Source organism: Anoxybacillus thermarum (genome assembly GCF_000836725.1).
GTDB lineage: Bacteria > Bacillota > Bacilli > Bacillales > Anoxybacillaceae > Anoxybacillus > Anoxybacillus thermarum.
Genome location: NZ_JXTH01000002.1, coordinates 57,672 through 98,667, shown reverse-complemented (window position 1 = coordinate 98,667; position 40,996 = coordinate 57,672). Strand labels below are relative to the sequence as shown.

General features: G+C 42.1%; 43 protein-coding genes and 1 pseudogene (1 of these 44 running past the window's edge). 35 read left to right on the top strand and 9 right to left on the bottom strand.

Annotation, left to right across the window (positions count from 1 at the left end; genetic code table 11):
* From LH47_RS14965 to LH47_RS00985, 5 genes and pseudogenes are all read left to right on the top strand, one after another.
* Positions 1–145: pseudogene (locus LH47_RS14965) on the top strand (UPF0236 family protein); the annotation flags it as partial.
* A gap of 235 nt (positions 146–380) precedes the next feature.
* Positions 381–1,490, top strand: coding sequence for a DUF445 domain-containing protein (locus LH47_RS01000; RefSeq protein ID WP_043963911.1), 1,110 nt, complete (start codon positions 381–383; stop codon positions 1,488–1,490).
* Positions 1,491–1,553: 63 nt separating this feature from the next.
* The gene (locus LH47_RS00995) at positions 1,554–1,898 is read left to right on the top strand and encodes a YlbF family regulator (protein ID WP_043963909.1); all 345 of its coding nucleotides are present in this window, start codon (positions 1,554–1,556) and stop codon (positions 1,896–1,898) included.
* Positions 1,899–1,969: 71 nt separating this feature from the next.
* Positions 1,970–2,830, top strand: a complete 861-nt coding sequence (locus tag LH47_RS00990) for a Cof-type HAD-IIB family hydrolase (RefSeq protein WP_084221222.1) — start codon at positions 1,970–1,972, stop codon at positions 2,828–2,830.
* A gap of 69 nt (positions 2,831–2,899) precedes the next feature.
* Positions 2,900–4,399, top strand: a complete 1,500-nt coding sequence (locus LH47_RS00985) for a coproporphyrinogen III oxidase (RefSeq protein WP_043963930.1) — start codon at positions 2,900–2,902, stop codon at positions 4,397–4,399.
* Positions 4,400–4,418: 19 nt separating this feature from the next.
* Here the strand turns inward: LH47_RS00985 and LH47_RS00980 are convergent, their stop codons facing one another.
* Positions 4,419–4,604 (bottom strand): YhzD family protein, encoded by a 186-nt coding sequence (locus LH47_RS00980; RefSeq protein ID WP_026011563.1) that lies wholly within the window; start codon positions 4,602–4,604, stop codon positions 4,419–4,421.
* 121 nt (positions 4,605–4,725) lie between these two features.
* Here LH47_RS00980 and LH47_RS00975 point away from each other — a divergent pair, with 121 nt between their 5' ends.
* The 3 genes from LH47_RS00975 to LH47_RS00965 all read left to right on the top strand — a co-directional run bounded on the left by LH47_RS00975 (position 4,726) and on the right by LH47_RS00965 (position 6,693).
* Positions 4,726–4,893: a sporulation YhaL family protein gene (locus tag LH47_RS00975; RefSeq protein ID WP_043963903.1), complete on the top strand. Its 168-nt coding sequence runs from the start codon at positions 4,726–4,728 to the stop codon at positions 4,891–4,893.
* A gap of 103 nt (positions 4,894–4,996) precedes the next feature.
* A complete protein-coding gene (gene serC / locus LH47_RS00970) occupies positions 4,997–6,073 on the top strand; it encodes a 3-phosphoserine/phosphohydroxythreonine transaminase (RefSeq protein ID WP_043963901.1) in 1,077 nt (358 codons plus the stop codon).
* Positions 6,074–6,171: 98 nt separating this feature from the next.
* Entirely contained in the window at positions 6,172–6,693 is a 522-nt protein-coding gene (locus LH47_RS00965) for a tryptophan transporter (protein ID WP_043963899.1), read from the top strand.
* Between the two features lie 46 nt (positions 6,694–6,739).
* On the opposite strand, the gene LH47_RS00960 is transcribed toward LH47_RS00965, so the two are convergent.
* Positions 6,740–6,922, bottom strand: a complete 183-nt coding sequence (locus LH47_RS00960) for a hypothetical protein (protein ID WP_042534583.1) — start codon at positions 6,920–6,922, stop codon at positions 6,740–6,742.
* A 134-nt stretch (positions 6,923–7,056) separates the two neighbouring features.
* Here LH47_RS00960 and LH47_RS00955 point away from each other — a divergent pair, with 134 nt between their 5' ends.
* Positions 7,057–7,656 carry an HTH-type transcriptional regulator Hpr gene (locus LH47_RS00955; RefSeq protein ID WP_200890836.1) on the top strand — a complete coding sequence of 200 codons (600 nt, stop codon included), beginning with the start codon at positions 7,057–7,059 and terminating at the stop codon, positions 7,654–7,656.
* On the opposite strand, the gene LH47_RS00950 is transcribed toward LH47_RS00955, so the two are convergent.
* Complete coding sequence (locus LH47_RS00950) at positions 7,636–7,977, bottom strand: YhaI family protein (protein ID WP_043963894.1); 342 nt, start codon at positions 7,975–7,977, stop codon at positions 7,636–7,638. The two genes, LH47_RS00955 and LH47_RS00950, sit on opposite strands and share 21 nt — an antisense overlap.
* Positions 7,978–8,117: 140 nt before the next feature.
* Here LH47_RS00950 and LH47_RS00945 point away from each other — a divergent pair, with 140 nt between their 5' ends.
* Positions 8,118–8,297 (top strand): hypothetical protein, encoded by a 180-nt coding sequence (locus LH47_RS00945; protein WP_043963892.1) that lies wholly within the window; start codon positions 8,118–8,120, stop codon positions 8,295–8,297.
* A 35-nt stretch (positions 8,298–8,332) separates the two neighbouring features.
* Here LH47_RS00945 and LH47_RS00940 read toward each other — a convergent pair whose 3' ends face one another.
* Positions 8,333–8,425 (bottom strand): YjcZ family sporulation protein, encoded by a 93-nt coding sequence (locus LH47_RS00940; protein ID WP_009362001.1) that lies wholly within the window; start codon positions 8,423–8,425, stop codon positions 8,333–8,335.
* 165 nt (positions 8,426–8,590) lie between these two features.
* Here LH47_RS00940 and LH47_RS00935 point away from each other — a divergent pair, with 165 nt between their 5' ends.
* Complete coding sequence (locus LH47_RS00935; RefSeq protein ID WP_043963889.1) at positions 8,591–9,424, top strand: peptidylprolyl isomerase; 834 nt, start codon at positions 8,591–8,593, stop codon at positions 9,422–9,424.
* A 45-nt stretch (positions 9,425–9,469) separates the two neighbouring features.
* Here the strand turns inward: LH47_RS00935 and LH47_RS00930 are convergent, their stop codons facing one another.
* Positions 9,470–9,889 carry an HIT family protein gene (locus LH47_RS00930; protein ID WP_043963928.1) on the bottom strand — a complete coding sequence of 140 codons (420 nt, stop codon included), beginning with the start codon at positions 9,887–9,889 and terminating at the stop codon, positions 9,470–9,472.
* A 410-nt stretch (positions 9,890–10,299) separates the two neighbouring features.
* Here LH47_RS00930 and LH47_RS00925 point away from each other — a divergent pair, with 410 nt between their 5' ends.
* The gene (locus LH47_RS00925) at positions 10,300–11,043 is read left to right on the top strand and encodes an ABC transporter ATP-binding protein (RefSeq protein WP_043963887.1); all 744 of its coding nucleotides are present in this window, start codon (positions 10,300–10,302) and stop codon (positions 11,041–11,043) included.
* Positions 11,036–12,220: an ABC transporter permease gene (locus LH47_RS00920; protein WP_043963886.1), complete on the top strand. Its 1,185-nt coding sequence runs from the start codon at positions 11,036–11,038 to the stop codon at positions 12,218–12,220. Before LH47_RS00925 ends, LH47_RS00920 begins: the two co-directional genes overlap by 8 nt.
* On the opposite strand, the gene LH47_RS00915 is transcribed toward LH47_RS00920, so the two are convergent.
* Complete coding sequence (locus tag LH47_RS00915) at positions 12,217–13,407, bottom strand: M20 family metallopeptidase (RefSeq protein ID WP_043963884.1); 1,191 nt, start codon at positions 13,405–13,407, stop codon at positions 12,217–12,219. The genes LH47_RS00920 and LH47_RS00915 overlap by 4 nt on opposite strands.
* A 95-nt stretch (positions 13,408–13,502) precedes the next feature.
* On the opposite strand from LH47_RS00915, the gene LH47_RS00910 reads away from it, so the two are divergent.
* Positions 13,503–13,871 (top strand): rhodanese-like domain-containing protein, encoded by a 369-nt coding sequence (locus LH47_RS00910; protein ID WP_043963882.1) that lies wholly within the window; start codon positions 13,503–13,505, stop codon positions 13,869–13,871.
* 14 nt (positions 13,872–13,885) lie between these two features.
* Here the strand turns inward: LH47_RS00910 and LH47_RS00905 are convergent, their stop codons facing one another.
* Positions 13,886–14,392 carry an antibiotic biosynthesis monooxygenase family protein gene (locus LH47_RS00905; protein WP_043963926.1) on the bottom strand — a complete coding sequence of 169 codons (507 nt, stop codon included), beginning with the start codon at positions 14,390–14,392 and terminating at the stop codon, positions 13,886–13,888.
* A gap of 180 nt (positions 14,393–14,572) precedes the next feature.
* Between LH47_RS00905 and hemE the strand changes: the two genes are divergently transcribed.
* The 10 genes from hemE (at position 14,573) to LH47_RS00855 (ending at position 27,479) form a co-directional block, all read left to right on the top strand.
* Positions 14,573–15,622: a uroporphyrinogen decarboxylase gene (gene hemE, locus LH47_RS00900; protein WP_152619586.1), complete on the top strand. Its 1,050-nt coding sequence runs from the start codon at positions 14,573–14,575 to the stop codon at positions 15,620–15,622.
* A 7-nt stretch (positions 15,623–15,629) separates the two neighbouring features.
* The gene (hemH, locus tag LH47_RS00895) at positions 15,630–16,577 is read left to right on the top strand and encodes a ferrochelatase (protein WP_043963880.1); all 948 of its coding nucleotides are present in this window, start codon (positions 15,630–15,632) and stop codon (positions 16,575–16,577) included.
* Positions 16,574–17,992, top strand: a complete 1,419-nt coding sequence (hemY, locus tag LH47_RS00890; protein ID WP_043963878.1) for a protoporphyrinogen oxidase — start codon at positions 16,574–16,576, stop codon at positions 17,990–17,992. The genes hemH and hemY overlap by 4 nt, the downstream gene beginning before the upstream one ends.
* A gap of 100 nt (positions 17,993–18,092) precedes the next feature.
* Positions 18,093–18,662, top strand: coding sequence for a TetR/AcrR family transcriptional regulator (locus LH47_RS00885; protein ID WP_043963876.1), 570 nt, complete (start codon positions 18,093–18,095; stop codon positions 18,660–18,662).
* Between the two features lie 73 nt (positions 18,663–18,735).
* Complete coding sequence (locus LH47_RS00880; protein ID WP_084221221.1) at positions 18,736–21,045, top strand: YhgE/Pip domain-containing protein; 2,310 nt, start codon at positions 18,736–18,738, stop codon at positions 21,043–21,045.
* A 137-nt stretch (positions 21,046–21,182) separates the two neighbouring features.
* On the top strand, positions 21,183–22,202 hold the full coding sequence (locus tag LH47_RS00875; protein ID WP_043963874.1) for a LacI family DNA-binding transcriptional regulator: 1,020 nt from the start codon (positions 21,183–21,185) through the stop codon (positions 22,200–22,202).
* A 36-nt stretch (positions 22,203–22,238) separates the two neighbouring features.
* Positions 22,239–23,546: an ABC transporter substrate-binding protein gene (locus tag LH47_RS00870; protein ID WP_043963872.1), complete on the top strand. Its 1,308-nt coding sequence runs from the start codon at positions 22,239–22,241 to the stop codon at positions 23,544–23,546.
* Positions 23,547–23,615: 69 nt separating this feature from the next.
* Positions 23,616–24,911, top strand: coding sequence for an ABC transporter permease subunit (locus tag LH47_RS00865; RefSeq protein ID WP_043963871.1), 1,296 nt, complete (start codon positions 23,616–23,618; stop codon positions 24,909–24,911).
* Positions 24,912–24,922: 11 nt separating this feature from the next.
* Positions 24,923–25,750, top strand: coding sequence for a carbohydrate ABC transporter permease (locus LH47_RS00860; protein ID WP_043963869.1), 828 nt, complete (start codon positions 24,923–24,925; stop codon positions 25,748–25,750).
* Positions 25,751–25,769: 19 nt separating this feature from the next.
* A complete protein-coding gene (locus LH47_RS00855; RefSeq protein ID WP_043963867.1) occupies positions 25,770–27,479 on the top strand; it encodes a glycoside hydrolase family 13 protein in 1,710 nt (569 codons plus the stop codon).
* Positions 27,480–27,507: 28 nt separating this feature from the next.
* Here LH47_RS00855 and yhfH read toward each other — a convergent pair whose 3' ends face one another.
* Positions 27,508–27,639 carry a protein YhfH gene (gene yhfH, locus LH47_RS14960; RefSeq protein WP_021095297.1) on the bottom strand — a complete coding sequence of 44 codons (132 nt, stop codon included), beginning with the start codon at positions 27,637–27,639 and terminating at the stop codon, positions 27,508–27,510.
* 154 nt (positions 27,640–27,793) lie between these two features.
* Between yhfH and LH47_RS00850 the strand changes: the two genes are divergently transcribed.
* The 11 genes from LH47_RS00850 to LH47_RS00795 all read left to right on the top strand — a co-directional run bounded on the left by LH47_RS00850 (position 27,794) and on the right by LH47_RS00795 (position 39,440).
* Positions 27,794–28,528, top strand: a complete 735-nt coding sequence (locus tag LH47_RS00850; protein WP_043963865.1) for an MBL fold metallo-hydrolase — start codon at positions 27,794–27,796, stop codon at positions 28,526–28,528.
* A 161-nt stretch (positions 28,529–28,689) separates the two neighbouring features.
* Positions 28,690–28,854, top strand: coding sequence for a hypothetical protein (locus tag LH47_RS16355; RefSeq protein WP_161792571.1), 165 nt, complete (start codon positions 28,690–28,692; stop codon positions 28,852–28,854).
* Between the two features lie 138 nt (positions 28,855–28,992).
* Entirely contained in the window at positions 28,993–29,661 is a 669-nt protein-coding gene (locus LH47_RS00845; protein ID WP_152619585.1) for a hypothetical protein, read from the top strand.
* A gap of 712 nt (positions 29,662–30,373) precedes the next feature.
* Complete coding sequence (locus LH47_RS00830) at positions 30,374–30,676, top strand: DUF4212 domain-containing protein (protein WP_043963860.1); 303 nt, start codon at positions 30,374–30,376, stop codon at positions 30,674–30,676.
* Between the two features lie 26 nt (positions 30,677–30,702).
* Entirely contained in the window at positions 30,703–32,352 is a 1,650-nt protein-coding gene (locus LH47_RS00825) for a sodium:solute symporter family protein (RefSeq protein WP_043963858.1), read from the top strand.
* 51 nt (positions 32,353–32,403) lie between these two features.
* A complete protein-coding gene (locus tag LH47_RS00820; RefSeq protein WP_043963856.1) occupies positions 32,404–34,239 on the top strand; it encodes a DUF294 nucleotidyltransferase-like domain-containing protein in 1,836 nt (611 codons plus the stop codon).
* 11 nt (positions 34,240–34,250) lie between these two features.
* Entirely contained in the window at positions 34,251–34,913 is a 663-nt protein-coding gene (locus LH47_RS00815; RefSeq protein ID WP_043963855.1) for a 3'-5' exonuclease, read from the top strand.
* Positions 34,914–35,049: 136 nt separating this feature from the next.
* On the top strand, positions 35,050–36,600 hold the full coding sequence (locus tag LH47_RS00810) for a fatty acid--CoA ligase family protein (RefSeq protein ID WP_043963853.1): 1,551 nt from the start codon (positions 35,050–35,052) through the stop codon (positions 36,598–36,600).
* Between the two features lie 106 nt (positions 36,601–36,706).
* Positions 36,707–37,687 carry an ABC transporter substrate-binding protein gene (locus tag LH47_RS00805; protein ID WP_043963851.1) on the top strand — a complete coding sequence of 327 codons (981 nt, stop codon included), beginning with the start codon at positions 36,707–36,709 and terminating at the stop codon, positions 37,685–37,687.
* Between the two features lie 18 nt (positions 37,688–37,705).
* Positions 37,706–38,680 carry an ABC transporter permease gene (locus tag LH47_RS00800; RefSeq protein ID WP_043963849.1) on the top strand — a complete coding sequence of 325 codons (975 nt, stop codon included), beginning with the start codon at positions 37,706–37,708 and terminating at the stop codon, positions 38,678–38,680.
* Positions 38,646–39,440 carry an ABC transporter ATP-binding protein gene (locus LH47_RS00795; RefSeq protein ID WP_043963847.1) on the top strand — a complete coding sequence of 265 codons (795 nt, stop codon included), beginning with the start codon at positions 38,646–38,648 and terminating at the stop codon, positions 39,438–39,440. Before LH47_RS00800 ends, LH47_RS00795 begins: the two co-directional genes overlap by 35 nt.
* A gap of 12 nt (positions 39,441–39,452) precedes the next feature.
* On the opposite strand, the gene LH47_RS00790 is transcribed toward LH47_RS00795, so the two are convergent.
* Positions 39,453–40,996 carry the 3' portion of an EAL domain-containing protein gene (locus tag LH47_RS00790; protein WP_043963845.1) on the bottom strand. Its footprint extends 826 nt past the window's final position, so the window shows 1,544 of its 2,370 coding nt (coding positions 827–2,370); its start codon lies off the right edge, out of view; the stop codon is at positions 39,453–39,455.

The window sequence follows — 40,996 nt, the reverse complement described above, 5'->3', positions numbered from 1 at the left end:
GTCCAAGCGGGTTGAACAGGCCAAACGGAAGGCAGGACGGTTGTGGGCAGATGTGGTGCGTCAGAATCTACCGTGTCTGCAGCGGTCATCCGGGACGCCGATCCATCAAGCGTTGTCGGCGCTTCGGGATTTTGGTTGGGTGTAAAAAAATGGAATACAATATCATCACTTCAAGATGAGGGATGAGAGTCCAAAAGCGCTTACGATATCAATTCCTGAAAATGGTTCGCTAACTAGTGATTGACAACACCCGTAGTGAACCGAAAAAATGTTCTCCACAAAGTCTTGACTGACTCAACAATTATCACACGTTTGCACTCATAACGGACAAGCCCTATAATGAATGGTTAGAACAGCTTATGGACAGAAGGGAGATCATTATGGGGCTTTTTCTTTATTTATTGTTTATGATTGCGGTTGGCGCATTGATCGGAGGAATGACGAATTCACTCGCGATTAAAATGCTGTTTCGTCCGTATCGCCCAATATATATCGCAGGAAGAAGAATCCCATTTACACCGGGATTGATTCCGAAGCGGAGAGAAGAATTAGCGGAACAACTTGGGCGTATGGTCGTTGAACATTTATTAACAGCGGACGGACTGCGTCGGAAGCTAAACGATGAAGCGTTTGTTCGGGATATGACAAACTATGTGCAAGAAGAAATCGAACGTTGGCTACAATCGGATCGGACGGTTGCCGATTGGCTTGAGCGATTCGGTGTTAAGCATCCTGAGCAAATCGCTGAAATGTGGATTGAAACAAAATATAAAACGATGATGTCACAATATAGTGAACAACCGCTTTATCGCATGATTCCAAGTGAGTTATTACAAAAAATTGATCATGCCATTCCTTCCATCGCCGATCGTTTATTGTTTCGTTTGCGCACGTATGTAGAGAGTGAGCAAGGGGAGCGGCAAATTGAACAAATGATTAATGAATTTTTACAAAGCCGCGGCATGTTTGGGAATATGATTCAAATGTTCCTTGGCAACGTCAGCTTAGCGGACAAAATTCGCCCGGAAATCGTGAAATTTTTACAAAGTGACGGGGCAAAACAATTGCTTGTGCAACTATTTACAAACGAATGGGAAAAAGTGAAGGCGATACATGTGCAAGACGTGGAGCAAATGATCGGCCATGAAAAAATTGTGTTATGGATCAAGCGACTGACAGCAACGATCGTGCAAGAGCCGCTTCAACAGCCACTCGGTCCGCTTGTCGCTTCTCATGTGCGCGCTTCATTGCCGATATTCGTTCGTTTTCTTTTACAATTCACTTCTGAGCGAATTGAAAAATGGATGAAGCGTCTTCATTTGCAAGACATCGTTCGGGAAGAAGTGGCATCGTTTTCTGTGGAACGACTAGAGGAAATGATTTTAACAATTTCGCGCCGGGAGTTTAAAATGATTACGTATTTAGGAGCTTTGTTAGGTGGAGTCATCGGACTCATTCAAGGTTGCATTACGTTTTTCATTCAACAGTAGACATACAGCGACGGCTTCACTCATATCGTAAAAAGAGAGGGAAAAAGGAGAGGAGCGTGTCGCATGGACGTCCTTCAAACTATTCACGAACTTTCGACAGCGATTCGTATGAGTGAACCGTTTGCCGAGCTTCGTCGCGCTTATGAGCAAGTGCAACGCGACCCGACAGCACATCAATTATTTGCGAAATTTCGCACGTTGCAAAAACAGCTTCAACAAAAACAAATGAGCGGATTTCCGGTCAGCGATGCAGATGTCGAATTGTTGCAACAACATTTGCACGTCATTGAAATGAACGAAAATATCGCGCGGCTTATTCAGGCAGAGGAACGTTTAAACGAATTGTTTGCTCAAGCGATGGCTGCGATGATTCAACCAATTGAACAGCTATATGACGGACACTCATGAAAATGGGTGTTCTTTTTTTTATACCCTTGTCATACGTATGAATGAAGCCATGACATCAAGGGGGGACGATCATGTATAAATTGCTTGCGCTCAATATTGACGGTACGTTATTAAAATCAAACGGAAAATTAGAGAAAAAAACGAAAGAAGCGATCGATTTTGTGAAGAAAAAAGACGTATATGTTACGTTGTTGACGTCAAGAAACTTTTTGTCGGCCAAAAAAGTGGCGAAAGCGTTGAAATTAGATTCGTATTTAGTGACATTTCAAGGGGCGCTCGTTGCGAAGTCATTAGAAGAAAAGTTATATGAGTCGGTCATTCCAGCACAAAAAACGTTTGATATTGTGCATGTGCTTGAGCATTTCAATTGCAACGTTCGTTTACTTCATGAACGGTATTCGATCGGGAATCGAAAAAAAGTAAAAAACAATATGATCGCGAGAACGATTTTAGGGGATCCGTTTTTTTACCCAGCGCAATTTGTTGATTCATTAAGTGATGTGCTGCGCAATGATCCGATTGATGTCATGAAAATTGACGTCTTTTATTCAAACGAAGACGAATGTGATGAAATCGTCGAAACGATGGAACGTGCGTTTCCAGAGATCTCCCTCACCATGAGCGACGGGAAAATCGAATTGTTGCCAAAAAACGTTTCAAAACTAAACGGGCTCATTCGTCTCGGAAACGAACTCGGTATTTCGTTAAAAGAAATGGTTGTGATCGGCGATCATATGGATGATATGCCAGCCATTGAAGCGGCTGGTCTTGGCGTTGCGATGGGGAATGCGCCAAATGAAGTAAAAGCGGTTGCTGATTGGGTGACGCGCTCAAACGAGCAACTAGGTGTTGCTTATATGATTAAAGAACATTTTCGAAAACAACATCGCCCACAATTTTTACGGCAAATTCGCACGACAGAGAAAAAATGATTTCCGTTTCTTGACGAGCTTTTCGCTTCTTCTGTACACTTAAATGAGTTTAATACTTTGAAGCGAAAGGTGATTTCATTGCGTATTGACATTTGTGGGCTTGAGCCGGTTGATCGTTTTCAACGTTCTTTAGAGGTTATTACCGGTTTATTTTTTGAAGAGCAAACGCTCTCCTTCGCACGAACAGAAGAAGCGAATGTGCGTGTGACGATTCATGTGCAACAAGGAGAACAGCTCGTCGTTGTTGGTACGTTGCAAGATGAACATAGTCGCACGCATACGGCTCATTACGAACGGTTTTGGAAAACAGAAGAAGAAAAAGGACGCATGAAGCAAGTAAAACATGCGGTTTCGCATATATATTTATCACTATTGCAGCAATACACAGGCGTTGTGCAACAGTGGGGGATTTTAACAGGTGTTCGTCCGGTAAAGTTACTTCATCAAAAATTACGTTCCGGTTTCACGAAAGAAGAAGCGCATCGCACATTGCGTGAAGATTATTTAGTGACGGACGAGAAAATTGAGCTTATGCAACACATTGTTGATCGTCAGTTGACGGTTGTGCCGGATTTATACGATTTATCGAAAGAAGTGAGCATTTATATCGGTATTCCGTTTTGTCCAACGAAATGTGCGTATTGTACGTTCCCAGCCTATGCGATTCAAGGAAAACAAGGGTCTGTCGATTCGTTTTTATTCGGATTGCATTATGAAATGGAACAAATTGGACGGTTTCTGAAAGAGCGTAACATTCCAATTACGACGATTTATTACGGTGGCGGCACACCGACAAGCATTACAGCTGAGGAGATGGATGCGCTATATGCGCATATGTATCGCGTTTTTCCAAACATCGAGCGCGTGCGTGAAATTACAGTTGAAGCAGGAAGACCAGATACGATCACATCGGAGAAGCTAGCGGTGCTGAAAAAATGGAACATCGACCGCATTAGCATTAATCCGCAATCATACATTCAAGAAACGTTGCGAGCGATCGGTCGTCATCATACGGTTGAAGAGACGATTGAGAAATTTCATCTTGCTCGTGAAGCAGGCATGAACAATATTAATATGGATTTAATTATCGGTTTGCCAGGGGAAGGCGTTGAGCAATTTCATTATACGCTCGAACAAACAGAAAAATTGATGCCGGAATCGTTGACGGTGCATACGCTGTCGTTTAAGCGCGCTTCAGAAATGACGAAAAATAAAGAAAAGTATAAAGTCGCAGATCGTGATGAAATTAGTGAAATGATGAAGCGCGCGGAACGATGGACGAAGGAAAAAGGATATGTACCGTATTATTTATATCGCCAGAAAAACATTCTCGGCAATTTAGAAAACGTCGGTTATGCTTTGCCTGGTCAAGAAAGTATTTATAACATTATGATTATGGAAGAACAACAGTCGATTATCGGATTAGGATGTGGCGCATCGAGCAAATTCGTCCACCCGGAAACAAAAGCGATTACGCATTTTGCGAATCCGAAAGAACCGAAAGTGTATAACGAACATTATGAACATTATACGAACGAAAAATTGAAAATGATGGAACAATTATTTTAGCCCCGACATGATCGGGGCTTTATCGATGAAATAAAATAAGTTTACCGCTTGATGTTGTGCAACGATGCGTTTTATGTTCTAACTGTTTTTCTTTTAATTTTTGTTCGCCAATTCGTTTTGCTTCGTCATCGTTGGCGGCAGTAAATGTTTCATCAAGCAGTTTTTCTCCTGTCTTTTCAAAAACGGTTAACGTATATGTTTTCAATTTCTCCACCCCTTTCCTTTGCATGTATTCGCTCCTTCGTAATCATTTCCTTCTTTTATACGTCTATTTTTCCGATTGTTCGCATATGTGTAAAGTAAGACAAGCTTAAAGGGGGATATGTATGCTTATTACATTGCTTCTTGCTGGGATTATAATTAGCGGATATATGGCCATTCGCACGGCGAGAGAAGAGCGAAAAATAGATGAAATGTTGCTAGAGAAAGAAGGAGAAGTGTATATGGAGCGCATTCGTCAAGCGCGTCAGCAGCGACAAAAGGCCTTGGAATAACAAGGTCTTTTTTCTTTTTTAAAAATTCACAAAAATTTTTCTTCATTTTTTTGCGTTTCGTGTTAGGATATATATTATTACATGACATGAGGGGGAGAAAAGTGTGAAGCGAGCGTACAATTTTAATGCAGGACCGTCTGCTTTGCCGCTAGCAGTATTAGAGCGAGCACAAAAAGAATTGCTCAACTTTCAACAAACAGGCATGTCCGTGATGGAACTGAGCCATCGAAGCAAAGAATATGATGCGGTGCATGAGCGCGCAGAAATGTTGCTGCGCAAGTTGATGAACATTCCTGATACGCATGATGTGCTTTTTTTACAAGGGGGAGCAAGTTTACAATTTTCTATGGTGCCGATGAACTTGTTGAAGGAAGGGGAAGTCGGCAACTATGTGTTGACGGACTCATGGTCGGATAAAGCGATGAAAGAGGCAAAAAAAGTAGGGGCGACGCACGTAGCAGCTTCGTCGAAGGAGGAACAATATACATACATTCCAACAAATATCGAACTGTCCGAGCGTCCTGCGTATTTGCACATTACGTCAAACAATACGATTGTAGGAACGCAATGGCGTGAATTTCCGAACGTGTCCGTTGATTTAATTGCCGATATGTCAAGCGATATTTTAAGCCGTGATATTGATGTGAGCCGTTTTGCGCTCATTTATGCAGGAGCGCAAAAAAATTTAGGACCTTCAGGCGTGACGGTCGTCATTATTCGGAAAGATTTGTTGGCGAAAGGGGACGATCGTTTGCCGACGATGTTAAACTATCGAACGTATAGCGAAAGCCGTTCGTTATATAATACGCCACCGACGTTTGCGATTTATATGTTATCGCTCGTGCTTGAATGGGTAGATGAACAAGGTGGCGTGCAAGCGATCGAAAAGAAAAATGCGGAAAAAGCCGCGATATTATATCGTTGTATTGATGAAAGTGAAGGATTTTACAAAGGGCATGCAAAAAAAGAAAGCCGTTCGCATATGAATGTAACGTTTACGTTGCCGAATGAGGAACTTACAAAGAAGTTTTTAGCCGAAGCGAAAGAAAAAGGGTTAATTGGATTAGCTGGTCATCGGTCTGTCGGTGGATGTCGCGCATCGATTTATAATGCGGTTGACATCGAAGCGTGCGAAGCGTTAGTGCAGTTTATGGACACGTTCCGAAAAAATATTTTTTGAAAATTTTTATTTTACGTCGTCACTTTAAAGTGCTATAATATTGTTAAACTTGTTTACAAGCTTAGAAGAGAAAAGAATGAGATGAGGAGAGATGAGAAATGAATACGAGAACGTTAGTATTATTATCGCTTTTTGTTGGGATTGGTGCGGTGTTGCACGCAGTCATTCCGGGGTTCTTCTTTGGAATGAAGCCGGATATGATGCTCACGATGATGTTTTTAGGCATTATGCTCTTCCCAAACAAAACGGCTGTTAGTTTATTAGCTATTGCGACGGGGATCATTTCGGGGATTACGACAAGCTTCCCGGGAGGATTTATCCCGAACGTTGTTGACAAAGTGGTGACGGCTACACTCTTTTTTGGATTGTTGATGCTGTTTAAGACGAAAGCAACGCCAGTGAAAGCGGCATTGCTGACTGCTATCGGTACGTTTATTTCTGGTGCGACGTTCTTGGCTGTTGCTTTAGCGGTTGTCGGTTTGCCAGGAGGAGCGACGTTTAGCGGGTTGTTCGTTGCTGTCGTCATTCCAACAGCGTTTGTCAATACGATTGCGATGGTCGTCATTTATCCGATCGTACAATCGCTGATGAGACGAACATATACCGTTCCGCAACAATAATAAAAAGAACCCGATCGTTTATGGTCGGGTTTTCCTTATATCGTTCCTACTGCATGCGCAAGAGTAAAAAAGTCATAGCAATAAAAAAGAGAGCAAGGCTTCCGAATACACTCATGCGCTGCTTTAACACTTTTTTCGGGGGATACATGCGCGCTTTATTCAACATAGAAAATGTGGCAATCGTCAAATACAAAAAGATGAACCCAAGCGTCGCCGTCGCGATGACCATGTTTGTTCCTCCTAGTTCGAAAAGTCTATATTTTAATTTATTAAAAAATTCTAATATTTAATACTTTATTATTTATTGTTTTACTGGCATAATAAAAGATAAAAAGAAAGAAATATGAAAAAGTGGGTGGAGAGATGAAAAGCACGGAACGACATTATTCTGTTAAAGAGGCGATGTTATTTAGTCAAAGGGTTGCCCAATTAAGCAAAGCATTGTGGAAATCAATCGAAAAAGATTGGCAACAATGGATTAAACCATTTGACTTAAACATTAACGAACATCATATTTTATGGATCGCATACCATTTAAAAGGGGCATCGATTTCTGAAATCGCAAAGTTTGGTGTGATGCACGTATCAACGGCATTTAACTTTTCAAAAAAGTTAGAGGAGCGCGGTTTGTTGTCGTTTTCGAAAAAAGAAGACGATAAGCGAAATACGTACATTGAGCTGACGGAAAAAGGGGAAGATATTTTATTAAAATTAATGGAATCGTATGATCCGAAACGGACGTCCGTTCTTCAAGGAATTCAGCCGCTGTACGAATTGTACGGTAAATTTCCAGAAATGTTAGAAATGATGTGTATGATTCGAAATGTGTATGGGGACGATTTTATGGAAATTTTTGAACGTTCCTTTCAAAACATCGACCAAGAGTTTGTTGAGGAAAATGGAAAGTTAAAAAAGAAAGATGAGCAAAAAGAAGAAGTAGCTTCATTCGTTGAACGTATGTAATAAACGTTGAAACTCTGTCATAAGCGGAACGAATAATTGTTGTTTTTTTAACGCTTCGATCGTCTCAGCAAGTGGAAGGTTCGGATGAAGCGCACTCGCAAATTCGTGAAAAAGCGAGGTGAAAATGACGAATCCTTCCTCTTTTTGTTGTTTATATTGTTCACTTAATTGTTCACAAAGTCGCAATGTACGTTCAACTTCTTCTTTCGTTAATCCATGACGGATGATGAGCGCATAAAACGGCTTCGTTTCTGGTGCGATCATGTCCAACATGAGCGAACAATAATATTCGAGTTTTTCCATGCGTTGTTCGATGCTCATCTTTTGAAACTCCTTTTTTTTGCGTACTTGTGTGTATTATTTTACAGGAATTGTTGCATAAATGAAATGTCTGTTATTGATTTATCAAAAAAATCGTTGTAAAGTAGGGGAGTAATACATAAAACTAGGAGGGGAATGTTTTGGTGCTTTATTTTATACCCCTTGCGACAATTGTGCTTTTCATCATCAATCAGCTCACGAATTCACTTTGTATTCAAAAGGAAATTCCAGAAGAAAAACAACCGAAAGTGTTTCGCACAATTAACGTCCTTATTACGATCTTACTTATTTCTTCCTACATCGAAGTATTATTTGCGTAAAAAAGCTGACAGTGTCCCTGTCAGCTTTCATTCGTTTAGTATAACCAAGCTGCACCAACGATAATTAATAAAATAAACAACACAACGATTAACGCAAATCCGTTTGCATATCCTACTCCTGCACCCATAAACGACACCTCCTTTCGCATATGAAGGCGTTGCGACGCTTTGACAATGTATTGTATGTCAAAAGAAGCAAAAAGGTATGGGCGCATCCTTGCTTTATTTTAGCTTTCGGAAAAAATATGGTATAGTATGTTTTGTGTATATTTATAGATAGGAGTTGTGAGGAAATGAAAAAATGGACAGTTGCAATGTCGGCAGCAGCCGTGCTTGCGCTTTCGGCTTGTAATAACGGATCAGATGTTGTCGTCGAAACGAAGGCAGGTAACATTACAAAAGACGAGCTATATAACGAAATGAAGGAGCGTTTCGGGAAAGATGTGTTGCGCGATCTTGTACATGAGAAAGTGTTAAGCAAAAAATTTAAAGTAACGGATAAAGAAATCGATAAGGAAATTGAAAATTTAAAAGAGATGTACGGCGTTCAATATGATTTAGCGGTGCAACAAAATGGAGAAGAAGCGATTCGCAACATGGTAAAACTTGATTTGTTGCGACAAAAAGCCGCGATGGAAGACATAAAAGTGTCAGATGAAGAACTGAAAAAATATTACAATGAATATAAGCCGAAAGTGAAAGCAAGCCACATTTTAGTAGATGATGAAAAAACAGCAAAAGAAATGAAAGCGAAATTAGAAAGAGGCGAAGACTTTGCAAAATTAGCAAAAGAATATTCGAAAGATACAGGTTCTGCTCAAAACGGTGGCGATTTAGGTTGGTTTGGACCTGGTAAAATGGTCGAAGAATTTGAAAAAGCAGCTTATGCGTTAAACGTCGGTGAAGTAAGCGACCCAGTAAAAACGCAATTTGGCTACCATATCATTAAAGTAACAGATAAAGAAGAGAAAAAGTCGTTTGATGAAATGAAAGAAGACATCGAATATGAAGTGAAAAAGAGCAAACTCGATGCATCTAAAGTGCAATCGAAGTTAGATGAGCTTATGAAGGAAGCGAATGTCGACATTAAAGACAAATCGTTAAAAGACGCATTAAAAAGCGAATAAAACGGTTGGAACGAAAGAAGGTGCCCATTGAGGACACCTTCTTTTTTATAGAGCTTGTTTAATTTGTGAGGCGATGTCTTTTAATTCATCAAACGTATAGTCGCTTTGGTGTGATTTCCATATCGCTCCAAACCCGTCCCCTTTACCATATCGCGGAATGATGTGCATATGATAATGGAAAACGGTTTGTCCCGCAATTTCTCCGTTGTTGCTTAAAATGTTGATGCCTTCTGGGGAAAACTGTTCACGAATCGCATTGGCAATTGTCGGAACGACCTCAAATACACGTTGGGCAATGTCTGAAGTTAACTCATAAACATTTTCTTTATGTACTTTCGGCACAACGAGCGTATGTCCTTTCGTCACTTGACTAATGTCTAAAAAGGCGATGACATGTTCATTTTCAAATACTTTTGCGGCAGGAATGTCTCCGTTTATAATTTTACAAAAAATACAGTCGCTCATCATAACGCCACCTTTCTTTCCATTTTGTCTTTATTTTACCACACGATTGTCGTTTCGAAAACGGAAAGAGCAGGATGCGCATCGCATCCTGCCCATTGAAGAGGGAGCTTCATGATTACGTGTCTTTTGGGAACACCTCATTTACGAGTAGAGTCCGTTACGCGTTTGTGAGTACGACGTTGTTCAAGATGACCATCCCCTTTTTAAGGGATTGTTTTCGTTGTTACAGGCTAGCTTATGTGCGGCCCGTAGACACCTCATTTCATCATGTTCTTGAACTTGCTTTGTTGCTCACTGCGACTTGCTACTTGTTTGCCCCTCTTCGCTACTTATCATAACCCGTTTTTCTTTTCGTTATTCATTTGTTAAAATAAAAAATAATGAAATGATATGAAGAAAGGAAAGCGACGATGGCGCTATTACAAGTTCAACACATATTCGGGGGCTATACGAAGCAAAACATTTTAGATGACGTATCGTTTACTGTACAAAAAGGGGAAGTCGTTGCGTTAATCGGGTTAAATGGGGCAGGAAAAAGCACGACGATTAAACATATGATCGGATTGATGCAACCGCGCAAAGGAACGATTACGATCAACGGCATGACGTTTCAAGACGACCCGGAACGATATCGGGCGCAATTTACATACATTCCCGAAATGCCTGCTTTATACGAAGAATTAACGTTAGAAGAACATTTACGCCTTACTGCCATGGCTTATGGCGTATCGGATGAAGCGTATAAACAGCGCGTGTCAAAATTGCTGAAGGCGTTTCGGCTTGAGAAAAAATTAAGTGCGTTCCCTGCGTTTTTTTCAAAAGGGATGAAGCAAAAAGTGATGATTATATGCGCTTTTTTAGTAGACGTGCCGCTTTATATCATTGATGAGCCGTTTGTTGGGTTAGATCCGCTCGCCATTCAAGCGTTGCTTCAGCTTATTGAGGAAAGAAAAAAAGAAGGGGCAGGCATTCTCATGTCAACGCACATTTTAGCGACGGCAGAGCGATATTGTGATTCATTCGTCATTTTGCATAACGGACAAGTAAAAGCAACAGGATCATTGCCAACGCTTCAAGAACAGCTACATATGCCTCATGCGACGTTAGATGATATATATATCGAATTAACGAAGGAAGAGACGAACGATGATTGATGGAAAACAGTTATGGAAACAGCGAATGACCGCTCACATGGCGGAAGTGCGACGGTACGGTCGATATATGTTTAACGACCATTTATTGCTCGTCTTATTTATTTGTATTGGGGCGGGTGCGGTATTTTATAAGCGAGCAGTCGATGAACTGACGTCGTTTCCTTACGCGATCGTTGGCTCGCTTCTGATCGCTTTTGCGGTGACGCAAGGCGGGGTGCGAACGCTTGTCAAAGAAGCGGATGCGGTGTTTCTTCTTCCGGTAGAAAGACGGCTTCGTCCTTATTTTTGGCGCGCGGCAAGATATAGCTTTTTTCTTCATTTGTATGTTTCGCTCATCGTGTTCGTCGTTCTTTTGCCCCTTCACGTGAAGTTTTCAAAGCAGCCACTTTCAGTTGTCGTGATGGCAATTGTATTATTAACAGGGTGGAATATGTTCGTTCAATGGCAAGAGGAGTCGCGAATTGGACGGGATCGTTTTCACACATTCGTTCGCTTTTTAGTAAATGTGACGTTGTTTTATTTTTTATTATTGAAACAATATGTATGGATGCTTGTCCCTTTATTGTTTATGGTTATCATTGCGCTTTATGTGGAGCGAAAAGGAAAAGAGAACGCAATCCAATGGGGGCAGTTGCTTGCGGATGAACGAAAGCGAATGCAAACATTTTATCGGCTCGCACATGCGTTTGTCGATGTTCCATACATCAAACATACAGTCAAAAAACAAACGTGGCTTCGGTTATTTTTCCGTTTACTTGAACGTTCGCATATGCGACCGTATACGTATTTGTACGTACGCACATTTTTTCGTGCGGGCGACTATTTCGGCTTGTTCGTTCGCTTAACAGCGATCGGCAGCTTCTTTATTTTTACGTTGCCTCGCGGTGTGGAGTGGTTCGCTCTTTTGTGTGCTTATGCCACAGCTATTCAACTGCTTTCCATCCGTTCGTATCACCGAGGTCATCCGCTGTTGTTTCTTTATCCGTTGTCGCCTGCTGAGGCGCATCGTTCGTTCATGCGCGTGTTACTTGCTATTGCGATGAGCCAAGCGCTTATTTTCGCGATGGTTGCATATATCGCTCACGGTGTTTTTGTTATGTTATGGACGTTTTTTATTGTTTTCGTCTGTTATGTTGCGGTAATGTTTTATGTAGGAAAAAAACGAGAAGCGGACTAAAACTGCTTCTCGTCTTTTTTCATATAGTTGATCGCTGTAAGACCAAGCGTTTTTGCTGCAATAAGCATCGCACGTTCATCAAAATCAAATTTCGGATGATGGTGCGGATAGGCGATCGTTGTTGTTTCGGCTTTTGCGCCTGTAAAGAAAAACGTTCCTTTTACATGTTGTAAATAATAAGCGAAGTCTTCCCCGCCCATATGTGGCTGAATTTCAACGACATCGGTCACATCTTCTATTTCGCGAGCGGTAGCGACGAGAAATTTCGTTTCTTCTTCATGATTCACAACAGGAGGATAGCCGCGCGTATACGTGTATTCGTACGTACAACCGTTGGCAAGGCAAGTTCCTTTGACAATTTGTTCAATTTCTCTTTCAATGTCATTGCGCACTTGTTCAGAAAATGTGCGCACCGTCCCGACTAATGTTGCGCGATCAGCGATCACGTTAAATGCGTTGTCGGAAACGAAAGAGCCGATCGAAACAACAGCAGGTTCAAGCGGATCGACGCGTCGGCTGACGATTTGCTGTAAATGAAGGACAAGCTGTGATGCGGTAACGATCGCATCTTTCGTTTTGTGAGGTTCCGCCCCGTGACCGCCAGAACCTTGAATGACGATTTGAAAGCGGTCGGCAGCTGCCATGATCGGTCCTGTACGATATTGAATGATACCTGTTGGCTCTGTTGCCCATAAATGTGTGCCGAAAATGGCGTCTACTCCTTCTAAACAACCGTCTTCAATCATCGCTTTTGCCCCGCCTGGTGCGTATTCCTCTGCGTGTTGATGAATGCACACGATCGTGCCGCTCCAATGCTCGCGCAATTCATAAAGCACTTTAGCAAGAACAAGTAACGTCGCCGTATGCCCATCGTGTCCACATGCGTGCATAACACCCGGAACGGTCGATTTGTAAGGGACATCTTTTTCATCTTGAATAGGGAGAGCATCGAAGTCTGCCCGAAGTGCCACCGTTTTTCCGCCTTGTTGGCCATGAATGGTGGCGACTGCTCCATTTCCTCCGACATTTGTTCGAACAGGAATGCCGAGTTGTTTATAGTAATTCGCAATATACGCGGCTGTTCTATACTCTTGAAACGATAGCTCAGGATGTTGATGAAAATGGCGACGAATCGCTACCATTTCGTCGTAATATTCGTCAAGTTTAGTAAATAACAATGTTTTCATATGCACCGTCCTTTCTGTTTTTTCCATTATACCATCGTTGACAAACGTCCGAAAACAATGTAATATACCCATATGCGTATTTAGGAGGAAACGATATGAGTACATGGGTAAATGTTGTTTTCATTATTTTACTAATTTACTTTGTTGCGACGAAAATGTTGCCGACAAAAGGTGTCGAACATATCACGCCAGATGAGTTAAAAAGCAAACTAAAAGAAACGAAAAATCGTCAATTCATCGATGTGCGCACACCAGCAGAATATCGCGCGCGCAACATTCGTCAGTTTAAAAACATTCCGCTTCATGAGCTATCCGCCAAATTGAACGAACTTGATCGTGAAAAAGAAACGATCGTCATTTGCCAAAGCGGCATGCGCAGCAATCAAGCGGCAAAAATATTAGTGAAAAATGGTTTTAAGCGCGTCGTCAATGTGCGCGGAGGCATGAACGCTTGGAACGACTAAAGGCTGACGAGATGTCAGCCTTCTTTTACAACGGTATATGTTGTCACATAGGATGGACGCGGGAAAATGGACCGTTGTTGATCTATTCCTTCTTCTGTGCCGCGTTTTTGATGCGCTTTTTCGTATGCTTTTGATTGTTGCCAACGACGAAAGGCACTTTCGCTTTCCCACATCGTCATAATGACGTACGTGTCGCTTTTTAAAGGGCGTAAGACGCGAATGGCGACAAATCCAGGTTCTTGTTCGATTAAGCGCGCCCGCTGTTGAAACCGATGTTCAAATAGCGGTCTCCCTTCGTCAGTGACCGGAATGTTATTACACACGACAAACGTTCCTCCAAATGTTCCAACAGCATCAAGCACTTCATATGGACGCGGCTCATGAAAGACGCTTTTTCCTTCCGTCTCATGAATGAGCATTCCGTTTTCCTCATCGCATACAAGCAACATCTGCTCACTCGGATATTGACTGCGCAATCGTTGTAAATAGTCGATCGTACCATTCGTCATAAATACGTACACGAACATCCTCTCCTTTCATTCGTTGCTCATATTTTACCACTTTCTTTTCTTCTTGGCGATTTCATGAACGTTGCGTATTATTACTACCCAGACGGTGAAAAAATCGGTATAGTTGTGTTAGTGGAAACAAATTAGTTATTTCGCTACACTATAATATAAAAGATGACATAATGTGAAAGGATGGACATGATGATTAAAAACGATACATTTTTACGCGCTTGTCGCGGAGAAGTGACAGAATACGTTCCAGTTTGGTATATGAGACAAGCAGGACGTTCACAACCAGAATATCGGGCTTTGAAAGAAAAATATTCCCTTTTTGAAATTACTCATCAACCGGAGCTATGTGCGTACGTGACACGTTTGCCTGTCGAACAATATAACGTCGATGCGGCGATTCTTTACAAAGATATTATGTCACCGCTTCCAGCCATCGGGGTTGACGTTGATATTAAAGCAGGAATTGGGCCGGTCATTGCGAATCCAATTCGCTCTCTTGCCGATGTCGAACGTCTCGGTGAGATCGACCCAGAAAGTGATGTACCGTACGTCCTTGAAACGATTCGAATATTAACGAAAGAGCAACTTACTGTGCCGCTGATCGGTTTTGCCGGTGCGCCGTTTACATTAGCGAGTTACATGATTGAAGGTGGTCCTTCGAAAAACTATAATAAGACGAAAGCGTTTATGTATGCAGAACCGAAAGCATGGTTTGCACTTATGGATAAGCTAGCAGATATGACGATTCGTTACGTTAAAGCGCAAATTCGAGCAGGAGCAAGTGCGATTCAAATTTTCGATTCATGGGTCGGAGCGGTAAACGTTGCGGATTATCGTCAATTTATTAAACCGACGATGGAGCGTATTTTTACAGCGCTTCGCGATGAAAACGTGCCGCTCATTATGTTCGGTGTCGGTGCAAGCCATTTAGCGAAAGAATGGCATGACTTGCCGCTTGACGTCGTCGGTTTAGATTGGCGTTTGCCAATTCGTGAAGCGAAAGACATGGGACTAACGAAAGCGCTACAAGGCAACTTAGATCCAGCCGTATTGCTTGCACCATGGGAAGTCATTGAAGCGCGCGTGAAACAAATTTTAGATGAAGGAATGGCGCATGAAGGTGGGTACGTATTTAATTTAGGGCATGGCATTTTCCCACAAATTCAGCCAGAGACGTTGAAACAGCTCACAGCGTTTATCCATGAATATTCAGCAAAAAGAAAAGGATGAATGAACGATGTCAAAAAAAGTAATGGGACTACTTGTCATGGCGTATGGTACGCCATACAAAGAGGAAGATTTAGAGCGATATTATACGCATATTCGACACGGTCGGAAACCGTCAGAAGAAATGTTGGCCGATCTTCGAGAACGCTATGAAGCGATTGGTGGGATTTCTCCGCTTGCGGCCATTACGAAACAACAGGCGGAAAAGCTTGCTGAACGGCTGAATGAAGTGCAAGATGACGTTGAATTTCGCGTATACTTAGGGTTGAAGCATATTGAACCGTTCGTTGAAGATGCTGTTCGGCAAATGCACGAAGACGGCATAAGAGAAGCGGTTTCGATCGTATTAGCCCCACATTTTTCGACGTTCAGCGTCAAATCGTACAACGGACGAGCGAAAGAAGAAGCGGCTCGTTTAGGTGGGCCGACATTGACGTGTGTGGAAAGCTGGTATACTGAGCCAAAATTTATTCAATATTGGGCAGATCGAGTAAAAGAAGCGTATGCAACGATGTCTGAACGAGAGCGAAACAAAGCGGTATTAATTGTGTCAGCGCATAGCTTGCCTGAAAAAATTATTGCGATGGGAGACCCGTATCCGACACAGCTGCAAGAAACAGCAGATTTGATTGCGAAAGAAGCAGGTGTTTCCGAATATGTGATCGGATGGCAAAGTGCAGGGAATACGCCAGAGCCGTGGTTAGGCCCTGATGTGCAAGATTTAACGAGACAATTATACGAAGAAAAGAAATACGAGGCGTTTGTATATGTGCCAGCTGGGTTTGTCGCAGATCATTTAGAAGTATTATATGATAACGACATTGAATGTAAGCAAGTCACGGACGAATTACGGGTAAGTTACTATCGTCCACCGATGCCAAATGCGCATCCACAGTTTATTGACGCCCTTGCAACCGTTGTTTTAAACCATTTACGTAAAGAAGGCTGGTTGTTATGAAAAAGAAAGTCGTCATTATTGGCGGTGGAATAACGGGATTGACGGCTGCGTATTACTTGCAAAAAGAAGCGCGAGAAAATAACATACCGATTTCGTGTGAATTAATTGAAGCGAGCCATCGGCTTGGAGGAAAAGTGCAAACAGTGTATCGCGACGGGTTTGTTATTGAACGCGGTCCAGACTCTTTTTTAGCACGAAAAATGAGCGCTTCACGTCTTATTCACGAAGTCGGGCTTGAAAAAGAGCTTGTGCATAACACGGCCGGGCAATCGTACATTCTCGTGAATCGAACGCTACATCCGATTCCGGGCGGGGCGGTGATGGGGATCCCGACAAAACTTGCCCCGTTTGTTGTGACGCGTCTTTTTTCTCCGTTTGGCAAGATTCGTGCTGCTGCTGACTTTGTGTTGCCGCCGTTAAAAACAGAAGGAGATGTATCGCTCGGTCAGTTTTTCCGTCGTCGTCTCGGCAATGAAGTTGTCGATCGGTTAATCGAGCCTTTACTATCGGGCATTTATGCGGGGGATATCGATCAGTTAAGCTTAATGGCGACATTCCCTCAATATTTTCATTTAGAACAAAAGCACGGAAGCCTCGTGCTAGGCATGAAACGATCGATGCCAAAGCAAAAAACGAAACAAAAGAGCGATAAAGGCATTTTCCAAACGCTAAAAACAGGATTGTCCTCGCTCGTTGATGCCATAGAGCAAAAGCTCGAAAAAGGGACCGTGCATAAAGGGAAACGTGTTGAGCACATTGAAAAGGTAGATGACCGATATGTGTTAACGTTAAGCAACGGAGAGAAAAAAGAAGCGGATAGCGTCATCGTTGCGGTTCCACATCAATCGTTAACATCGCTTTTTCCGAACGAACCGATGTTTTCTTCTTTTGAAACGATGCCATCTACATCTGTCGCAACGGTCGCGTTAGCCTTTCCAAAAGAGGCGGTAGCAAAGGATATGAACGGAACAGGATTTGTCGTTTCACGAGATAGCGACTATACGATTACGGCGTGTACGTGGACGCATAAAAAATGGCCGCATACGACACCAGAAGGCTACGTGTTGTTGCGTTGTTATGTCGGGCGCCCTGGAGATGAAGCAATCGTTGAACAAACAGATGATGATATTGTCCAAGTGGTGATGGACGATTTAAATAAAGTGATGAACATAACGATGAAACCGATGTTTTCGATCGTGACGCGTTGGAAACAATCGATGCCGCAATATACTGTCGGTCATCGTGAGCGAATCGAGCGCGTCAAACAAAATATGCAACAACATCTTCCGGGCATCTTTTTAGCAGGGAGTTCATATGAAGGTCTCGGACTTCCCGATTGTATTGACCAAGGAGAAGAAGCAGTAAAAAAAGTGTTACACTATTTATGTTACACGAAGGAAAAGGTGTCTTCTTAAAATAAGCCACCTTTTTTGTTGCACGCGTATGTTGTTTATGTTACGATATAAAACGAAATGACCAAAATGTTCATTTAGTCAAAATAAAGGATGAACGCCTATGTCAGAAAAAAGAAAACAAATTATTGAAGCAGCAGCGAAGTCGTTTTCGCTTTTTGGATATAAAGCGACGACGATGGACCAAGTAGCGAAAATGGCGAACGTTGGAAAAGGAACGATTTATACGTTTTTTAAAAGCAAAGAAGAGCTGCTTGAAGAGATCGTTTCTTCCATCATTTCTGAAATTAAGTGTGAGGCGGATGCAGCGATTGATCAAAGCTTATCGTTTAACGAAAACGTACAACGTGCTTTGCAGCGTATTTTTACGTTTCGCAAAGAGCACGAACTGACGATAAAGCTTTTACAAGAAGTTCGTGATATCGGCACGCCAGCTGTACGTGATGTGATGAAGAGGCTTGATCGTGAAATGATCGCCTACGTTCGCGGAAAAATTGAAGAGGCGATGGCAAAAGGTGAAATTCGTTCGTGCGATTCAGAGCTAACGGCGTTTTTAATGTTTAAAATGTATATTGCTTTAAACGTCGAATGGGAAAAGGAGCACGAGCCGTTATCACAACAAAAAATTGCCGAGCTGTTTCATTTGTATTTGTTAAAAGGATTATCTCCGTGATGATCCTTCTCTTTTTTGAAACGAATGACTAAATGAACAAGTTGGTCAATATTTTAAAAAAGGGGGTACGTATGTGCATACATTTCGATTACTGATGAAAGAAATAAAAGCGGTCACGTCCAATCGGAAAGTGCTCATTCCGGTCATCGCTGTATTGTTTATTCCTCTTCTATATAGCGGCATGTTTTTATGGGCGTTTTGGGATCCGTATGATCATTTAGATGATTTGCCTGTCGCTGTTGTTAATCATGACAAAGGTGCGACATTTGAAGGAAAAGAGCTTCATATTGGTGACGATCTTGTTGAAAAGTTGAGAGAAAACAAGGAGTTTCATTGGCATTTTGTAAGTGAACAAGAAGGGGAAAAAGGGTTAAAAGAACAACGATATTATATGCTCATTGAAATTCCTGAACATTTTTCACAACATGCGACAACGTTACAAGATGATCACCCGAAAAAACTGCAACTCATTTACAAACCAAATGAAGGATTTAACTTTTTATCTGCCCAAATCGGTGCAACGGCGGTTGAAAAAATAAAAACGGAAGTAGCAAAAACATTAACTGAAACGTACGCAGAAAACATGTTAGAGAGCGTAAAAACGTTGGCAGATGGGTTAACAAAAGCGAGCGATGGGGCAGAAAAGTTACATGATGGACTCGTTGATGCAGAAGAAGGAACAAATAAACTGTACGATGGCATGAAAGAAGCGCAAGATGGCTCAAACGAATTGTATCGCCATTTAGCGGCACTTGCAGAAAAATCAATTACATTTACTGACGGATTGCATCAAGCAGCTGACGGTTCAATGCAAGTGCAAACAGGCGTTCAAACGCTTCATGACGGAATGAAGCGAATGATAGAAGGACAAGGGCAGCTTGTTGCTGGGGCTCAACAAGCAACAGAAGGAACGGCGACACTTGCTTCAGGAGCCAATCGTGTCCTTGCAGGAATGAAAACACTCGATGAACGCATGCCGCAACTGTTACAAGGTTCGGAGCAATTGAGCGGGGGAGCAGAACAGCTAGCGACATCGCTTGCCGAGTGGCAACAAGGAGCTACGGAAGTTCAAACGGGTGCCACTCAAGTGACAAGCGGATTAGAGCAGTTAGCTGTCCAACTCGATGCTCTTATTGCGCAAACGTCAGATCCAGCGCAAAAAGCGGTATATGAGCAATTAAAGCAAAATATTGTGCAACTATCATTAGGAAACAAACAAGTGGAAAACGGAATGGCACAGTTAAACGACGGTGCTAAAGCGTTACAAACAGGGGCAACATCGTTAAGTGATGGAGCGAAGCAGTTACATGAAGGACATATCGCCCTTGACCACGGCGTAAACGAACTGCTTGCCGGACAACAACAGTTGGCAGATGGTGCAAATGCGCTAGCGAACGGACAAGAAAAGCTTGTTTTAGGCATGAATACGTTGTATGAAAAAATGAAAGAAGCGGAGCAAGGAACAGCAAAGCTCGCTGGTGGCGGCCAAACGCTCGTCTCTGGTTTGCGAGTTCTTGCAGATGGTGCCGATCAACTTCAAGATGGTGCGCATCTATTGGCAGACGGTTCACAACAGCTGGCAAGCGGAATGAATGAATTAACGAGCGGAACAGGGGAATTGCAAGATGGTATAAATCAATTGAAAGATGGCTCAAAGGAACTAGCGGATAAATTAAAAGAAGGTGCCGAAAATGCAAGCGATGTAAAGGCAAACGAAGACGTATACAACATGTTTGCTGAACCGGTGAAAGTAAAAAATGAAAAAATAAATGAAGTGCCAAACTACGGAACAGGATTTACACCATATTTCTTATCGTTAGGATTATTTGTTGGTGCACTTTTACTTTCGATCGTCTTCCCGCTTCGCGAACCAGCCGAAGCACCGCGCTCGCCATTTAGTTGGTTTTTTGCAAAATTTGGCGTACTCATCGGCGTTGGTATTTTACAAGCGCTCTTTGCTGATAGCGTATTGCTTTTCGGACTCAATTTGCACGTGAAAAGTGTTTCGTTATTTATCATCTTTAGCATTGTGACAAGCATTGCTTTTTTATCTGTCATTCAATTTCTCGTTACAGTTTTTGGAGATCCTGGACGATTTGTTGGTATTGTTATATTAATTTTACAATTAACAACAAGCGCTGGAACGTTTCCGCTTGAGTTAATTCCACGTTCATTGCAACTATTTAACGCATGGCTTCCAATGACATATTCTGTTTTCGGATTAAAAGCGGTCATTTCAAGCGGCGATTTCTCGTTTATGTGGGAAAACGTCGGTAAACTGCTTATGTTTATCGTCGTCATGATGGCTGGAACGATGACATATTTTACAATTCAACATCGCCGACAGTTTACAACAATTGTTGAACAAGCTTCTGAGGCGTAAGACGCTTCAGAAGTTTTTTTATAATGAAAAAAATTTTTAAAAAATTAACTTGCATATACAAGGTGATGTGAGTATAATATGAATATGAAAACGATTTCATTTGTTTCTTTTCGATTGAAATAAGGGGGAATGGGAGGATGGCGACGATTGAAGATGTCGCCAAGCTAACAGGGCTTTCACGGACGACCATTTCACGCGTCATAAACAATCACCCGTACGTGTCAGAAGAGAAACGAAAGCTCGTGCTTGAAGCGATGGAAAAGCTAGGATATGTTCCTAATTCTTCGGCGAGAAGTTTGCGGAATCAAAAAACGAGCATTTTAGCATTATTTATTCCACGTATTACAAATCCATTTTTTAGCGAACTTGTAGAAGCGACCGAAATAGCAGCAGCGGAACATGGATATCAGCTTATTATCTGCCAAACGCGCTATTCGCCGGAAAAAGAATTAAACTATATGAATTTATTAAAAACAAAGCAAGTAGACGGAGTCATTTTAGCTTCTATCCAAAATGAGTGGAAACAGCTGAAGCCGTTTTTACAGTATGGGCCGATCGTTCTTTGCAACGAGTTTGATGATTGTGCAAACGTTCCAACCGTTCGGCTCGATCAAGTGTACGGGGGATACATAGCGACGAAACATTTGCTTGAACAAGGCCATACGAAAATCGCGTATTGTTCCGGTGGCTATCGAAGCAATGTAGCAAAATCGCGCGAAATCGGTTTTAAAAAAGCGTTGTCGGAATATAAGCTTACGTTTGATGAACGATACGCTTTTCGCGATGCGTTTCACATTGCGGACGGAAAGCGCGTATTCCGAAAAATGATGGCGCTTTCAGATCGACCGACTGCCGTATTTACTGGAAGCGATGAAGTGGCGGCTGGCATTATATCTGAAGCATTGGCGTGCGGCTATCGCATCCCTGAGGATTTAGCGGTCGTTGGTTTTGATAATCAGGCGATTACGGAGCTAACGAATCCGACAATTACAACGGTGCATCAACCAATTAAACAAATGGCACAAAAAGCAGTCGATATTATCGTAGAAAAAATTCAAACGAAAAAATATGACGTGCAAGAAATTTACGAATTTCCACTTCAACTGATTGTTCGCGCATCGACAGTTGGTAGCAGGTTTCATGAAAGTGAAGCTTGACATACATTTTATTTTAAAAATAAGGGGGATTTTTTCATGAAGAAAGCAACGAAATTTTCTTCTGCATTGTTAGCGCTTACGCTCGGCTTGACAGCTTGCTCTGGCGGTCAAGACACAGACAAGAAGGAAACAACGGATAAAAAAGACGATGCCAAAAAATCTGAAGAAGTTGTAAAAATTGTGTATGCTCGCGGCAAAGATGCGACAAAAGCAACTGACGAAATTGTAAAAGCGTTTGAAGCAAAATATCCGAACATTGACGTCGAGTTTCGTGAAATGCCTTCTGATACAGGAGCACAACACGATGCGTACGTGACGATGTTAAACGCCAAATCATCGGAAATTGACGTCATGGACTTAGACGTGATTTGGCCAGCGGAGTTTGCGCAAGCTGGATATGTTCTTCCACTTGATCGTTTCATCGAAAAAGACGGCATTGATTTAAGTGCATACAACCAAGGTGCGCTTGCAGCCGGAAACTTCGATGGAAAGCAATGGGCGATGCCGAAATTTATTGACACAGGACTATTATTCTATCGTAAAGACATTGTACCAGAAGATAAAGTACCAAAAACATGGGATGAATTGTTATCAGCTGCTCGCGAGTTTAAAGGACAAGGCGGAACACAATTCGGATACTTAATGCAAGCGAAACAATACGAAGGATTAGTATGTAACGCGATCGAATTTATTGCGGCATACGGTGGAAAAATCGTCGATGAAAACAACAACGTTGTCGTCAACAGCCCTGAAACAATTAAAGGATTGAAGAAAATGGTTGAAATTGCAACGTCTGACGTTGTGCCAAGCAACATTACAACATTTACAGAACCAGAATCCCATACAGCGTTTATTGAAGGTCAATCGCCATTTATTCGCAACTGGCCATACCAATACGCATTAGCAAACGATCCAGAACAATCGAAAATTGTTGATAAAGTCGGCGTTGCGCCACTACCTGCTGGTGATAAAGGTTCAGCTGCTGCACTAGGTGGATGGATGACAGCGATTAACGCATATTCGAAAAATAAAGAAGCAGCTTGGGAATTTGTGAAGTTTATGACTGGTCCAGAAGGTCAAAAAATTTCTGCGATTTACGGTGGCTTAGCACCAACGCTTCCAGAACTATTTAAAGACGAAGAAGTGTTAAAAGCGAACCCATTCTTTGCAGAAGAGGGATTTGTTAACGGATTAAATGCAGCGGTACCGCGTCCAGTTGTACCAAACTATCCAGAAGTATCTGAAATTATTCAAATTAACGTATCAAAAGCCATTGCAGGACAAATTACAGTAGAAGAAGCTGTTGCGAATATGGAAAAAGAAATTAAAGCAGTGATGCAGTAGTTACACGTTAGCCTTCAGCCTCGTATGAGCGCTGAAGGCTAAATCCTTTGCATAAAGGGGGAACAACGAGTGAAAAATGAAAAAAAATCGGAGCGCCGTTTAGCGTATATTCTTGTCGCTCCATCGCTCTTGCTCATTTTAGCCGTCGCCATTTGGCCGGTCATTCAGTCGTTTTATTTCAGCTTATTTGACTATCGTCTGAACAACCCAGCGAAATCTTCTCTCCATTTTGATTACAGTTTAAACTTAGAACGATATTTAGAAAGCTACCCGTTTTTAATGAGCACATTAAAACAAGAAATAACGCAAGCGACAGGTGATGAAAAAGAACAACTTACATCGCTACAGCAAAAACTACAACAAGTAGATGAAGAAATTCGTGCGGATGAAGAAGTAGCAAAGCGATATGAGCAAATAGATGAAATTTTAAACAATTTTGAAGTGCCGAGCGAAGAGATTAAAATCGTTTCTATTGATGAACAAGCGGCACAACATTTAACAAAAACGATGAACGAAACGAAACAAACGTTAAAAACGTTAAACGAAAACGGACAGTTGAAGCAAGGGGACAAATTAACAGGGCTTGCCAACGGGTTAAGTGGAGCAGTTATTGAACCGAACTTTGTCGGTTTAGCACACTACAAAAACTATTTAGGCGACTCGCGTTTATGGAAAGCGCTTTGGAATACAACGGTGTTTACCGTCATTTCTGTTTCGATTGAATTAGTGCTCGGCTTAGCGATTGCGTTGCTTATTAATAAAGCGTTTTTCGGTCGTGGACTTGTACGGGCAACGATTTTAATTCCGTGGGCGATTCCGACGGCGGTATCTGCATTAATGTGGAAGTTTTTATATGACGGACAAAACGGGATTGTGGCAAAATATTTTGCGGATATTGGCATCGTCAATAATATGAGTGAACTATTAACGACAGGTGCGGGAGCGATGTTTGCAGTCATTTTTTCTGACGTATGGAAAACAACTCCATACATGGCATTATTGTTGCTTGCTGGATTGCAAACGATTCCGAGCTCCTTATACGAAGCAGCATCGATTGACGGAGCGACAAAGTGGCAACAGTTCGTCAAAATTACGTTACCACTGTTAAAATCAAGCATTCTCGTTGCGCTCTTGTTCCGTACGCTTGATGCGTTCCGTGTATTTGACTTAATTTTCGTATTAACAGGTGGCGGACCAGCGAACTCGACAGAAACGATTTCGATTTTAGCGTATAAAGTCATGTTCTCGCAAACAAACTTCGGTGGCGGTTCAGCGTTAGCGGTGATCGTGTTCATTTGCGTAGCGATCATTTCGACGATTTACATTAAATTTTTAGGTGCTGACCTCATTTCTGATCGAAAATAGGAGGTGCAACGATGCAAAAGAAAGCCGGTCCATTGTTTTATGTGTTTTTATTTGTTTTCGTTTTTTTAGTCATGTTTCCGTTTTTATGGATTTTATTAAGTTCGATTAAGCCGTTAAGCGAATTGTTTGGTGAAGAAGCGTTTAACTGGTTTACGAGCCATCCGACGTTAAAAAGTTACGTTTCTGTTTTCGTCAATTATCCGTTTGTAAAATATTTATGGAACAGCACAGTCATTGCAACGATTACGACTGTGTACACCGTCTTTGTTGCTGCGTTTGCCGCGTATGCGATTGCGCGCCTAGATTTTAAAGGAAAGTCGGTCATTCTTGGCATCGTGTTGTCGGTATCGATGTTTCCGCAAATCGCGACGATTTCGCCGATTTACATGTTTGTGAAAAAGTTTGAGTTGACGAATAGTTATTTAGGATTAATTATTCCGTACACGACGTTTGCGTTGCCGCTTTCCATTTGGCTATTAGTGACTTTTTTCCGTAAAATTCCGTTTGATTTAGAAGAAGCGGCGAAAATGGATGGTGCGACACCGCTACAAACGTATTTTAAAGTGATTTTGCCGCTCGCTGTACCAGGCATTTTTACAACATCGATTCTCGTTTTTATTGCGGCATGGAACGAATTTTTATTTGCGTTAACGATTAACACAGCAGAAAACTATAAAACGGTGCCGGTTGGAATCGCGATGTTCCAAGGTCAATATACGATTCCTTGGGGCGAAATTTCAGCAGCGACAGTTATTGTGACCATTCCACTTGTCATTATGGTATTATTATTCCAACGTCGTATTGTTTCTGGTTTAACGTCTGGTTCAGTGAAAGAATAATGGAGAGGGGAAACAGGTAATGGAATCGATTCCAAAAACGAAACAATGGTGGAAAGAAGCAGTCGTGTATCAAATTTATCCGCGCAGTTTTAAAGATTCAAACGGGGATGGGATCGGCGATTTGCGCGGGATTATTGAAAAGCTGGATTATTTACAAGAACTCGGTGTCGATGTCGTTTGGTTGTCACCTGTTTATAAGTCGCCAAACGACGATAACGGCTATGATATTAGCGATTATCAAGACATCATGGACGAATTTGGGACGCTATCTGATTGGGACGAACTGCTTCATGAAATGCATGCGCGTGGCATGAAGTTAGTGATGGATTTAGTTGTGAACCATACGTCTGATGAACATCATTGGTTTGTTGAATCGCGCAAGTCAAAAGATAATCCGTATCGCGACTACTACATTTGGCGTCCGGGGAAAGACGGAAAAGAACCGAACAATTGGCAATCGTTTTTCAGCGGCTCGGCATGGCAATACGATGAGGTGACAGGGGAATATTATTTACATTTATTTTCGAAAAAACAGCCGGATTTAAACTGGGAAAACGAAAAGGTGCGCGAACAAATTTTCAACATGATGACGTGGTGGTTAGATCGCGGCATTGACGGATTTCGCATGGACGTCATTAACTTGTTGTCAAAAGTCGAAGGTTTGCCAGATGCGCCGGTGATGAATCCGAATGACCGTTATCAATGGGGCGGACAATATTTTGTGAACGGACCGAAGTTAATGGACTATTTGCGTGAAATGAAAGAAAAAGTGTTAAGTAAATACGACATTATGACGGTCGGAGAAACGCCGATGGTGACGACGGACGATGCGATTCAATTTACAAATGAGCAAGACGGTGTTATGAATATGCTATTTCAATTTGAGCATATGGACGTCGATTCGAAACCGGGAAGCCATCTTGGTAAATGGGATATTCAGCCGTGGAAACTGACGGATTTGAAAAAAATTATGAGCAAGTGGCAAGTGGAACTTCACGGAAAAGGATGGAATTCGCTTTATTTAGAAAATCATGATCAACCGCGTTCCGTATCTCGTTTTGGCGATGATCAAACGTATCGAGTGGAAAGTGCAAAAATGTTGGCGACGTGGCTACATATGATGCAAGGAACGCCATACATTTACCAAGGACAAGAAATCGGGATGACAAACGTCGCTTTCCCGTCGATCGAATATTATCGCGACGTGGAAACGATTAACTTATGGAACGATGTTGTTGTCAATAAAGGCGAGGATCCAGAGAAAATACTAAAAGCAATTCATTATCGAGGACGTGATAATGCACGTACGCCGATGCAATGGGATGCAACAGAACATGCTGGATTTACGACAGGCACCCCGTGGATCGACGTCAATCCAAATTATCGCGACATTAACGTTGAACAAGCGTTAAAAGATGAAAACTCGGTATTCCATTACTACAAAAAGCTTATTCGTCTCAGAAAAGAACATCCGATTATCGTGTACGGATCATACGAGTTATTGCTTGAAGACGATGAACAAATTTATGCATATGTGCGCAAACTCAACGATGAACAGCTGCTTGTCATTACAAACTTTAGCAGCGACCAGCCGACATTTACATTGCCGTCACACGTAACGTTTACAGAAAAACAATTGCTCATTAGCAACTATGCAGTTGATGAACATGAACCGATTGAAACAATTGTACTAAAGCCGTATGAAGCGCGCGTTTATAAATTAAAGTAAAAAGCAGCCACAAGGGCTGCTTTTTACTTTAACAAGAAACGTTTAAGCATTGAACGCAAACATTGCCATAACATTCATGTTGTTCTTCCATTTCTTTGCCGCACTCGCAACATGTTTTTGGTGGCAACTTTTTATAAAATTCAGACATTTTCTCTAACATAACTCCCCATCCCCTTCGTTTTTGTTAATCTTATTGTATTATAACAGATATATATTTGTCAATAGTTGTTTTATAACATTTGTATATGTGAAATGAAGGCGAAAATTTGGTATTGTGTAATTGTATACAATTTCAGTGGGAAGGATGAATACATATGAAAGTGACAGTGATCGGTTATTGGGGAGCATTTCCGAAAAAAAATGAAGCGACATCGTGTTATTTGTTCGAACATGATGGGTTTCGTCTGTTAGTCGATTGCGGAAGCGGAGCGTTAGCCCAACTGCAAAACGTCATTCATATTGAACAAATCGATGCCGTCATCGTATCGCATTATCATCATGATCACGTGGCAGATATCGGCCCGCTTCAATATGCGCGATTGATTAAGAAAAATTTAGGCGTCGATTTGCCGGAGTTGGCGATTTATGGCCACTCCCTCGATCGAGATGGATTTGCGCGCCTCGCTCATAAAGGGGTGACAAAAGCAGTGGCGTACGATCCGGATGAGACGCTTCATATCGGTCCGTTTACGATTTCGTTTATGCGAACGGAACATCCAGCCATTTGTTATGCGATGCGAATCACGGCAGGAGAAAAAACGGTCGTGTACACAGCCGACTCAAGCTATTTGCCGCAGTTCGTTCCTTTTGCGAAACAGGCAGACTTACTGATTTGCGAATGCAACTTTTACGCAGGGCAACATGCGAAACAAGCTGGGCATATGACGAGCGAAGAAGCGGCGACGATCGCTCGCGATGCAGACGTTGAAACGTTGTTGCTTACGCACTTGCCTCATTTCGGCGACGTCGAACAACTTGTCGCCGAAGCGAAAACAATTTTCCATGGCGATGTGCAGTTAGCGAAAACAAGATGGACATGGGAAGGGTAGCGATCGGCTACCCCTATTATCACATTTATTGAATTTTTTATTTACTGAAATAATTTATTGACTTTCTTCTTTTTTTACATTAAATATAGGACATCCCATATAAAGGATAAGTGTCTTCATCTATCAATCTTGAGAATATTATTTTTCTGGGGAGGATTTGGATGTCAAGTTGGTGGTTAGATGTAAAATCTGCCGCTAAACAAACTCTTAAGGATCAAATTTGGTCTGTTACTATTGGGGCTGCGGCTTTGGGAGGAATGAGAGATGGGGCAAATGTTGCCATAGATACTATCAATAACAACAAAAAGATGACACATATTAGTTAAAGTTACTGGTGTTTCATTAAACAAATCGGTTCAGAGTGTGGGAAAAGCAGTAGTTGCCGCAGCTACAAAAGGCACACTTGTTGGGGCAGCAATCGGGGTAGGGGTGAATTTTGGGTATAGGCTCGGACAAGAAAGGGGATGGTGGTGATTTTAAGACACGTTTATTTAAATTTGTCACGATATGCTCAAGAGCTAAATTTAAACAGGTTGACTGATAAGGGGATTATAAAGACTCCCTTTGAATATAATTTCGATTTATGTTTGTGGGAAGCAGAATGCCACTTTGAAGACGGGGACAATTACTTTCTCAGTTTGAAAAATAATAATTATTTCTTAGATCCCTCGAATCGAAATATATGTGAAAAAAGTGGTATGATGTATTCTGTATTTTGTCAGTGTACCTCTAATCAGAGTGGCACGAATGTGTTAGACCATATAGATATGATTGATTTTTCAACATTTAGTCCAAGTGGCGAGAAGGGAGCCCCATCTGTTTTTTATCTAACAGATGTATTTATATGTTTACGGCTTGTATTGCGGGTTCGTAAAAATAAGGTGCGCAATCCATTCATCATAACACTTGAATGGATTGACCCACAGGAGACACATTATGTGACTGATAGATGGATAGACCCCATCAAGTATGATGAGATAATTAAATTAGAACCTAAACTAGCCATTGATTCCTCAACCATGAGAACTGGGGAATGGGCGACCAGAATCTTAATTAACAATATTTTTTTGGGAGAAGTAAAATATAAGATTTTTCATCTGAACTATTCTGAGAGACAACTTGGATTTAGGTGATTCAAATGACATGGTGGACATATGGAATAGTTAGTTATGTAGTTATTTTTTGTTGGTTTTTACTTTCTTCACATATTGCCCATCGGTGGACAGCAAAACAAAAATACAAACCTTCGCATTTCGATTTAATTAAGCGCGATAGCATTCAAGCGCTTGTTTTGACTACTATACTCGTTGTTTTGTATTTTTTTGACATTACATTTCCTTTTGTAAAGTAAATAGAACTGAAAGGGCTAATCTCGAAGCGTGTTTACGTTTCTGGATTAGCTTGTTTATTTTTGTGAAACAATCGTTTAAGGAATGGTTGTTCCATGTTGGGATGACAAGAGGAACTTAATTAAGAATGTTTTGTTATAATACAGAATAAAAATTTTGAAAATTTTTTGAACAGATGCTTGACGATGAAATGAAAAGTAGAGATAATATGGTTGTGTTAGAATTTTCTTAAAATTTAGTAACACATACTAGGAGGTGGATGCTAAAAATAAATGATAACGCTTACAAATTGAAGGGGGTATTTATTTGGTTGCGTTTTACCTCATCTTAGCGATTACAGTCGTAAGTTTGTACGTTGCTTTTCGTAAGCAAAAGCCTTTCTTTTTACTCATTCCATTCTTGTCAGTCTTCGCATACTTTTTGTTTGAAGTGATAACGTTCCCAGCGCCATTTTTAGAAACGGTCAAATTTATTTTTAACTTGGGGGTGTGTTTGTTTGAAACAAATTGATAAAAAAGTGGCGGATTCATATTTCCGTGAGCGTGTTCGATTAATTGTTCTTTTCTTGATTATTTGGTTTATTGTTTCATTTGGCGTCGTCATGTTTGCGGAATCGTTTGAAAATATGACGTTCAACGGATTCCCGTTTCATTATTTCATGGGAGCACAAGGGGCGGTAGTGACGTTTATCGTCTTGTTATTTATTAACGCAAAAGTAAGCGACAACATTGATAAAAAGTATGGTATTAGCGAAGAGAAAAACGAACAATTGAGCGCAGGCAAAGCGCTTGATCATTAAGAGAACAAAGGGGAAGGGGGAGTACGATGGATACACAATTTCTCGTATCTTTAACCATTATTATTGCATCATTTGCGTTATATATTGGAATTGCCATTTACAATAAAGCGAAGGAAACGTCTGATTTCTACGTAGCAGGACGCGGTATTTCTCCGTTTTCAAACGGTATGGCGATTGCAGCGGACTGGATGAGCGCAGCGTCATTTATCGGTATGGCCGGTACGATCATGCTGCTAGGGTACGACGGTCTTGCATACATTATGGGCTGGACGGGCGGTTATTTGTTGCTGACGTTTTTACTTGCACCGCAACTGCGTAAATATGGTCGCTATACGGTGCCGGAATTTATCGGCGACCGTTATGAAAGCCATTCTGCACGTTTAATTGCTGCGATTTGTACGATCATCATTTCGTTCGTTTATTCGATCGGCCAGCTTTCTGGTTCAGGTGTTGTCATCGGGCGTTTGCTTGAAGTGGATGCAAAAGTTGGCACGATGATCGGTGTTGTGTTAATTGCGTTTTATGCAGCGTTTGGCGGAATGAAAGGAATTACATGGACGCAAGTGGCGCAATACGTTATTTTGATTATTGCATACTTAATTCCGGTTGTATTTATGTCGCTCCAATTAACAGGAAACCCAATTCCTTGGCTTTCTTACGGAAAAATTGTCGGTCAATTTCAAGAGCTGGATCAACAGTTAGGGATTTCGCAATATACAGAACCGTTTTTGAAAGGTAGCAAATGGCAGTTCCTTGCACTAATGTTTACGTTAATGGCTGGAACAGCGGGACTTCCGCACGTTATCGTCCGTTTCTATACTGTATCGACGATGAAGGCGGCACGTTGGTCGGGAGCATGGGCGCTTTTATTTATCGGGTTGCTTTATTTATCGGCGCCTGCGTATGCAGCATTTTCACGCTTCATCCTAATTAAAAACGTTGTCGGTCAAAAAATTAGCGAATTGCCAGCTTGGACAGGAAAGTGGATTAACACAGGAAAATTGCAAATTGCTGATGCAAATGGCGACGGTATTTTACAATGGCAAGAGATGGTCATCAGCAACGACATCGTCGTTATGGCAACGCCAGAAATTGCAAATCTCGGCATGTTCGTTATCGGTTTAGTCGCAGCTGGAGCGATGGCGGCTGCATTATCAACAGCCGGAGGTTTAATGATCGCCATCTCATCATCGTTTGCACACGACATTTATTATCGTATTTTTCGTCCAAACGCATCTGAACAAAATCGCTTGCTTGTTGCGCGCATTTCGATTGCCACAGCAACGGTGATCGCTGGTTTAGTCGCTTTAAATCCTCCGGGCGTAATTACACAAATTGTTGCGTGGGCGTTTGCGATTGCGGCAAGTACGTTTTTCCCTGCGCTTGTGCTTGGCGTATGGTGGAAACGTTCAAACGCTGCAGGTGCAATGGCAGGCATGCTTGTCGGATTAGCTGTTTCATTAGGTTACATTTTAGCAGCGAAATACGGCGGATTCTCGATTGCTGGCATTGTAGATACAGGTGCAGGCGTGTTTGGGGCTGTAGCTGCACTTGTGGCTAATATCGTTGTATCGTTGATGACGAAAGAACCTTCGCAATCTGTGCAAGAAGAAGTATATGACCTCCGCTATCCAGAACAAATGACATATAAAGACGGCCAAGTGTGGATGAGATAATGTCAAGGCATCTGTGTATACAGATGCCGTTTTTATAAGGGAGGGGAAAGAATGCATCCATTATTTCGGGGATTGCCACAACGTGAAATCGAACAGCTTATGGGTGAATGTGAACGAAAGACGTTTGAAAAAGACGATCTTATTTTAGGGAAAAATGAGCGGCGCAAAGGGCTTGTTTTGTTGCTTGATGGGGTGGCGGAAGTATATGTTGAGCACGAAGGATATGACGAAGTGCTCGAAGTTGTACAAAAAGGTGGAATTATCGGATTTTCAAGCTTAGCTCATTTTTTAGGTGTATCGAAAAGCGAAGGAAAAGAAGAGCTCGTTGCTGTACGGGCGGCGGAACGATGCGAAGTGCTTGTCATGCCGTTTTCTGTGTTAACGCGGTTATGGGATGATCCGAACGTCCATGACTATTTGCTTGCGCAGGCGTGCATCCGATTAAAGGATGTATATGTGTCGCTCGCTGAACAAGTCAAACAAGCGCGCAAATTTGGCGATTCCACATCATTTGTCGTCCCTGTGCAAGATTTAATGGTTCGCGATGTCGTCACTTTACCGCCAACGGCAACGGTACAAGAAGCAGCAAAAAAAATGGCGGGGGCTCATATTAGTTCGATCGTTGTGACGAATGAACAAAAGTTGTGTGGTATTTTAACGGAGACGGATCTTGTCGAACGAGTGCTTGGACAGTCTCTTCCATATGACACGGCTGTTGAACGAGTGATGACAAAACATGTCGCGACGATTTCACGATTCGCGTATTATTACGATGCGCTTGCCATGATGATTGAACGTGGGGTGAAACATTTACCTGTTGTTGACGATGGAAAAGTAGAAGGGATTGTGACGTTTTCAGATTTAATGCGAAAGAAAAATGAAAGCATGATGCGCACGATTCAGCAGATTGATCATGCAGATGAACAGACGTTGCCAAAGATGAAAACTGCCATCTATGAGCTCTTGGCGACGATGTTGCGCGATCAAGTGCCGATTGCTCAATGTTTAAACACGATTACGAAATTGTATGATCGGCTCGTCTGTCGTTGTTTATCGTTAGCGATCGAACAAGTAGGAGATCCTCCATGCCGTTTCGCTTTTTACCAAATGGGATCAAGCGGGCGGAGAGAACAGTTTTTATTAACCGATCAAGATCATTTTCTTGTGTATGAAAGCGAGGAGAACGCTTCGTATTTTGCAACGCTTGGCAATGCAATTGTGCGCGTCATGGAGAAAGCGGGATATGAGCGATGTAAAGGAAAGATGATGGCGAGTGAAAACGCATGGCGCGGTTCTCTTGAAACTTGGAAAGACCGATTGCGCGAATGGATGATTCACGCGACAAATGACAATTTGTTGTTGGCGCAAAACTTTTTCTCGTATCGGTTTGTATATGGGGATATCGACTTGCATCGTGCGTTTGAACAACAAATTCGTGAGCAGTTAAGCCGTGCAAAAATTTTCTTTTTTCGGCTTGTGGAGATGGAAAAGCAAAATGAAATTCCGACGCTCGATCGTCCGATTCGCTCTATTTTCGGGCTTGAACGAAAAACAATCGATATGAAAAAAGAAGTGTTATTTCCGTACCATCATAGCATACAAATTTTAGGGCTCATTCATGGGATCGTATCTGGCACGCCGTTTGAACGAATTGAGAAGCTAAAGGAGAAACAAGTGTTGTCTCCTGCTTTTGCGAAAGATGTACAAAAAGCGGCTGAAAACGTGCTAGCTATTTACATCCGTCATAAATGGAATCATTATAAAGCGAATAAACAATCGTCGTCTGTCTTATCGTTTACGACGATGACGACAAGAGAAAAAGATGAACTCATGTTAAGCTTAAAAACGTTAAAGCAACTGCAGGCGCAATTATTTTCTCATTTTTAGGGGGGATAGGGATGTTTTTTTTACGAAAGGCGATCGACTATAAGTTAAACGACAACATCCCGTTATCGACGCCGATGGATGATATTGTTTTTACCGTATTTGATACAGAAACGACTGGTTTTGATGTAGCGACAACGGATCGTTTAATTGAGATCGGCGCGGTGCAAGTGAAGGGGACGACGGTGCTTGAAAATGAAATATTTCATACGTACGTCAATCCATGTCGTGACATTCCAAAAGTTATTACAGAGTTAACGAATATTACGGAAGAAAAAGTAAAGAATGCACCGATCGCGATTGAGGCGCTGCAACAATTTTTTGATTTCGTTCAGCAAAAACGAAGCGTCTGTTTTGTCGGTCACTACATTTCGTTTGATTTATTTGTTATAAAGCATGAGTTGCGTAGAGAAAAGATGAAATTCCGGAAGCCGACATTTATCGATACGCTCGATTTAATCGGCTTTATTGCACCGTCATATGATATGCGCGATTTAGAGCGATATGCCCAGGCGTTCGGCACACGCATGTATGAACGACATTCCGCCATCGGTGATGCGCTCACGACAGCGTATTTATTCGTTGAGCTGTTGGAACAATTTCGCATGCGCGGCTACCGAACGTGGGGAGAATTGCTGCGCGCCACAGATAGCCAAATGCGATCCATATCGTTTTAATACGGGGCGACAAAGCCTCGTTTTTTTAAATTCAATATGTCTCGCTTGCCTGTTTTTTTATTTTAAAATATAATACATTTAGAATTTTTTTAATTTTAAAATGAATGATCATTCATTCACTAAAGGGGTGGGGAAAATGAATTTAGTTTCACGGTTACAGCAAATAGCTACGCAAAAGCCAGATAAGCAGGCGTATATGTTCGAGCAAACATCAGCAACGTACGGTGAACTGAACGGCGCCATAATGAAATTTGCCAGCGGACTTGCCAAGCTTGGGGTAAACAAAGGGGATCATGTGGCGCTATTGTTAGGCAATTCACCTTATTTTATCGTCAGTTTATATGGCGCGATGCGTGCAGGGGCGACGGTGATTCCGATTAACCCTATTTATACGGCAGATGAAATTCATTACATTTTAACAAACGGCGATGTGAAAGTTGTCATTGCGCTTGATGTTGTCATTCCGACGCTTATGAAGCTTGACGGACGTTTACCGAATGTCGAGCACATCATCATTTGTGAAACACCGCAAGGGAAAGAACATGGCATCTTCGTGCCGGAAAAAATGAAATCGTTTACAAATGTGCTGGCGACAGGTGATGTGCCGTTCTTCGGGCCAGAGCTTCACGATGATGATGTGGCGGTCATTTTGTATACATCAGGAACGACTGGAAAGCCAAAAGGAGCGATGTTGACGCATAAAAATTTATACAGCAACGCCCAAGATGTCGCAGATTACTTAAAAATAAACGAAGATGACCGCGTCATTGCGACGTTGCCGATGTTTCATGTCTTTTGTTTGACGGTGGCGCTCAATGCCCCGCTCATGAATGGCGGAACGGTGCTTATCCTCCCGAAATTTAGCCCGGGAGAAGTATTTAAAGTGGCACGTGAACAAAAGGCGACCGTTTTTGCGGGTGTGCCAACGATGTATAACTTTTTATATCAATATCCAGACGGAAAAGCGGAAGATTTTGCGCATATGCGTCTATGTATTTCAGGCGGAGCATCGATGCCTGTTGCGTTATTGAAAAACTTCGAGAAAAAGTTTCAAGTTATCATTTCCGAAGGGTATGGACTGTCAGAAGCTTCGCCAGTTACATGTTTCAATCCGCTTGATCGTCCGCGTAAACCGGGCTCGATCGGAACGAGCATCATGAATGTTGAAAATAAAATCGTCAATGAATTAGGAGAAGAAGTGCCTGTTGGTGAAGTCGGAGAACTGATCGTGCGCGGTCCGAATGTGATGAAAGGATATTATAAAATGCCAGAAGAAACAGCGCATACGATTCGTGATGGTTGGCTATATACAGGTGACTTAGCGAAAATGGATGAAGAAGGGTATTTTTACATCGTTGATCGGAAAAAAGATATGATTATTGTCGGGGGATATAACGTATATCCGCGTGAAGTCGAAGAAGTGCTTTACAGCCATCCAGATGTCGTGGAAGCGGCAGTCATCGGCGTGCCAGACCCGAATTTTGGAGAGGCGGTAAAATGTTATGTTGTGAGCAAAAATCAACAGTTGACAGAACAACAGTTAATCGCTTATTGTAGCGAGCATTTAGCGAAGTATAAAGTGCCAAGTTCGATTGAATTTTTAGAGGAATTGCCAAAAAATACGACAGGAAAAATTTTAAGACGTGCATTAAAAGAACAAGTCATCTCTCAAAGCGGTGCGATGTAAGCACCGTTTTTTTATTTATTTTTTAGAATTGACTTGATATTTAGAAAATATATTTGTATAATTTAACGCATAAAAGCGAAACAGCGAAAAAGTGAGGGGGATACGAATGAAGTGGTTAAAAACGTGTGGTGCGTTGTTGCTTGCAGGAAGTGTGCTAGCAGGATGCTCTGGAGAAAAAACAACAACAGAAAAGAACGAGGAGAAAACATATAAAATCGGTGTGACGCAAATTGTTGAACATCCGTCGCTCGATGCGGCATTTAACGGATTTAAAAAGGCGCTTGAAGAGAAAGGGTTAAAAGTCGAATACGATGTGCAAATTGCACAAGGGGATATGAACAATAATCAAACGATTGCCAACAACTTTGTTGCGGATGGCGTCGATTTAATCTTCGCTAATTCGACACCGAGCGCGCTTGGTGCATTAAATGCAACAAAAGATATTCCGATCGTCTTTACGTCTGTGACAGATCCGGTTGGAGCGAAGCTTGTACAATCGATGGAAAATCCAGGTGGAAATGTGACAGGGACAACGGATACGCATCCAGATGCCATTCCGAAAACGGTGCAATTTATTGATCAATTCGTTAATGGAAATCGCGTCGGCATGATTTACAACGCGGGCGAGCAAAACTCTGTTGCTCAAATAGATGCGGTGAAAAAAGCGATGGAAGGGACGGACTTAACGATCGTACCTGTTTCGGTATCGACATCGGCGGAAGTGAAACAAGCGGCGGAATCGTTAGTTGGCAAAGTCGATTGTTTTTACGTCATTACAGACAATACGGTCGTTTCAGCGCTTGAGTCGGTCATTCAAGTCGCGAACGATCAAGATGTACCGCTTTTTGTCGGTGAGTTAGATTCAGTGAAACGTGGCGGTTTCGCGGCGTACGGTTTTGACTACTACGATATTGGCTATGAAGCAGGCGTCATGGCAGCGGACATTTTAGAGGGGAAGAAAAAGCCGTCTGAACTTCCTGTACAATATCCGCAAAAATTGAAGCTTGTCATTAATAAAAAAGCAGCAAAAGAGATGGGTGTCGAATGGCGTAGTGAATGGGATAGCATGGCGGAATTTATTGAATAAAACAAAGGATGGATCCGTATGATTACAGCATTGTTTAGCTCAGTGGAAGCAGGGTTGTTATACGCGCTTATGGCGCTTGGGGTGTATATATCGTTTCGCGTTTTAGATTTTCCTGATTTGACGGTGGACGGAAGTTTTGTGACGGGGGCGGCAGTCGCTTCCGTCCTCATCGTCGGCGGCGTCAATCCGTTTATTGCTTCGCTTGCGGCGCTTGGCGCTGGCTTTTTCGCCGGATGTGCGACAGGCCTTTTGCATACGAAGGGAAAAATTAATCCTTTATTATCAGGGATTTTAATGATGATCGCTTTATATTCGATTAACTTGCGCATTATGGATAAACCGAACGTCCCACTTTTACAACAAGAAACGGTCATGACGATCATTACGAAAGCATTTCAACGTTTCGATCAAGCGTTGGCAACGATATTTCCTTTCGTTCCGAAAACGTGGGCGATTATCGTTTTCGGGATGTTTTTAGTCGCTGTAGTGAAAGTCATCATTGACTTATTTTTAAAAACGGAAGTCGGTTTGGCGCTTCGTGCCGTCGGAGATAATAAAAAAATGATTGCTAGTTTTTCAGGCAACACCGACCGTTTAACGATGATCGGCCTCGGCTTGTCAAACGCGCTCGTCGCGTTTTCAGGCGCATTGATTTCGCAATATAGCGGCTTTAGCGATATCGGCATGGGGATCGGCATGATTGTCATCGGTTTAGCGTCGGTCATTATCGGAGAAGCGTTATTTGGGGCGAAAACGATTATGCGGGCGACGCTTGCGGTGATTTTCGGAGCCATTGTATATCGCATCGTCATCACGCTTGCGTTGCGCGTCCAATTTTTAGAGACAGGCGATGTGAAGCTCATTACAGCGATGATTGTCATTTTAGCGCTCGTCGTTCCGCAAATGGTAGCGGCGCGTGCCGAAAAACAGCGGAAAGCGAGAAAGCGGGGTGCAGCTGTTGCTTCAACTCAAGCAGATTACGAAAGTGTTTAACGAAGGAACGCTCGATGAAAAAGTGGCGTTAAAACATGTCGAACTTTCGCTTCAGCCGGGCGATTTTGTAACGATTATCGGCAGCAACGGAGCGGGGAAATCGACGTTGATGAACATTATTTCAGGAAGATTGGCTCCAGATACAGGAGAAGTTGTGATTGACGGGAAAGATGTGACGACGATGAGTGAACATGATCGAGCGCGTTATATCGGTCGCGTCTTTCAAGATCCGATGGCAGGGACAGCACCAAATATGACGATTGAAGAAAATTTAGCGATCGCTTATAACCGAACGGTAAAGCGAACTCTTCGTTTCGGTGTAACGAAAAAGCGGCGCGAATTTTTTAAAGAAACGCTCGCGACGCTTCAGCTCGGATTAGAAAACCGTCTCCATGCGAAAGTCGGCTTGTTATCCGGCGGGGAGCGGCAAGCGTTGTCGCTTTTAATGGCGACGTTTACGAAGCCGCATGTGCTCCTTCTCGATGAACATACCGCGGCGTTAGACCCTGCGCGCGCAAAGCTAATTACAGACTTAACGAAACAAATTGTTGAAACAAATCGCCTGACGACGTTAATGGTGACACACAATATGGAACAAGCTGTCCAATTAGGTAATCGTTTAATTATGATGGACGGAGGACAAATCATTTTCGAAGCAAGTGGGGATGAGAAGAAAAAGCTAACTGTTTCCTCTCTTCTTCAAGAATTTCAACGTATTCGTGGCAGTCAGTTCGCGAGCGACCGCGCTGTGCTTGTATAAAAAATCCCCGAGTTACATCGGGGATTTCATCATGTTTTGTAATGATGCGATCGTGCTTGGGAGCTGTTCGAGCGAAACCGGGCGGCTAAAATAAAATCCTTGTAATTGTTCGCACTGTTTTTCAACTAAAAACTGCGCTTGTTCTTTTGTTTCGACTCCTTCGGCGGTAACCGTTAGCTGTAAATTATGCGCAAGCGAAATAATGGCGCTCACAATTTCTTTGCTTTTTTCATTGTTTATTATGTTTTGAACGAACGAGCGGTCAATTTTCACTTCATCGATCGGGAAGCGATTTAAATATTCAAGCGACGAGTAGCTGACGCCAAAGTCGTCTACGGCAATCGAAAAACCGAGCTGTTTTAAACGTTCCAATGTTTTTACCGCATGTTCAGGATTTTTAATAATCGTCGTTTCCGTAATTTCAAATATAAAACAAGTGGCATCGCAACCTTCTTCTTGTAAAATATGTTGAATATCTTCAACTAGTTGTTCGTCTAGCAATTGTTTTGCTGATAAATTGACCGCGATTTTCGTGCATTGTGTTGTATTTTTGCGTAAGAACGCAAAATCACGACACGCTTGACGCAACACCCATTTTCCGATGTCATAAATGGCGTTCGTTTCTTCCGCCATCGGAATGAATTCAGCCGGGCTGACAAGCCCGAACTGAGGATGTTTCCAACGGACGAGTGCTTCGACGTTACATGAACGGGTGTGGACATTGACTTTCGGCTGGTAGAGCAAAAAGAGCTCGTTGTTTTCTACTGCGAGCGGAAGGGCGTTTTCAAGCTGGATTTTTCGGGTGAAAGCGTTCGACATATGCGCTTCGTACGATTTCACGACGTTTGTTCCTTCCATTTTCGCAAAATATAACGCTTTTTCTGCATTGTTAAGTAGCGTTTTCGCACATAATTTTGCATCGTATGCGTAGCTTATTCCAATATGAATGCCAATGCGAATTTGTTGTTGTGCAATCGGATATGGCTCGATGAGCGCCTCATTTATCATGTTAGCGAACCGCTTTACTTCTTCTTGTCTTTCATACGAAAGGGCAATTGCGAATTGATCGCCGATGATTCGTGTCCAAATCGCTTTTCGACTCATCGAGTTGTGCAGGCGCATGCTTACTTGTTTTAATAGCTCGTCACCGTTTTCATAGCCGAGAAAGCTATTGATAAATTTAAATTGATGTATATCAACTAACAGAACGGCGACGCCTTCATGCGTAAAAAGAAGATCGGTTAGCTTTTCCATAAACTCCGTTCGATCTATATATACTTTTTCTTTTTCGTGTACAACGATCGGTTTTTTCGGTTTAATGATCATCAGTTCAGTCCTGTTTGTTTCGTACGGGAACGGGAGGATGTCGATTTGTACAGGGATTGTTTCGCCGTCGATTGCTGTGATGGTTGGCTCCGGGACGGTATGAATCAATTGTTGGACTGGTTTGTTTCGTACGTCTTCAATCGTTGATGCTTTGAACATACGGAGGGCGACTGTATTCGCATACGTTACTTGTTGATCTGTACAAATCATAATCGCCTCTGGAAAGGTTT

Coding starts and splice junctions, on each gene's coding strand:
- LH47_RS01000 (WP_043963911.1), top strand. CDS start 381: ATGGGGCTTTTTCTTTATTTATTGTTTATGATTGCGGTTGGCGCATTG.
- LH47_RS00995 (WP_043963909.1), top strand. CDS start 1,554: ATGGACGTCCTTCAAACTATTCACGAACTTTCGACAGCGATTCGTATG.
- LH47_RS00990 (WP_084221222.1), top strand. CDS start 1,970: ATGTATAAATTGCTTGCGCTCAATATTGACGGTACGTTATTAAAATCA.
- LH47_RS00975 (WP_043963903.1), top strand. CDS start 4,726: ATGCTTATTACATTGCTTCTTGCTGGGATTATAATTAGCGGATATATG.
- LH47_RS00965 (WP_043963899.1), top strand. CDS start 6,172: ATGAATACGAGAACGTTAGTATTATTATCGCTTTTTGTTGGGATTGGT.
- LH47_RS00960 (WP_042534583.1), bottom strand. CDS start 6,922: ATGGTCATCGCGACGGCGACGCTTGGGTTCATCTTTTTGTATTTGACG.
- LH47_RS00955 (WP_200890836.1), top strand. CDS start 7,057: ATGAAAAGCACGGAACGACATTATTCTGTTAAAGAGGCGATGTTATTT.
- LH47_RS00950 (WP_043963894.1), bottom strand. CDS start 7,977: ATGAGCATCGAACAACGCATGGAAAAACTCGAATATTATTGTTCGCTC.
- LH47_RS00940 (WP_009362001.1), bottom strand. CDS start 8,425: ATGGGTGCAGGAGTAGGATATGCAAACGGATTTGCGTTAATCGTTGTG.
- LH47_RS00935 (WP_043963889.1), top strand. CDS start 8,591: ATGAAAAAATGGACAGTTGCAATGTCGGCAGCAGCCGTGCTTGCGCTT.
- LH47_RS00930 (WP_043963928.1), bottom strand. CDS start 9,889: ATGAGCGACTGTATTTTTTGTAAAATTATAAACGGAGACATTCCTGCC.
- LH47_RS00925 (WP_043963887.1), top strand. CDS start 10,300: ATGGCGCTATTACAAGTTCAACACATATTCGGGGGCTATACGAAGCAA.
- LH47_RS00920 (WP_043963886.1), top strand. CDS start 11,036: ATGATTGATGGAAAACAGTTATGGAAACAGCGAATGACCGCTCACATG.
- LH47_RS00915 (WP_043963884.1), bottom strand. CDS start 13,407: ATGAAAACATTGTTATTTACTAAACTTGACGAATATTACGACGAAATG.
- LH47_RS00910 (WP_043963882.1), top strand. CDS start 13,503: ATGAGTACATGGGTAAATGTTGTTTTCATTATTTTACTAATTTACTTT.
- hemE (WP_152619586.1), top strand. CDS start 14,573: ATGGACATGATGATTAAAAACGATACATTTTTACGCGCTTGTCGCGGA.
- hemH (WP_043963880.1), top strand. CDS start 15,630: ATGTCAAAAAAAGTAATGGGACTACTTGTCATGGCGTATGGTACGCCA.
- hemY (WP_043963878.1), top strand. CDS start 16,574: ATGAAAAAGAAAGTCGTCATTATTGGCGGTGGAATAACGGGATTGACG.
- LH47_RS00885 (WP_043963876.1), top strand. CDS start 18,093: ATGTCAGAAAAAAGAAAACAAATTATTGAAGCAGCAGCGAAGTCGTTT.
- LH47_RS00875 (WP_043963874.1), top strand. CDS start 21,183: ATGGCGACGATTGAAGATGTCGCCAAGCTAACAGGGCTTTCACGGACG.
- LH47_RS00870 (WP_043963872.1), top strand. CDS start 22,239: ATGAAGAAAGCAACGAAATTTTCTTCTGCATTGTTAGCGCTTACGCTC.
- LH47_RS00860 (WP_043963869.1), top strand. CDS start 24,923: ATGCAAAAGAAAGCCGGTCCATTGTTTTATGTGTTTTTATTTGTTTTC.
- LH47_RS00855 (WP_043963867.1), top strand. CDS start 25,770: ATGGAATCGATTCCAAAAACGAAACAATGGTGGAAAGAAGCAGTCGTG.
- yhfH (WP_021095297.1), bottom strand. CDS start 27,639: ATGTTAGAGAAAATGTCTGAATTTTATAAAAAGTTGCCACCAAAAACA.
- LH47_RS00850 (WP_043963865.1), top strand. CDS start 27,794: ATGAAAGTGACAGTGATCGGTTATTGGGGAGCATTTCCGAAAAAAAAT.
- LH47_RS16355 (WP_161792571.1), top strand. CDS start 28,690: ATGTCAAGTTGGTGGTTAGATGTAAAATCTGCCGCTAAACAAACTCTT.
- LH47_RS00845 (WP_152619585.1), top strand. CDS start 28,993: ATGGTGGTGATTTTAAGACACGTTTATTTAAATTTGTCACGATATGCT.
- LH47_RS00825 (WP_043963858.1), top strand. CDS start 30,703: ATGGATACACAATTTCTCGTATCTTTAACCATTATTATTGCATCATTT.
- LH47_RS00820 (WP_043963856.1), top strand. CDS start 32,404: ATGCATCCATTATTTCGGGGATTGCCACAACGTGAAATCGAACAGCTT.
- LH47_RS00815 (WP_043963855.1), top strand. CDS start 34,251: ATGTTTTTTTTACGAAAGGCGATCGACTATAAGTTAAACGACAACATC.
- LH47_RS00810 (WP_043963853.1), top strand. CDS start 35,050: ATGAATTTAGTTTCACGGTTACAGCAAATAGCTACGCAAAAGCCAGAT.
- LH47_RS00805 (WP_043963851.1), top strand. CDS start 36,707: ATGAAGTGGTTAAAAACGTGTGGTGCGTTGTTGCTTGCAGGAAGTGTG.
- LH47_RS00800 (WP_043963849.1), top strand. CDS start 37,706: ATGATTACAGCATTGTTTAGCTCAGTGGAAGCAGGGTTGTTATACGCG.